Genomic DNA, 50,423 nt, shown 5'->3' on the forward strand with positions numbered 1-50,423 from the left:
CCCCGCTCCGCCGTGGTCACCGAGCTGATGGACTACATGCCCACCGCGGTCGCCGTCGGCTACCTCCGCGAACCCGAAAGCGAGCTCCCCCTCCCCGGCCCCCACTTCGCCTGCAAGATCCGCACCCTGCTCGAAGCGGCCGCCGACCGACCGAGCGCCTCCAGCGGCCTACCGGCCCGCCCGCACACCCGCCCAGGCCTGCGACGAGACACCTCCCGCACCACACCGCGGATCCACCGACAGGTCGATGAAGCCGCCACCCACCGCTGAAGACCGGCCGCGCCGCGCCCCCGCTCCGCCGAGGGCGCGGTGCGGGGAGACGGGCGGCCCGGCCTGACGACGCCGCCCGACTGGGACGCGGAAGGCGCTGTCCGGTACCGGCGCCTCCGGAGTCCGGCCCGGACGGTTCCGGCTACGGCTACGGCTACGGCAAGCGCCGGGCGAGGTCGGCGGCAAGTTGCCCGGCCGCCCAGCCGCGCTCGGGGTCGAGCCGCTCCAGGTCTCGGAGATACTCGATCGCCGTGCGGGCCTCGGCGGCGGTGAGCAGGGCGAGGCGGGGTTCGTCCGTGTAGGTGCCGCTTACCGGCTCGGCGTCAGAGTCCACACCGTCCTCAACAGTGCTCGCCCAGGCCAGGGCACGGGACGGGCTCTACACGGTCGGCGCGCTCGCCGCGATGGAGGAGACCGCGTTCTGCCGGATCCTCGGCGGGAAGGCCGGGCGCACCCTGCGCAACCGCGCTCGCGGCATCGACCCCCGCGGCCCCGTCCTCGTCCGGGCGGGGCTTCTCGACCTCATCGTCACCCTCGCCGAACGGATCCGTCGGCGCGAGCAGGTCGCCCGCAAGGTGACCGTGTCCGTACGGCTCACCGACGGGTCCACCGTCGACCGCACCCGCGTGCTCCCGCAGGCCTCCGCCCACACCGAAGACCTCCGGGCCGTCGTCTTCCGGATTGGCTTTGTACGCGGCCGAGGCCCGGGGGATGTCGCCGTGGGGGCACCAAATGTCGCCGTCGACATGGCGGCCTCCGGGCCAGCCGAAGGCGGGGACGACCGCGTGGGCGGCGGGAAGCCGCTGGCGAGGTGGGCGAGGTGAGCGAGGCCGCGGGGGGGCAGCGGGGGGCCGAGTCGGCCGCCGCCGTCCGACGTACTGCATGCCACAGCGGGAGTCGGCGGAACGGCTGGGTCCCGCTGGGGTCTTGGCGAGGTGGTAGGCGGCCATCTCCTGCAGCTCGCCGGGCAGGTGCCCGGCCGTGGTGAGGGCGGTGAGCCGGTCGGCGGTGACCGCGCGGAGGACGGGACTACCCGCTGTGTAAGGCGTGCCGACCGAGCGAGCCATGACGGCCGAAGAGCGCCGCCGCGCGCTATTCGGCCAGGTCCGATGGCTTTGTGCCATTCGTCGGCAACCCGCCTCCAGCATCACCAAGGTGCCGCTAAACAAGAAGGCTGGCGGCGACATCCAGCCGTCCCTGGGGTGAATGCCAGTCGGTGGGGAGGCCGGGGCGGTTGGTGACCATCAACGTGGCGGTGCTGCTCGTAGTCGTCGTCATCTGGCGGCTGCGGCGGCGTACGGAGACCCGCAGCCGCTTCGACGAGAAGCTGACCGTCGTCATCGTCCGTCCTGGCGCTGGGCGTCCTGCTCGCCCCCACTCCGGCCGGTCAGGGGATCATGAACGTCATGGCGCAGTTGGCGAGCGGCGTCACGCAGGCCGACCGATGAGCTGCCGCACCGCAGGGATCCGGCGGCGCACGGCGGACCGCGGACCTGGGGAGCGGGGGAGTGATGGCGGCACGTCGACGGCGCCGGCGCTTGAAGAAGCAGACCCGCCGGCAGCTGCAGGGCTGGGGCGCGGTGGCAACGCTGGCCGCAGCGGTGTGGGTCGCCGCGAACTGGTCGACGGTGTGGCCCGTCCTGGTGACGGTGCTTGCCGCGGCCACGCTGGGCGGGGCGGGCTGGGCGCTGCTGCGGGCGCACCGCCAGGCGGTCAGCCGAGACCAGGTTTGGCGGGCACAGGAGGAGGCCCGGGCGCGCGAGTTGTCCATGGCCCAAGTCGATACCCTGACGTGGCAGCAATTCGAGACGTACATCGCGGAGCTGTGCCGGCGGGACGGTTGCAGAGACGTCGTCGTCAGCGGCAAGAGCGGCGACCTGGGCGCGGACGTCGTCGGCTACCTGGCCGACGGCCGCAAGCTGGTCATCCAGTGCAAGAAGCACGCAGCGCATCGGAGCGTGTCCTCGCAGGACATGCAGAAGTTCGTCGGCACCGCCCGTCTCGAGCACCGCGCGGACGTCGCCCTGTTCGTCACCACCTGCCGCGCTTTCACCAGGGACGCGCTGGGCCTGGCGTTGCGCCAGGACATCGTGGCCCTGCACCGCGACCTGCTGGGCTCCTGAGTAAAGGGCGCTCACCTGGAGAGCCTGATCCCGCTGAACGGCAGCGGCGGCGGCACCAGGCGGCGCCCCTCTGCCTGACCGCGACGCGCTGCCGTCGGTCTCGACCTTGAATAAGACACCGAGGATGGCCGGCCCGCCCGGACGGAAGCGGAGCACGACCTTGTACTCGACCTCCTGGTCCTTGAGGACCTCGCTGTCCACGATGTCGGTCCCCTACTGCTCTTCGGGCGGCGGACCGGCCTGCCTAGAACAGCTAGGCCTGGCGGCAGCCTCGGAGAGCCAGTCCAGGCCGAGCTGGGACGTGTCGGGCACGGGGAACGAGATCTCTGAGAAGTTGGCCGAAAACCCGCTATAGGCAACTAAGCAGCTGCTTCCCGACAACTAAATAGCGCAACATTTTGGCGAGTTCCGTTAATTTCTTGGCGCTTGCAGTCCAACCCTCGTAGGTTTTTGGAGACCGAGTTCCGACCTTGAGGGGGAGTTTTGCAGAATCGCCTGTTATCGGCCATAGTCATCTCGGCCACCATCCTGCTAACCGCCGGCGTCACTCCGGCCAGCGCTTTTGACGGCACCGACACCGACATTCCCTCCGACTACTCGGGCGAGGAGTTCACCGACGACCTGGTGATCGAGGACGTGCCGGGAGACCCGGAGGGCTGGACGACGCGCGGCGCCGCCGGCTCTTCGCCGATCGAAACCTTCCAGTACCAGGTGGGGGGCCTGACCATTTCCATCCCCACCGGCTGTGCGCTGACGCACGTCATCAAGGGCGACGGAAAGAGGATCACCAACCAGATGGCGGGGGTCGACTGCGTAGGCCCCTCGGCCCTCCTCGCGAAGTTCTGCAACACCAGGCTGGAATTCCACTACGCCAACACGGCAGGGAAGACGTACAAGATCAAGCGCGGCCCGCTCAACTCCCCCTGCCGTAGCGGGACCGTCAACTCCCTCAACGTGGCTGCAGACCACACCCTGGCTCACTACGGCAAGGCGTGTGCGCAGCTCTTCGTCAACGGTAAGCGGCGGGCCGTACAGTGCCACTACATCACTTCGTGAGCCATTATGGATGACATGGCATACAGCTCCAGGAAGTGGTGGACCGAATTGGCGTTATTTGTGCTGGTAAGCACAGCGAGCGCTCTCCTTCTAGCCGTCCTCTGGGCCATGTCGCTCGAGGGACGCGAAGAGACAGTCAACGGGCTTGTCTTCATCATCCCCGGCGTGGTCATCGGATTGATGGCGGCCGCACGATACCGCCGCCATCACACCGCTTCGGGCTCTAGCTGACGGTCCCGGGCCAAAGAAGTGGGGTCTGCGGCTGCAGTCGCAGACCCCACACCATAGGCACTCAGCACGTACCCGTGTGCGGCCATGACTTCCTCGAAGGCCAGGATCAGTTCGACTCCCTCCTCGACGCGGCAGGTGTCGTTGCCCACTCCGGAGGCGAGGAAGCGGACGAGAGTGCCGGCGGCGGTGTCACCCGCGCGCAGGCCGCGGTGCTGGGCAGCAGCAGGGCCTGGTCGACATCGCTGGGAGCGGACTGCGTGTGCTGCAGCAGGGCCTTGCCGAACCGGGAGACACGGATTCACGAGCCAGACGCGGGAGAACACGGGTGCGCCCGGACGGAGGGAAGCGGGCCGGCGCACCAAAAGGGGAGTGGGGGATCAGCGCAGGTGTCCGAGGTGGATGACGCTGACGCGGACCTGCTGGTCGCTGATCTCGTATATCACCCGGTAGGCGCCGACGTGGATGCGCAGCACGTCGGCTTGGCCGAACGCGCCGTCGGGCCGCGGGTTGTCGGCGAGACGGCCGATGGCGGTGAACACCTGCCGTACCCCGGCGGGGTCGTCTCTGGCGTAGCGTTCCGCTTGGGCGAGTGCCTCGGGCTCCCAGATGACCTCGTAGCTCACGCCTCAGCTCCGCCGGACACGCGCCGGTGCGCCTCGTCGTGCGACACGCCGGCGTCTTCGCCGCGGGCCCGGCGAGCGCGGTAGGTAGCCAGCGCCCGCAGCTCCTGCAGCTCCAGGGCGTCGGCGGGGCTGACCAGTATGGCAACGGTCCGCCCGTGGTCGGTGATGGCGACCGGTTCCCGCGTGGCACTGACCTCGCGCGCGATGGCGCCCAGGCGGGCGCGTGCCTCCACGATCGAGTAAGTGATCTCCGTCATGCACACCGGCTTACAGAAGTGTGCATGTCTCTCCCACCGCCATATGCGCGTCTGTACGCCATGCGTACGGTGAAAGTGCGCTGCCCGTACGGTTCTAAGGTAGGGTGGCGGGCGGGAGATGTTCCATGTCCGAGTTGTTCGACGCGGTCGACGCGCTGATCGCGTCCCGCGCTCCGCTGCCGCCGGCGGCGGAACGCAAGCGGCTGCGGGTCGCGCACGGCCTGACGCTGGACGAAGTCGCCGCAGCGCTGAAGGTGCGCCGGGCCACGGTGTCCGGCTGGGAGTCGATCAAGAAGCCGGTCGAGCCGCGCGGCCCGGAGCGCGAGGCGTACGCGCGGCTGCTTGAGAAGCTCGCGGAGCTCTATCCCACCCCGGCCAACACCACCGAAACGGGCGAGGACACGGCCGTGCCCGAGATGTTCACCGGCCCGGCAGCCCCGGCACCGGAAACGCGGACTCTGCCCGCGGCACCGGCCTCCGGGAACGAGGCCAGGAACCGACTCCGAGACCACCCAGCCCCACGCTGCCGCCGACTCCGCGACTCCAACTGCCGCCTCGCGCCCGGCGCGCAACACCAGGCCGTCGTCGACGTCGCGCCGCCCGGGTGCGAAGGCGGCCCCGGTCGGCACCCCTACGGGCGGCGCCGATCCGCGGTTCGAGAACGGACCGCTCGCGGTCGTCGACGCCGAGGACGGGCAGGTGCTGGCGTACTGCACCGGCGGCCTGGTCCTAGACGTGCCCGCCAAGTCCATCCCGGCCCTGGTCGACTGGACGCTCACGGAGGCCAAGCTCGGTCACCCGAAGCTGTCGGGACCGGGCAAGGACGCGGACCCGCTGCTTGTGCTCACCGAGGCCGCGCTGGAACGCTACGGCCTCCCCGTCTCGCTCACCGAGGAGGAGAAACACGCCGGGCGGATCCCGGAGGGCCACAAGGTCATCAAGCAGCTGACCCGCGCGGAGTGGAAGCTGACCAAGCGCGGCTTCGGCCCGTGGGCGAGGATCTACCGCCCCGCCACCGGTTCGGAGCGGGCCTGCGTGCAGCTGTGCATCCCGTCCTGGAACGCGCTCGACACGCGGCACTGGGGCGAGGCCGGGCAGCTGCCGCCGGCCGAGCTCGCCCGCGTCCTGGGCGTGTACGCGTCCCGGGTGATGACGCCGCGCGGCTCGACCGCCGTGACCGGCCTGGAGCTGATGACCGCCCTGCACCCGCCGACCCGGGCCTCCGAGCCCGACGCGACGGGGAAGCGGCACTCCGAGCACAACCCCGGCTCGCTGGGCAAGGACGCCATCGACCCGATGAACTGGCCGCCGTGCGAGGTCCCCGACGGCCACCCGGTCCTCAAGGACCTACCCCGGTTCCACGTGCGCGGACCGGCGGAGAAGTTGCTCGAGGAGGCATACGATTGGGCGCGGCCGATGACGGATGCCGAGTGCACCCTGCGGCACCTGGTCGGCATCGACGTGAACATGGCCTTCGCCGCCGGCGCGAACGGTCTGAACGTCGGCCTCGGTGAGGCGACGCACGTCCAGGCCCCCGCGTTCGACCCGAAGCTGCCCGGCTCGTGGCTGGTCGACCTGTCCCACGTCGACCTGTCGAAGGTGAAGGTCGGCAAGGAGTGGGTGGAGCTGGACGGCAGCCTGCTGCCCTCCCCGTTCACGCCGAAGGGCGAGCACCCGACCGGACCGGCCTGGTACGCGACCCCCACCGTGGCGTACGCCCTGGAGCTCGGCTACGAGGTGCGCCCGATCGAGGCGTGGGTCCGGTACGACAACGGCCGGTACCTGGACGGCTGGTACCAGCGGCTCCGTGACGCCTACCTCGCCACGATGGCCGACCTCGGCGTCGTCGCCGACCTCGCCCCGGCCGACTTCCTCGCCGCGATGGACGGCTACAAGAACCGCGACCCGGACCTGGCGATCGTCGTCTCAGCGATCAAGGCGACGGTCAAGGGCGGCCTGGGCAAGCTCCGCGAGCGCCCGCGCGGCGAGAGCTGGCGGCCGGGCGAGCCGTGGCGCGCTCTGTCCCGCCCGACGTGGCGGCCGGACATCCGCGCGGCGGTCATCTCCCGCACCCGGATCAACCTCCACCGCAAGATCGTCAAGCACGCGACGTTCACCGGCCAGTACCCGATCGCGATCCTCTCCGACTGCGTCGTTTACGCCGCAGGCGGCCCCTCGCCGCTGGACTTCCTGCCCTACCGGGAGGGCAAACCGCTACCCGGCGGCTTCAAGCTCGGCATCAACCCCGGCCTGGTCAAGCACGAGGGCACGCAGGACGTCCTGTGGGGCGAGGAAGTCCGCGAGCGGTTCAACGCGCCGGAGCTCAACCTCGCCCGGTACATCAAGGACGGCACCGTCACCGACGTCGACAACGGAGAGTAGGAGTAGGCGATGAGCCTGTTCGGGGACGGCCTGGAGGCCGCGGTGCAGAAGGCGTTTACCCGCCCGGCGCCCAAGAGCGCGGGCGCGCAGATGCGGTACCTGGTCAAACAGCTCAAGGGCACGAAGGCGGTCGCCCAGATGCTGCGGATCTCCCAGCGCACCGTCGAGCGGTACGTGAAGGACCAGATCAAGAAGCCCCGGCCCGAGCTCGCCGCGCGCCTGGAGCGCGAGGTGAAGAAGCGGTGGCAGCCACAGATCCGGGCCAAGGCCCGGCAGAAGGCGGCGACCACCGGCGGCATCGTCATCGACACCCAGGCCCGCATGGGCTACACCGCGCCGATCGGGTCGACGGACGAGGACCGCGTCCGGCACCTGACCGTCGCGCTGCCGCCCCACTTCGCCGCTCGTCTCTTCGACGCCCAAGAGGCCGGCGCCAGCGACGCCCAGCTCCAGCAGATCGTGGCCGACGGGCTCAAGGAGGTGTACTTCCAGGACGGCGGCCGCCGCGCCGGTAGCCTGGAAGAGGTCCGGTTCACGGACGTCCAGCACCTCGAGTTCGACCTGTAGCAGGGCCGTACCCGAACAGCCCGCGAGCCCCGGACCGATGTGGTCCGGGGCTCGCTCGCGTACCAGCTCGGCCCGGCCGCGCTCGTCGTTGGCGAGGTCCTCGTGCCGGGCTGACCGGCCCCGGCGGAGTGGGAGCGCATCGACCAACTCCTCGCCGCCGCCGCGCCGGGCACCGCGTACGACCGGACACCGACGACTTCGTCCAGGCCGAGCTCGCCGCTGAAGCCGCGGCCGCCGCCGAACGGGAGGCGCAGCGAATCGCAGCCCGCGCCGACGAGCTCCAGGCGCTGCGCGAACTGGGCACGCTGGGAGCAGACCGAGCCCCGCGACGGGGACGAAGCCGTGCGCGACGAACTCACGCGGCGAGCCGGTGGGTACGGCCGGGCCGACGTCGACGCCTGGATCGCCCACGCCCTGGCCGCACACCGCGGGCACTACCGCGATCCGGCCGCCCGGGAAGCCTCCGCCGGCCTCCTGCCGCCGCCGGTCCTCGCCCACGCCGCGCTGCTCGCCGAACTTGTCCGCCTGGTCCCCGGCGTCGACATGGACCAGCTGGCGTTCGCGGCCCGGCTCGCCACAACCGAACCCGAAGCCGCCGGTGACCTTGCCGCGCTCCTCGCCCGCTCCGGCGCCAGCTGACCGCATCACGCTCTTCCGGCCGTGTCCGCTGACATCGAACCTGGACGGTTTGCCAACGAAGTTGGACCGCTGCTCTACCAGCTCCTCAGCCCCTTGATGAGTGGATCAACAGACGCGAAGATGCGCGGATGGTCCAAGCCAAGGGAGACGCAGTGAGTCTGGGAACGGTGGCGATAACCGGGGCGGCGGGCACCATCGGTTGTGTGGTGCGGGAGGCGCTGCGAGGCGAGGCGGACCGGTTGATCCTCCTCGACCGTGTGCCGCTGCGCCGGGAGGCCGAGAACGAGGACGTCCACACCGTGGATCTGCGGGACGTCGCCGCTGTGGAGTCGGCCCTGGCGGGAGCCGACCGGGTGCTGCACTTGGGTGGCGTGCCCGACGAGGCGCCTCTCCCCGATCTCCTCGAAGCCAACGTACTCGGCACGCACCACGTCCTGGAGGCTGCCCGGCGCACAGGCATCGAGCGGGTGGTACTGGCCAGCAGTAATCGTGTGACCGGCTTCTACCCGACTGAGCATCTGACCGGTCCGCAGGATCCGGTACGCCCGGACGGCCTCTACGGGGTAAGCAAAGCCGCCGTCGAGGCGCTCGGGCAGCTGTATGCCGACAAGTTCGCTCTGTCCGTCGTCTGCCTGCGCATCGGCAGCTTCGAGAACCTACCCACCGAGCCCCGGCACCTGGCGACCTGGCTGAGCCCGCGCGACGCCATCGGCTTCATCCGGGCCGCCCTCGCTGCACCGGCCTCCACCCGCTTTGTCACTACATACGCCGTCTCCAACAACGCCCGCCGCTTCTGGGAACTCCCCGACCCGGCAGAACTGGCCTACACACCAGTCGACGATGCCCAGCTCCATGCAGCTGACATCCCCATGCCGGACCACCCGGCCGACCCCGGCGCACCCCAGGCCGGCTCCTATGCCCTGCCTGAGTGCACCCTCAAGCACCTTCGACCTTGACCCCGGGATGCGGGCGGCAGTCACCGACGTCGCAGAGGCCACGTCTACAGTGCCGTCACCCGTGCTCCGGTTGCCCGCCCATGCCCCTCGGCCTGAGAAGGGGCTGCCAGGCAGCGGTCCAACTTCGATGGCAATCGGTCCGACTTCAGTGTCAGAGGACAGGCCGGATGTCACGCTGACTGAGCGTGAGCGTGACACCGGCTTTCACGCTCCCTCGGGAAAGTGTCACGCCACCTCGAATGCATCCCGGTATGTCCGTTTCTCGGAGTCCGACAGGCCCTCCAAGCTGGATCCGAGGGCAGAGCGTGACACATAAGAGTTGAAGCCCGGGCGCTTGCGACAGTACGGAACGTAGTCGCGAAGGCTGGTTCGGCCAGAGTGGTCCCAGGCCCCATGGCCCGGCGAAAACGTGGTGAGCAACGCCAGTTCTGCCCTCCGGAGCCCTCGATGAGCGAACAGCCGGCCTCCGCCGACACCGCCGCCCGGCAGCTGGAGCCCGCGGCCGCCGACGCGGTCCGCGCGTACGCCGCTAAGACCCGCGCCGACGCCGACCGGTTCGCCGCCGCCCTGGAGGACATCGCCACCAACGGCCTGCCCGACCCCGAGCAGTGCACCCCCTGGGAGAAGCTGCGCGAGGCCCACCTCGCCCGCCTCGCTCGGCAGCGTCCGGCCGTCGCCTGATGGCCCCGCAGCCGGGCCCGCGCCGGGCCCGGATCGCGTTCTCCGACTCCGCCGCCAAGCAGCTGGAGAGCATCACCAGCGAGGCGGAGATCCACGCCCTGGACCGCGCCCTGGTCGTCGTCTCCGTCGACCCCGACATCGGCGAACCGATCCCCGGCGACACGGCGGGCCCCAGCTGCGCCAGTACACCGACGACATCGAGCACGTGCGCGTCCTGTACTGGGTCACGGCCTTGAAGACCGTGGTCGTGGTCGCCTACCTCGAGGTCTAGCCCATCCAGGCTGGGACGGCGCCGGCTTCACTCTCCCGCCGCGTTCCGACACCCGTCCGGAGGGAGGCAGTCAATGCGCCTCCCGGCTCTTCACGATGTCATACGGCGCGTTGCTTCCCGTGCGCCGTTATCGACCCGGCGGAGGAGCTGGCTTCCCGATGTCCGCCTGTGCCTGAGCGCTTCAGGCGGGGGCCGGGGCCTGGAGCCACGGGTCGGTTGCCTGGGGGGGCTAAGTGGGTCGCTTGGGTCGCTGGACCGACTGGCTGCCCTGCCTGAGTAGCGACCGAAGGGCAGCGACTCTGCGCGTCTTCGGTCGCTGGCTAAAGGCGCAGGTCAGAGCCCTTAGAGCCTGAGGGAAGCGACTGAAGCGACTCAAGGTCCGGGTATATGAGCTGTAATGCGTGTGCGCGTGTGCGTTATATATAGGGAAGTTCAGTCGCTTCAGTCGCTGATTGATCTTCCGTACCAGTCTGGACCTGCGGTGATGCGTGAGTGACTCAACAGCTACCGAAGGTGCCTTCGGTAGCTGCGCTTGCGGTTCGGTCGCTGATCCCGGTCGCTACCGACACGTTCGGGCGCCAGGTCAGGAGAGATGCGGGGCTCCTGCCATGTTTTCGCTAGTCTGTGTCCGTCGTTGAGTCGCTTCAGTCGCTGATGGGGGAGTCATATGCCTGCTGAGCTGCGGTTTTCCCGCAGCGACTCAGGAGACTCCGCTACCTCCCGTCCAGTCGCTGAGTCGCTCGCCATCGCCCGCTGGTGCGCCAGCAACGGCTGGCCCGTCCACCCCCTGGCCCCCGGACGGAAGACCCCGGCGGCGAACTGCCCCCTATGCCGGGACCCTCAGCACGATCGCGCCGACTGCGGCTGCCGCGCCGCTGGTCGCTGGTGCCACGGGTTCCACGCCGCCACCCTCGACATGACGCGCATCCACCAGTGGTGGGGCGCCAACCCGGCCTTCGGCGTCGGGGTCGCCTGCGGACCCGCCAACCTGGTCGTCATCGACATCGACGCCCACCCCACCACCCCGCCGTCGCGCAACCGGCTCCTCCCGGGCATCGCAATCGCCGACGACGTGGACGTCTCCGCCATGACGACCGGCTTCCACAGCCTCGCCGTCCTCGCCGCCCTCAGAGGCGCGCCCAACCCCGCGGACGACACCACGACCCTGCGGGTACGCACCCCCTCCGGTGGGCTGCACATCTGGTACCGGACCACCGATTCCCGCCCCTGGCAGTGCTCCACCGGCACTAGCCCCACCCGGGCCCTCGCCTGGCAGGTCGACGTACGCGCCCACGGCGGCTACATCATCGCCCCCGGCACCACCACCAAGACCGGCACCTACACCCCCCTGGGCGCCGCCCGACTCCCCGCGCCTCTCCCCGCCTGGCTCGCGCTGGAGCTGGAACGCACCCACCACCTGCCTGCCGCGCACATCCCAGCACCGCGCCCCGTCCCGCCACGCGCTCGGCAGGCCGTCATCGCTGCCGGCGGCGGCCGCGACCACGTCACCAAGGCCCTCACCACCGTGCTGGCCGACGTCACCGCCTGCGCCACGGCCCCCGAGAACGCCGGCTTCACCGAGAAACTCAACCGGGCCGCCTACACCGCCGGAGGCCTCGTCGCCGCCGGACAACTCACCCAGCAGGACGCGGAGCGCATCCTCGCCGAAGCCGCCCTCATCGCCCGTCCCGGCCAGGAACGCCGCTCCCAGCAGATCATCCGCAGCGGCCTGGCCGCGGGCACCCGCCGCCCCCTGCACCCCAGGAGCCGCCCGTGACCACCCCCACCGGCGGCAGCGACAACTTCCTCTTCGACTTCGACGCCCACTCCGTCGCAGCCCAAATCCTTGCCAGCAGGCCACCCGTACCCGCCCAGAGCCACAACCCCCAGCCCACCACTTCCGCAGGCCCCGCCGGGCCGGCCACCGCCGAGGGACTGCTCCCCGACACCCTCACCGACCGCGGCAACGCCAAGCTCTTCGTCCGCCTCTACGCCAACGACTTCCGCCACGTCCCCGGCCTGGGCTGGTACCGGTGGGACACCACCCGCTGGCAGATGGACGAGGACGACACCGTCCTGTGGGCTGCCGGCGACCTGGGCGAGAACATCGCCGCCAACGACCCCCGCGGCATCCACACCACCGACGCACTGCGGAAACACCGCCGCCGGGCCCTGAGCACCTCCGGCATCAACGCCATGCTCACCCAGGCCAAATCCGCTCCCGGAATGGTTCTCAACGCAGCCCTCCTCGACGCCGACCCCTACGCCTTGTGCACCCCCGCCGGCATCGTCGACCTGCACACCGGCCTCATCCGCACCCCCGACCCGAATAAGGACTTCCACTCCCGCTCCACCACCACCGCACCGGCTCCCCAGCCCACCCCCCGGTGGAACCGGTTTCTGACCGACACCTTCGGCGACGACCCCGACGGCACCGAGATGATCAGCTTCCTCCAGCTGCTCCTCGGCTACTCCATCACCGGTGACGTCGGCGGCCAGGTCATGCCCTTCCTCTTCGGCGCCGGCAAGAACGGCAAGTCCGTCCTCCTTGACGTCCTGATGAAGCTCCTCGGTGACTACGCCGACGCCGCCCCACCCGGCTTCCTCATGGCCCGCCCCTACGAAGGCCACCCCACCGACCTCGCCGAACTCCACGGCCGCCGCGTCATCGTCTGCTCCGAGGTCAAGCCCGGCGACAAGTTCGACGAGGCCCGCGTCAAACTCCTCACCGGCGGCGACCGCATCAAGGCCCGCCGCATGCGCCAGGACTTCTTCAGCTTCGCCCCGACCCACAAGCTCTGGCTCCTGGGCAACCACCGACCCGAAGTCGGCACCGGCGGCTTCGCCTTCTGGCGCCGCATGCGCCTTATCCCCTTCGAACGCACCGTCTCCGACGACCGCAAGATCGACAACCTCGCCGACATCCTCGTCGCCGAGGAAGGCCCCGGCATCCTCAACTGGCTCATCGACGGCGCCCGCCGCTACCTCGGCGGCGCCAAGGATCTCACCGGCCCCGACAAGGTCCGCGTCGCCACCACCGCCTACGCCGAGACCGAAGACCACACCGGCCGCTTCTTCGACGAAGCATGCGCCCTCGAACCGGAACACCGCGCCGAGCAGTCCCGCCTCTACGCCGCCTACAAGGCCTGGTGCCAGAGCGAAGGCGTGCCGCCCGTCACCAGCCGCGCCTTCGCCGCCCGCGCCCGCGAACTGGTGGGTCTCTCCTCCCCCAAAGAGATGATCTTGTCGAATTCGCGGAAGTATTACCCTGGGATCGGACTGCTCGCCGACGAGGAGATGGCATGAGTGCCCTGATCAGCGACGACGAGCTCAAGCACGAGACCGAGCTCGTCTGGCTCGAGGACGTCCACCGGCTCGACTACGTCCGCCAAAGCCTGGACCGCCTGCCCACCCGCAGCGCCAAACCCGCCTACCACCGCGACGGACGCATGGTCGGCTACGCCATCCTCGGCCCCAAGGCCCGCGCATCACGCGCCTCCGGCACCTTCCGCCGCCGCGTCTTCTGGCTCCTGCCACACGACCGCGACACCGAACCCCAAGGCCTCTACGCCACCGGCGCGCCCGCAGAAGCGGTCGACCCCCGGACCCTGACAGCGGGCAGCAAGGGACGCAAGACCGAGCGCTCCGAAGGCGGACCACCCTCCCTCGCCATGCAAGAGCTGGGGATAACTCTTCCGCTATAACAGCACCTCAAGCTCCTTCTTGAGGCATGGCTGAAACACAGTCGCTTCAGTCGCTGATGTGGCTGAGGCGGTCAGCCGCCGCAGGGTCGACATAGCATCTGACCAGTAAAAACGCGCAGCTCGCTCTCTCTGGGGCGGGTCAGCGACCGAGCGACTCAGGCGTTGTTCCCTGTCTTGGTTGCCTCGCTACGGGCCTTCTACCGCAGCGGAAGAACCGGTGAGACAGGCCGGGGACAGACCGAGGAGAGACGAGGGTGAGACGCGGCGCCCGGGCGGGACATGCTGTTCCTCATAGCCGCCGCTGGCGCCCCGAACGCCGCCACCTGCGCCGCCCACGGCCTGGGTGAGATGGTCCCTGTCCCGCGCTGACCACCGCCCGGCAACATGATATTTCCGCCGTTAAGAGTCCGTCGCGACCGCCGGCGCCGCGCTGTCCCGCTGACGCCCTTCTCACGACCGCCGAAGGGCGGTACCCCCACCGAGGTGCGGCCCTTTCGCATATGCCGCCCATTTCCACCCGTACTGGCGTCCGCCTGCGCAGAGGGGCCTGCGGAGGCGGCTGGCTGCGTCTGCTGCGCCGAGACGGACTCCGCTCCTGACCCCTCCGCCGCCCGTACGGCAGGTCGACGATCTCCAGGGAACCGCCGCAGGAGGCGAGCGGGGCGCCAGAGCTCGCGGTGCCCCAAGGCGGGGGTGGTGCCGCCATAGGCGGGCCCCTGTTGAGACGTCCGGTGACCGGCTCGGCGGTGATGGTCCGGTCGCACGTCTCGCAGCGGACACGAGGCAGCTTTATCGGGCCACTGTGCCGGGCCAGCCGCGGCGCGCTCACGGGTCGGGCAGGGCGCGTGGGTCAGGGCGATGGCAATATTGCCGTTCTCGTTGTGGCCGTGTGATCCCTTCGCTAGCGTCGGTGGGGCACTCGTCGGGTGCTGAGGGGGCGATGTCAATGGGCATGTTCGAGGCACTGACTGCAGCCCTCAAGTTCACTGGCTCCTGGCTGGGAAAGCGGATCGGAAGGTCGGAAGGAACCGCCCAGCCGAAATCCGTGAATGAGCGGTCCGTCTTCGTCAGTCCGGCCGGTGTCGACCCAGCCAGCCAGTCCGTGGACAAGGTGTACGCGGCGCGGCTTGTCTGGGTCGGCGAGTTGCAGCGTCTCAGCAAGCTCGCGCGGGCGGACGGTCGTCTCGCTGTGGCCAAGGAGCTGAAGGCTGCCAGCGAGGTGGCGTACGCGTCGCGGCATCTGCCTGACGACCCCGGAACGTTCACGCGCGTGCACCTACCGCTGTTCCTGGCGGCGCAGGATGCAGCGCAGGCGTCGGCAGAAGACCGCGCGGCAGTGGCGGCTACCTCCGGAAGTTCCATCGATCACGCTCTGGCCATGCTCTTCCTTCGTCTCGGGCCTCCGCCCGAGCCGACCGAACTCGACTACACGTCCGCTGGCAACGGTGGCGGAGGGGCTCAGCAGTGACCACGGAGGACAGGGGGGCCCTCCCCACGCCTCAGACCCCCGGCAGTGACCCTGTCGTGTCCGCCGGTATGAGCATCGCAGCGCAGTGGGGTGCGGTACTTGACCCCCAGCAACTAGACATTGCTCTGAAGGCACTCGAACCGCAGCTGCGCCGAGAACACAAAGAACGCATGTTCCGGCTGGAGATGCAGCGGACGACTGCCGAGCAGGCGGCCCGAGCCCAGCGTGAGGCCGCGGCTCACAGGCGCTACATGGCCGGCCTCGTGGCGGGCACGGTCGTCGCGCTCGGGATGCTCGGCGCCGGGGTGTACGCGGCGAGGGACTTCTGGTGGTTGTCGGTGCTGCTCTGCGGGCCGAGCCTGCTCGCGCTGGTGAAGATCTTCGTGCTCCGCCGCAGCGATGCGGCGGACATGGAGGCCGTGTCGGTCGCCACTCGACGAGGTATGAACGCGGCCCAGCCGCCCGCTTCCCCGCCGCCTGTCGTCTGAGCCGCGCGCCCACCGTTCACCCCCTGTACGGTCGGCAGCTGGGGGTTCCTGAGGCCACCCGGGCCTACGGCAGGGCAGACGTCCGGGTCCTCACGCTTCCCGTGGCGCAGCAGGCCGCCCCGCGTGCTCCTGGACTTGCGCTTCGACAAGGCCGCTGATCACCTCGCCCATCGGCGTACCGTCGAACGCATCGTCCAGGGAGACCTCGTCCTGTGCGAGTGCTCGCGTCTGGGTCAAGAGGTGGTCTGCATCCTCCTCCCAGCCGTTGAAGGCCCGCAGATACCCCTCGCTGGCGCGCATCCGTCGCACCAGGCCGAGATAGACGTCTGGCCGCTCCATCGACTCCTCGACGGCGACCGCCTGCTCCAAGGCGGCTTCCACGATGTCGATCATCTGCTGTGCCTGCTCCGCGGTGACGTCCTGGGGCGTGAGGATGTCTCCGATGGCGGTGTAGTCCACGTACAGACCGCGGAACTTCACGGCGTTGGTGCTCGCCGCGGCCATGATGGCTTCCTCCATCAGCCGATCCACGCTTTCGGGGACGGGGCCGGCCACCATCGCCAGAAGGGCATGAGCACAAGCCGCCTTTGCCTCGTGGCTGTTGAAGAACCTCGGGAACTTCGGGCGCATCTCTGCCCGCATGGCGTCGGGCATGCCCAGCATGCTCACGCAGAGGCTGGACTTGCCGAGCTCTTCCAGTGCGAGCGCTGCGACGGAGAAGGCCATGGGCCACTGCCGGCCGTCGCGTACCGCGCGGGCGCTTGCCTGAAGGCTGCGGGCGTTCTTGACCGCCTCGGTCGCCAGCTGCACGAGGAGGCGGTCCGTCTCGTCGTCGCCTTCAGGAAGCTTCGTCATCGCCATCTGATCACTTTCCCAGGGGCGGGTGTCGGCCCGCATGGGTTTTGGCGCTCTCCCGCACCCTGCGGCCGGCGGCGCCTTGGCGAGTCACGCCTGGACACATCCCCCCAAGGGGAAGACGGTCGGGAGACGGGGTCAATGATGATAGGGTGGTGCTGCCGACGCGGGGTGGAGCAGCTCGGTAGCTCGCTGGGCTCATAACCCAGAGGTCGCAGGTTCAAATCCTGTCCCCGCTACCAACGCAACAGCCCCCTCGACCACTAGGTCGAGGGGGCTGTTGCGTTGCTGCCGTTGTAGGGCCGGACCTGATTTGGGCTCACTTCCCTGTCTTCCTGCGGAGGCGCTCTCCAGCCGTGGGGCGGCGCCTGTACGGCGTCTGCGGGTTTGGCCGGCCTGATTGCCGCCATCGCCCCCCGCCCCCGGCGTGGCCACCGCCGTTTCGCGGCCGATTCCCGGGCCGTGGGCCGCTGCACCGTCCCGCGCGTCGTCGGGCTGCCGCCCGCGCCCCGCCGTCAAGTCGCACGCCCGGACTGCCCCTTCCGCCGGCCGCCGGAATTGTCGGCCGCCCAGGCCGCCCGGACATCCTCGCGGCCCGCCTCGGCCGCGCGCGGACATCCCGCCGCCGGGCAGCCGCCGCTTCCTGGGGCGCCCTCCTGCGCTGCTGCACCCAGCTCTGCCGCAGCGCCGACCAGGCGTCGTTCCGTATGGCGACCTCTGCCCGGGCCGCGCGCTGCCGCCCGGCCGCCCCCCGAGGGCCGGTCGCGTCGCCGGGTTGCACGTCAGCAGGTAACGTCGCCGTCCGCTGTCCGGGCCCCGGCCGCGCGCCGAACGTTCCCCGGGACCGCGTGCCGCCGTCGCACGCCGTTCGGCCTTCCGTCTCGCCACCGGGTTGCCGATGCCGCTAGGTGGCCGCCGCTCCCCGCCCGCGCGTGCGTCGCTGGTGCGGACGGCGGCGCGAGCCCTTGGCGCTGAGGGCAGGCTGACCGTCACCGACCTGGTTCTCCGGCCGTGGCGTGCTTGACCCCGGTCATGACTAGCGCGGTGCCGGTGAAGAGGAGGAACACCACGTAGGGGACCTCGGTGACGACGTCGAACACATAGAGGCCGAGCAAGGCGAGCCCGCCCGCAACCTCTGCGATCGCTTGGACTCTACGCATGGCGGTACACATCCTCCGTGATAGGGCCCGGCCCCAGGAGCCCGGGGCTCATCTTCCCGGACAAGCCGCTTGTCGTGGTGTGGGTGCCCCCATGGTGAGGGCTGGGGCAGGTCTCGCCCCGGCCACCAGGGCCCACGACCCGCCGGACGTGCCGCCGCCCGTCCGCTGCTCGTGCTGCCGCCTGTCGCCGTGGTGCCGCAGTGCGGCCTTGGGGTCTGGCCGCGGTTCCTCGCTGTCGGTACCCCGCGCCGCCGTGCCGCGGCCGCGTGTGCTGCTGAGTTGTCGATCTTTGCAGCTTCGCCAGCGTTGCAGGCCGGGCCCGACGAAGTCCGCTTCCAGGCCTCCCTACGGGGCTGCTGTGCTGCCGTCGTGTCGCCGAAGTCCCTCCACCGCTTCCCTCAGCCACGCGCCGCTGGTCCGTCGCCTGTGCGCCAGGCCGCCGCGGTCCGCTGTTCCGGTGCCGTTCACGGCCGCACGCACGGGTTCCGCCGCACCGGCTTCGGGTCGGCTCCCGATACACGCGCGCCGCCTTACCTGACCCGCGGCCTTCGGCGCGTCGCGTCGACGCTCTACTCCTGCCGCCGTTCACCCGGTCCTGCTTTTTGTCCCCCTGGACGCCCCGCCGCCGCTCCTGCCCCCGCCATCCCCTTGTCTACCGGCGCCGCGCCGATGTGCCGCCGCACCGCCGTCGGCCTGCCGGTCCGGTTCTCGACCGGTCTTCCGCACAGGCGTCCGCCACCTCAGATGCCGCCGCCCGGTTCCCGGCCACAACTCGCCGGGCCGGGCCGCGCGCCCACCTGCCGCCGCCGTCGTGGCTGCCGGCACACCCTCACGTCCGTCCGCGGCCCTTGTTCTGTCGCCTCGGTTCCCGCCGCGCGGCTGCTGCGCTCGACCGTGCCGCTGCCCGCCCCGCGTCGTCGCCCTGCCGCACCACTATCTTCGGTGCTGCTGCCGTTGGTCCGGGGTCCCATCGCCTGTCGCTGCGCCGCGGTGCGCCCGCCGTTCGCCGAGCCGCCGCCGTGTCACCGCAGTGCTTGAGTGCTGGCACGGCCGTCGGCCGCCGCCGCCCAGGCGCCGCCGTCCCGCCCGCCACGCCGTGGGAGGCGCCGTCCCGACATCGCCTCCGGACGGCCGTTCCCTTGCCGCCTGCGCACCGCCGGCCGACCGCAGTTCGGGCCGTGCCGGGTGCAGCCGGGTGGCCCCACCCCACCGCCCTTCTCCATCGGCGGCGGGCCCCTGGCTGTCCAATGTTGCCGCTCCCAGCCGCGCGCCGCTGTTTCACTGTGCGGTCTCCCGTCGCGAGCCCCGGGCCCGGACGCCCCCCGTCGCCGCAGTGCCGCCGCCCTGGGTCTCGGACGTGCTGCTGCGGCTGTCTCGCCGGGCGGCTTCCGGCGTCGTCCGTTGTCGGCGCCGCTGTGAAGTCGGCCCTGGCGGGGCCCGCTGCCTGGCCTGCCTCCGAGCGTGCCGCCCCGCTCCCCGGTCGGGCGCCGTGTGTCCGCTGTGCCGCCGTCAGCCTGCCGTGTCCAACGGCTTGTCGCTGTCCTGCCGCCGGGCCGCCTCCGTGGCCACCGCGGCTCCTGCCTTGCGGCTCGTCCGCCCCTGCGCTGGCCGGGCGCACTGCTGGGCCGCTTCACCACCGTGTTCGTCCTGCTGCCGCCATCCTGCTGCCGCGGTCCGGCCGCAGTCCGGCTTCCGGGCGGCTTCCTGCTGCGGGTGCTTCGCCGCCGCGTTTGCCCGCCGGGCCGTTGCCGGGTCGCTGTGCCGCTCCCCGTCCTAGAGCCGTCCCGCCGCCCCGCGCCGCCCGCCGCTGCTCCTCGTTGTACCGCGCGCCGTCCTGTCCTCGTGTTGGGCAGGTGCCGGCCACTGCGCGGTGGCGGTGCCGCCGTCCGCGCCCCGGTTGCTGCCGTCCGCCGTGCCGTCGTCGCTCCCCAGTCTCGGCTGCCGCCGTGTCGCCGCCGTGCTTCCGGCCGCGCTGCACCGGGGTTCTGATGTCTCACCCTCGGCGTTCCGCCGCCAGGTGGCCGCTGGTTTCCCGGCACCGGCCAGCCGCGGCGGGCCGAGCTCCGGCAATGCGCCGCCGAACCTGGCCGTGCCGCGGCGGACGGCCGCCGGGCGGCGTCTCAAGGTCGGTGCCCCGTGCCCGCCGCTCCCTCGCTTTGCCGCCGCTGTGCTGGTGGGGCTGTGCGGCTCCCGTCGCGCGGCCTCGGGGGCCGACCTCCGTCGTGCCGCAGTCGTCCTGCCACCCACGGGGACCCGTCGCAACGCCGTAGCCGCACCGTAGGGTGCCGCCACTGGCCGTTGAACTGCCGCTGTGCCGTCGTCCGGTCTCCCGCCGCCGCTCGTGGGGCCGCGCCCGACTCCAGCCCGCTTCCCGCCCTCCCACAGCTGCCTCCGGGCTTGCGGTCCCGTTGTCGGCCGCGCACCGCTCTCGTGGGGCCCGCCGTTCCGGCCGCCGCCGTCCCGCTTGTGCCAAGGACACTTCCCGGCCGGGAGTCGCCCGTCCGCCGCCTGTGCTCCCCGGCGGCGCCGGACCCCGCTGTCTTGCCGCTGTCCGCCGTCCCTTAGCCGAGTTGCCGATCCCCCAGCCGTGCCGCGCCGCCGTCCCTCCGGAGGGTCCTGCCGCGCTGCCACCGCCGGGAGGCCGTAGCGTTCCATCTCCGCTGCTGGGGCCGCCGAGCCCCGACCCCGCGCCGCTCGCGCCAGCCGCCACCGCGCTGATTTCGGTCCCGTGCCGGGTGCGCCGTCGCGCCGCGCTGTGTCGCGGGCCGGTGTGGTGGTTTCTACCGCCGTGCCGCCGGGCTGCCGTGCCCCGCTGTCCCGCCGGACCGTTGCGCGCTGCCGGATGGTCGCCGTTCCCTGGCCGCGTGTCGGGGTCTCGCCGTACGGGCTCCCCCCGTCTCTGCTGTGGCTGGCCCCCGCAGTGCTGCTGCCACGAGCCCTGCGTCCAGAGGCCCTCGCCGCGGTGTTGCCGCCGCTCTCCGGTCTGTGCCGCGTGTCCATTGTGCTTGCCGCCGGTGCTCTGCCGAGCTGCGCGCCCGTGGCTGCTGGCTGGTGCCTCTCGGCCCCCGTGCGCCTTGCCGCAGACCGAGTGTGCAGCCGGGCCGCTTCCCGCCGCGCCCGTCCTGCCGCCGCCGCTGTCCGTCCCAAGTCAGCGTCGCGGCCGCCGTTTGGCCTTTCGGCGGCCTCTTCCTGCCGGTGCTTGCCGCTGCGGCCACCCCGCCCGGCCGCCGTGCCGCTGTCCGGTCGCTGTGCCGCTTCCTGGTATTTGCACCGTCCCGGCCCGCCGAGTGCCGCCCGCCGCCGCTTCCTGACGTCTGTGCGGCGGTCATACGCTCGAGCCTGGCGGGTACGCGGCCGCGAATTCGACGAGTGGTATACCGGCCGCACGCCCGATGAACACCGCCCGCTGGGACATGACGGTGTCTGCCCTTGGCGCTAAGGGCAGGCCGGCGATCACCGACCTGGGTGCTTGGCCAACGTGACTGGGAACCGCCTCAGTCACCGCCGATGCCCCATGGCATGCTGGTTGATCTTGTTTTGCTCGTTGCTGTGCCGGGGGGTTGTTGCGTCGTGGGTTACACGATTCCTGAGGGCGTCGACACGATGCTCGACGTCGTCGGTGTGGGGTGGCCCAACATCGACGAGGACGCGTACCGGGACATGGCCGACGCGTTGCGGGAGTTCGCGGACGACGCGGACAGTGATGCCGGGACGGCGCACGGGCATGTCCAGGCGCTGCTGTCGACGGGGCGCAGCGAGTCGCTGGCGGCGTTGGACCAGCACTGGAAGAAGGTGCAGGGCAAGCACAAGGATCTGGGTAAGGCGGCTCGCACTATCGCGGGGGCGCTGGATCGCGTCGCGGACATCATCGTCGCGCGGAAAATTGCTGCGGTCGGGGAGCTTACGGACCTGGCCGCCACCGTTGGGATCACCTTGGCCTTGGCGCCGGTGACAGGAGGCTTGTCGACGCTGATCGGCGGGGCGAAGATCGCCGCGACACGGATCGCGTTCAAGAAGATCCTCAAGGAGATGGCGGAGGCGGCGGTCGCCGAGATTGTGGCAACGCTGACTGAACCGGCGGTCGCTGCGTTGGAGAACGTGGCTGCTGATCTTGCGATCCAGACGGCGCTGAACGTCACCGGTGTCCAGGGCGGGTACGACGCGGGGCAGACCGCCCAGGCGGCGAAGGACGGTATGCAACTCGCATCCGCGGGCAGCGCCGGGGCCGGCGCGGGCGGCGGACCGAAGATCGACCACACCGCGCACGAACGTGCCGGGCTGCACCTCAACGGCGTGCAGGTCTCTATGCGAGACAAAACCGGCTCGAAGCTCGGCAAGGCCAAGGGCCATCACGGTCGTGCCAAGGGCAGGGACTCGCTGACGGCTGTGTTGGACAAGACGATCGACGGCGTGATGCAGAAGCTCACCAAGGCGCTGAACGACATCGGCCGACACATCGGCAAGACACTCCCCAACGCGCTGACCCGCAGTTCGAGGATGCACAAGAACACCGATCTCGACGTCCGCGACCGCATTAAGAAGATCACCGCCGGAGGCGGCAAGACGGAAGAAGGCGGCGCCGGAGGCCGCAGCAGTGACGCGGATCGCGGCCGTCGTCCTGGCCAGGACCGGGGCCGTACCCGGCCCACATTGCGGGACGCTCTGGACCGGCCCCGCGAGCTGGCGATCTCTCTGCGCAAGCGTCGCTGCAAGACCGACCCGGTGGACGTGGCCAGCGGTGACATGGTGCTCTCTCACACCGATCTGGCTCTTGCCGGGGCGTTGCCATTGGTGCTGCGCCGCACCCATATCTCCAGCTACCGATACGGATACTGCTTCGGTGTGAGCTGGGCGTCCACGCTCGATGAGCGCCTAGAACCATGCGGACCGGGAGCAGCATGGGCCCGCGAGGACGGCTCAGTGCTTCTCTACCCGACGTTGCCCGCGACGGAAGGTGAAAAGGTGTGGCCCGTCGAGGGGGAGCGGCTGCCCCTCACCTTTGTCGAGCGCAGTGTGCTAGGTGACGTCACCTACGCCGTCAGCGAGCCACGGTCCGGCCTGAGGCGGTTTTTCACCGGCAGCCCATACCACGGTGACCGCCTCTACTGGCTGAGGGAGATCCAGGACCGAAACGGCAATGGCTTGCAGATCGCCCGCGATGAGGACGGCCTGCCCACCGCGCTGATCCACGATGGCGGCTACCGGGTGACGGTGAACTGCGATGCAGACCTGCGGCGTGTCACCGGTATCGCGCTCCAGACCCCAAACGGTCCCGTGCAGGCCGTCACCTTCGGCTACAGCGCAAGAGGCCACTTGGAGGCCGTGACCAACTCCTCCGGGCTGCCGCTGCGCTTTACCTACGACACCGAAGGCCGAATCACCTCGTGGACGGACCGCAACACCTCCACCTATCAGTATGTCTACGACGCGGATGGCCGGGTCAGTCGCACCGTCGGGCCGGAGGGATTCCTGTCGTCCACGTTCGCGTACGAAAGCCCGGCGGCGGACGGCCACCGGGTAACGCGGTTCACGGACTCCACCGGCGCCACAACAGCCTTCACCGTCAACCCCACCATGCAGGTCGTCGCCGAAACTGACCCTCTGGGCCACACCACCCATTACGAATTCGATGCCCACGACCGACTCCTCGCACAGACCGACGCCCTGGGGTACACCACTCGTATCGAGCGCGATGCCAACGGCAACGTCGTCGGCGTGATAGCCCCCGACGGGGTGCGCACCACCGCTGCATACAACACCTGGCATCAGCCGATAGAGGTCACCGAGCGCGGTGGCGTGCGGTTGTGCTACACATACGATGACCGCGGCAACCTCGCCTCCTCCACCGACCCTTCGGGCGCGCGCACAGAGTACGAGTACAACCACCTCGGGCACCTGATCGCCGTACGCGACGCCCTGGGTCACACCACGCGGATCACCACCACCCAAGCCGGCCTCCCGAAGACGATCACCGCGGCTGACGGAGCGACCCTCGCCTGCGAGCGGGACGCCTTCGGCCGCGTCACTGCCATTACCGACCCGGCCGGCGGCATCCTGCGTCAGGCATGGACCGTGGAAGGCAAGCCAGCCTGGCGGGAGCTTCCCGATGGCAGCCGCGAGGAATGGGCCTGGGACGGGGAGGGCAATCTGGTCAGTCGTACCGACCGCATGGAGCGCACCCACACGAGCAAATCCGGCCACTTCGACCAAGTGACCTCAACCAGCACTGCAGACGGCGAATACCGCTTCACTCACGACACCGAACTGCGCCTGGTCAAAGTCACCAACATGCAAGGCATGGAGTGGCACTACACCTACGACGCCGCCGGTCGGCTCACTGCCGAGACGGACTTCGACGGGCGCACTCTCACCTATGAACACGATGCGCTCGGCCGGCTCACACGCCGCACTAACGCCGCCGGCCAGTCCCTCACACTCGAACGCGACGTCCTGGGGCGGGTCACCCACTTGCGTCACGACGACGGCTCGGTTTCCACCTTCACCCACGACGCGGCCGGACACGTCTCAGAGATCACCAACCGCCACGCCAACATCCGGCTGGAACGCGACGCGGCCGGACGCGTGATCACGGAGACGGTCAACGGGCGCACCCTCACCTTCTCCTACGACATCCTCGGCCGACGCATTGGTCGCCGCACGCCGTCTGGCGCCACCAGCATCCTTGAGTACAGCTTGGACAGACTGTCCGCCTACACCGCAGGCGACCACTCGTTTGACTTCCAACACGATGCCCTCGGCCGGGAGACCGCCCGGACAATCGACGGACACCTGACCCTCACCCACACATGGGACTCCGTCGGCCGCCTCACCCGTCAGAACGTCAGCGCACCCGACACCGACCTCGTGACTCGGGCGTTCACCTACCAGGCTGATGGCGCCCCAATACGCATTGACGACATCATCACCGGTCCGCGCACCTTCACTTTGAACTCCGCCAGCCGCATCACAGCGGTCCAGGCACGCGGATGGAATGAGACCTATGCATACAACACGCTCGGAGACCAGACCCACACAAGCCTCCCGTCACAGGCCCCCGGACAGCACTCCACCGGTGCGCGAACCCACGAAGGGACCCGCGTCAGCTCCGCCGGTCGTACGCACTACACCTACGACACCCAAGGCCGCGTCACCCGCCGGCGCACCACCACCCTGTCCGGCAAGCAACTGGACTGGCAATTCGAATGGGACGCCGAAGACCGTCTCACGCTCGTCGAAGCCCCTGGAGGGGCCACGTGGCGCTACCTCTACGATGCCCTCGGCCGCCGCCTCGCCAAACTGCGCCTGAACAAGCACGGGGAACCTGAGGACACCACCATCTACTGCTGGGATGGCGCCCAGCTCGCCGAGCAGTACAACGGCCAGACCACGCTCGTGTGGGACTACGCCGGGATGCGACCACTGTGCCAGAGAGAAGCTAAGACCGGCGCTCATAAGGAGATAGACCGGCGCTTCTTCGCGATCGTCACGGACCTTGCCGGCAGCCCCAGCGAGCTGATATCTCCCGACGGCGAGGTCGCCTGGCAGGCCCGCAGCACCGTCTGGGGCGCGACGCAGTGGAAACGCGGCAGCATAGCCTACACCCCCTTGCGCTATCCGGGACAGTACTTCGACCCCGAAACAGGCTTCCACTACAACCTCAACCGCTACTACGATCCCGACCTCGGCCGGTACCTCAGCCCGGATCCGCTCGGACTGGCGCCCGCTCTTAACCACTACGCCTACGTTGCGAACCCCCTCACCCATGCCGACCCGCTCGGCCTTGCAGGCTGCGAGCAGGACCCCACATGGGGTGGACGCGTCAAATTCACCCAGGACGAGCACGGACGCCCCTACGAAATGAACGCGATCATCACCAGGGACATGTTAGGGGAGGGCACTGAAGCCAGAAACACGCTCAAGCCACCGGGCTTCCTCGGCGGTGACTACAACCAAGCCCGCGGCCACATGCTTGCTCGCATGCTTGGAGGGTCCGGCGACACCCTAGACAACCTTTTCACCATAACCCAGAACCCGACCAATACCCCCGAGATGCGTGACTGGGAACAAAGCATCCATGACGCGGTCAAGGACAAAAACAAGATCGTCACTTACAACGTCTATCTCGAATACAGTGATGACCTAGCCGACTCCGTACCGAAGACCATCCAGCTGGAAGCCTCGGACCAGCACGGAAATATGCTGGTCGAGAAAATTCTCGACAACCCCGCGCACGCACAGCAACAGCGACACCGGCGAGGACTACTTCCATGACCAGCCTCAACGAGCTCACCCTCCTTTGCCCGCCTCCGGCCGAAGCCCCCGCAGTAGACTGGGACGCGGTGGAGAACAACCTCGACATGCGCCTGCCCAGGGATTACATGGACTTTGCCGCCATCTACGGTCCCGGCGCTTTCTGTGAATATATCCGCATCTACCACCCCCTCGGCGCGACACGGTGGGTCGACATCACCGGCCCGATGCCCACGACCATCCGCAACCAACTGCAACAGGCCCTCGACCAAGGGGCCGCAATCCCTCACAATCCACAACGTCTCTTCGCTATCGGCGTAACCGACAACGGCGAACACCTCTTCTGGATCACCGACCCCCAGGAAGCGCCCGACACTTGGCGTATCGTCGTCAACGAAGCACGCGGATCACGTTGGTACACCTTCGACGGAACACTCACAGAATTCCTCATCGCCGTCCTGACCGGCCGCACCGATGTACCCATGTTCCCTCGGGACCTTCTGCACCAGGGCGTGTCTTTCTCGCCCTCCCCGCAACGAATCGGCATGGCCGAGACAGCACCTCGGCAACCGGCCGCCATCGACACGGCCGCCGTCCGCAGGTGGGCACGAGATCATGGGCACAACCTGCCTGAACGAGGTCGAATCCCCGGCCCGATCATCGAAGCCTGGAAGCAGGCTCATGGTCGGTAACTGTCGGCGTATTGGTGCCGAACGTATCGGCAGGCGAAGGAAGAAGGACCAGAGCTGAACGACGCAGTGCGTCACGCGTCCGTGAACCCGCCATCCCGCAGGGCCAAGAAGAAGTGCAGCCGCGCGCCGGGCTCGCCCGGCTCCCGGGCGGTGCGGTCGCCAGGCGGAGAGCAGCGCACCGTTCTACGAGCAGCGCCTGCACCGCGTACGCGGTCGCATCGTCGCCGGCGGCGACCTCCACCACTGCCAGCCCGGGGCGCGCCACGTGGGCGTCCACGATGCTCCTCATACCGGACACCAACGCACCGGCGCGGGACTGCGGTTGCGGTCAGGCGCACCGGTCACCCGGCCGGGTGACCGGGTGGGGCTCACGTCGCGGGCACGACCGGCTTGCTCACGCGCAGGGCACTGGCCTGCCCCTTGGACGGCGCACTCGGCGAACACGGCCATCCGAAGCCGGCTGCCGGCCGCGGGCACGCACACGGGCAGGAAGCCGACCAGCCGCACCTCGTCGACCGGGGCGGTTCAGGCGGTGAGGACATGGTGTGCGGCTATGCGGCGGCCTCCCCACTGCGGCGGGAGAGTGGCGGGACCGGCCCGGCGTGTCAGTGGCGCGTCATGGGATGACCCCCGCCATCGCCGACCGGGAGTCGACCCGCATGAGTTCACGGATTCCCCTGCCTCCTCCGCTTCCGCCCAAGATGACGCCGGAGCGTGCACGTCATCTCGCCCTGACCGCACGGATCGCCGAAGACCAGCGGGCTGCCGGGCAGCGCCCCGGGCAGGCACGCTGCGGCCGACTGCTGCGTGACGGCGTGCGACGGTGCACCCTTCTGGCCGCTGCCCGGCCTTGTCGGCTGCGCCCGCCACCTGGACGACGAGGAGTGGCAGGACACCGTCGACTAGCCACAGGACTACTTCCGCGACGTCCACGGCTGCTGCCTGAACCTGACGGTGGAGCAGCAGGCCGACCAGCAACTCCGGGAAACAGAACCGCCCGCCTGCCATTCCCGGCCCTACCCGCGTGCTGTCCCCTGCCCGGCCAGGATCCGGTCGACCTGCTCGTGACCTGGCACGCCAACGCTGCGCCGCATGCGGGCACCGCTGGCCAGGTGACCTGGTGGTCGACCACTGCCACCAGGCCGGGCTCGTGCGCCGCCTGCTGTGCGCCGTCTGCAACACCGCCGAGGGCACCGCACCCCCGCGGCACCCGCGGTGGCTGAGCTACCGCGCCCTCACGCCCGCTCTCATCCTGGGCGTGCATCTCCTCTACAACCGGGTGGTACGCCGTCGCCTGTCTCCCAGGCTCTCGCCCATGCGGACCAGCACGGCCCGGCCTGAGGTAGCCGCTCGTTGCGCCGCTTTCGGCAGCAGCAGGGCCGGACGCCTTCGGGGATGGCGCGTGTCATGACGTGCCCGTAGCCGCGCACCGGTTCGGCTGGCACGCGTCGCCGGACCGGCTCGCTGTAGGTCATCGCCGGCGCAGGTCGAGGCCGCGCTCGGCGGCCAGGGCTAGCAGGGCGGTGACCGTCATGCCTTCGCGCAGCCGGCGGCGGACCTGCTGGCCGCCCAGGACGATATCGAGGGCGGCGGGCCCGATGCCGAAGACCTGGCACCCGCAGCGCGGCGGGCCGGCGCACAACGCGCCGCCTTTGACACCCGCCAGCCTCCTTGCCCGACGACGTGATGGTCGGCCCGCCGCGTCGGGTTTGGCGGTACCTACTGCGTCGCAGGGATGAGGCAGAGAGTGTCGAACGCGTCCGGGCCGAGGCGTCGGAACGCAGGGAGACTGCATCAAGAGGAGGCACTATGAGCTGGATTCAGCCGGTTGCCAACGGGCTGCGTACCGATCATCCGTTTCCGGGGCTGCCGTTCATCAACGACGAGCGGCTGCCTCTGGACAAACCCGACGCGATCGAGCGGACCGGCCGCAACCAGGGTGAAGGGCTGTGGGGCCGCACGGACCCCTTACCCGGCGGGGGGTGGGTGGCCTTCACGACCGAAACGAAGAACCGCGCCTACGCCTGGGCTGTCCACCAGCACCCCATCCACGGCCGCACCGTCCTGCTCATCCACGACCAGGACATGAGCTCCCTGCACCACAACTGGATGTACGGGCACAACGGGTTCCTCTACCGGCACGGCGGCTACTGGTGGAACGGAACCGCCTGGCACCGGCCGGGCCTGGTCGTGGACCGCGCCTACGAGAACTACGACACCCGCCCGGTGGAAGACGCCGTCACCGTCACCGCCGCAGACCTCCTCCGCCGCCCGGGAAACCCGCACAACGCCCGGATCGCGAAGATCGCCGACTTCACCGCCCTCGAGGAACCGCTGCCGCACTGGGACGACCATCTCGCCCTGTGGGCCACATTCCGTCTGCCCGACTCCGTGCAGCTGGAGCGATGCGTCATCGACCTGCGGGCACCCGAGCTCGAACCGGACCGCCTCGTGGACCGGTCAGGTCTGGCCCAGGCCGCGGGAGTGGCACTTGACGACCTGCCCCACCCGACATACGGGCGTCGCAGTCTGCCCACCGCCCAGCTCGAAACCGCCCAGGGCCCCCGCTGGTCCCAGCCCGTGGCCCGCGACTGGGCCGAGGAACACCACAGGAGCGACCGACTGCGGACGCTGCTGTCCGGCACGACGACGTTCGGGACCGAACAGCCGGCCGGCCTCGTCGCCGACCACAACCACCTCACAAAGATCATCGGCGACAGCCTGGAGGACGCCGACCGCAGCCGGAAGAAGCGCGGCATGCTCGGCAAGACGAACCATGAGGAAACCGCCAAACAGCTCGCCTGGTGGCCCGCGGTCGCCCTCAGCGACGACACCGACGGCTTCATCCCCGTCACGGCGCTGCGCACCACCCTGGTCGAGGCCGTCCTCGGAGGCCTCGCCGACGACATCGAGCGGGCCGGTAGGAAGAACCGCTCCCGCGTCTCGCTCGGGGACATCCGGCACGACGTCGTCAAGCTCCTTGACTGGTACATCCTGCGGGAACCCGACGGAACGCCGTCGCTCTTCGGCGAGATCTGCCTGACCGCCCGTTTGCGCCTCGGGCTGCCGCCCAAGGACGTCGGCGACCTCCTGCGGCACTCCCTCCACCTCGACAGCCAGCTGGACGGCGACACGGTCGACGCCCTGATGGATCTGGCACTGCCCCCCTCCGCAACAAGAGCCGACGACCGCTGAACCTCGCCCGCCGCGACCACGCCCGGCCAGCCAGGGGAGCCCGAACCGCGGAACCCGGGATCACCGGAGCAAGCGCGGGGCTCGCCACCCGAGGAGATCAGGTGGTGGGGCCGCCTTGGAACGAACCCGGCGCGGGGTGCCGGAGGGCTACCCGGCGTCCAGGACGCCGAGTTCGGTGTCCGGCCGGCACACCGGGCACGCCGGCACCCCTTCTGCCAGCGCCCGGCGTGCCGCGTCCTCCGTCACCCCGGGAGCCTTCCGGCCCATGCCGCAGGTGCCGACGTGGACGCTCGTCGGGGCGCGGCCGGCGCCGGGGCTGCGCTGGATCCGGTAGTCCGGTGTCGGCGGCGGCGCGGCCCGCCGCCGCGCCGCCGCCTGCTCCGCCTCAAGCGCGGCGATCCGCTCCTCGACCTGCCGCAGCACGAGGCGCAGCCACGTCCGCAGGACCACCAGGCGGTCAAGGTCCGGGGTCAGCCCCTCGTGTTCGCTCATGCGTTCGATTATAGGAACGGGGCACTCCGGATCCGACCCGGGCCCGCCGGACGGTCACCGTCGCCGTGGTGCGGGCGCCGCCCGAGCCAGCCCGCCGCTGACCCGTGGCCGGCGACCTCGCCGGGCCCACCCCGCTCGGCCCGGCCAGCCCGGCCCGGCCCCAAAAGAAAAGCTGGGCTTTTCTTCGGAGTGGCCCGGGGCCGGGGTCCTCGCCCCGGCGAACCGCCGGCCTGGCCCTCGGCGGCCGGGGCTCACTCCTCGAGCCGGGGCACGCCGCCGGCGTCGATGTCGGTGCGGACGCGGTGGAGAGGGCCGGATGGCGCCACCGACCGGCCGCGTCCCGCGCGGTGTCCACGGCCACCTCCAACACCACTTCCGGTTGCACCAGGAGCACGTCGAGCACGCGGGTGGTCCCCCACCCGGCGGCAAACGTCCACCCCTCCCACGGATGCCCACCCGCCGGCGCCGGGATGAGCCGGTCGGCCAGCGCGCGGCTGGCCGCCTGCGAGGACGTGGTGGTGCGGCCGACATACCGAAGCCGGCCCGCGGCGTCGTAGCGGCCCAGCAGCACCGTCCGGGGCGCGGCCAGGGAACCGGAGACCGCGCCCACGATCGCTTCGGTGGTGGCCCGCACCTTGTACTTGTGCCACGCCCGCCCACCGCCCGTATACGGCTGGTCGAGTCGTTTGAAGCACAGGCCCTTGACCCCGGCCGCCGTCCACGTAAGCCACTCCGTGGCTGTGGCCGGGTCGGTGGTCGACGGATGCAGCGTGAACGGCGCCACCAGACCCCGACCGGCGAACAGCGCCTCCAACTCGGCGCGGCGCCGCGCGTACGGCATGCCGGTCAAGTGCAAGCCGCCGGCGTGGACCAGGTCGAAGGCGACGTAGTGCGCCGGCCACTCCCGGCCCGCCTGCCGCGGCCGCCCCGCGCTGGCCCAGACGTTGCTGGAGGCGCTCGAACGCCAGCCGGCCGCCCTCCCACACCAACCACCAAACGCTGGCAGCCACAGGTCCGGGCCAGGGCCCGCAAGGCCGCCGCCACCTCCGAGGGCCTGGTGGTGGACATCCGCGCCCGCTTCGGGTTCACCGCGGCCCCGGCAGCACTGACGACGCACGCCTACGCCACCTCACCCTCGCCCTGCCCCCGCAGCACACAGCCCGCCTCCTCGACGCCCAGCCGTCGGCGCCACCGAAAGCCGACTCCGCCACCTCGCCGCCGAAGCTCTGGGAGAAGCGCACTTCCGCGACCACGACCGATGCGCGGGGTGGTCCCCAAGTCCAGCTGACCGACATCGAGGACATAGTTGGCACCGAGGCTAGACTTGTTGTCAGTGGGAGCTGCCGTTGAGAGCGTAGCGACGCCGGGTTCTGGCTCATGCGACGAGGCGGAAGGTCAGGTCACTGGGCGGGCTTGGCCACCGGCTGCCTTTCGCAATGCGGTCTCCAGCCGGTCGCGGGCCGCGGTCTGGGCGGCGATCCGTTGGTTGAGGACCGCGAGCCGCTGCCGCGCGACCCGCAGGCGCTTGTCCGAGGGCGGTGCCGCGGCCACATCGCCATCCAAACATGGCAGGAACACCCGCACGTCGTCCAGGGTGAGCCGACGGCCAGCAGATTGCGGATGTTGCGGACTCGCACCACGGCCAGCTCGTCATAGACGCGATAACCGTTGGAGGCCCGTTCGGAAGCGAGTAGTCCGGCCAGCTCGCGGGCGTGCCCACGCTTGACAAAGCCTCGGTGCTGGTCGGCGGCATAACGCAGATGTGCCGTGCGCACCGGCGGGCGAGACTGGGCGAGCCTCAAGTGCTGGGGGATGATGCGATCGCCTCGCCCGGCCTGCGTTGGCCGGACGAGATCCGTGACCTTGGCCAGCTCGCCCCGGCCCCGGCCGCCGTGGGCGCCGAGGAATCGATGAGGCGCTCGCGCTTCAAGACCGTCGGCCAGGCTGTCCCGCCGCCAAACCGCCTGGCGTCTTGCTCTGCCGCTGCCTTCTGCCGCGTCTATCTGGCTGTCGTACCGCAGGGCGTGCAAGAGGACCGACGCGCTCGTCCGCCACTATAAGGGCAGCACCAAAGCAGTCGCGCAGCTCCTCGGCGTCTCCCAGCGCACGGTGGAGCGCTACGTCCGCGACCAGATCAAACGCTCGCGCGCCGACCTGATGATGTCGGCTCCCAAGGTCATAACCGGAATCGGAAGCCGACATCACTCACGAGGCCGAAGGGACTAACAGCGTCCCCCAGCCCCAGGCGATGCTCGAGGTTCATCCTCGAGGAGCACCTGGTTACGGGCGGGCCAGCGCCCACACCCAGGTACCGTTGGCCAGCTTGAGAGCCTTGCAGTAGTACTCCGGGCCGGCCACATTGGCTGCGGTATTGCAAGACTTGGCGCCAGCGGTTGTGTACGGGTACCACCGCACTACGACCTCGGCCAAAGCGGGTCCGGCCGTCAGAGCCACAACCGCGGCGGCGGCACCGATCGCCGTACTTACACGCACTGCGGCGCGCTTCACCGTGGATGTCATTGTTAAATCCCCCTCCGGTAAACAACTGGGCCGTGATCATGACATGAGTGGAGCCTGCGCAAGTAGATGTTGATTCAGCCAAACCACCCTCCCCGCCGCGCGCTCACCCGCCGCCGGTCGCCGTGGTCGTGGCTGCCGGCGCCCCCGTCCGTCCGTCGCGCGCCGTCGTCCGCCCCGGTTCCTGCCGCGCCGCGGTCTGCGGTACTGGGTGTTGTTCCTCCGGGGTCCGACCGCTTGTCGCTACGCCGCGGTGCGCCCGCCGTTTCGCCGAGCCGCCGCTGTGTCGCCGACGCTGCTTGAGGGCCGGCCCGGCCCCGCGCCGTTCGGCCGCTGCCGCTCAGACCCCGCCGGCCCGCCCGCCACGCCGTCGGGGCCCGGCGGCGCCGATACACCGTCGCCTCCGAACCACACCTGATCTGCCGCCCAGTCGCCCAGCCGCTGCCACGGGCGCAGCCGCCTGAGCGGCGCCGAGGCCGCCGTCGTCATCATCGTCATCGTCCTGGCCGCCGCCCTGGTCGCGGTCGCGAGGATGGCGACCCTGGAGGCGCTGCAGCTAATCGGCGGCGCCGGTCTCACCGCCATCCTCCTGGTGGTGGTGATCACCGGAGTCCCGAACAGGAGGGTGCGGGCCACGCTGCGCGCCGTTGTGGCGCCGGCCGTGTAGGGGCGGCGGAGTCGATGGGCCGCCCCGAGAAGCCGCTCACCACAGCCAACAGATCGCTGCGCGCACTCCAGGAGTGGCTGCGCGCCCAGCGGGCCCGCACAGGGCACGACTACCGGGCCCTGTCCGCGCGGGCCGGGTACCACGCGACGACCCTGCAGCGGGCCGCTTCGAGCGAGACGGTCCCGCCGCTGCCGACCGTGCTGAGCTATGCGCGGGCCTGCGACGCCTCCCCGGAGGAGGCGCGCTGGCTGTGGCGGCGGGCCCGTCACGAGCAGACGCGGCGGGCGCGCGGAGGGCGTGAACGGCACGCTCCGCGTCCTGAGCTCGTCCGGGACTTCGCGGAGCTGGTGGACGCATTGATCGATGTGTACGAAAAGGCTGGCTCCCCGCCGTTGCGCCGGATGGAGCGGCGGGCCGGTGGTTACGGTGCCCTGCCGGCGAGCACCGTGCGCCGCATCTTGAAGAAGGAGGCGGTACCGCAGACGATTGATCAGTTCGCCGCCTTCCTGCGCGTCTGCGACGTACCCGAGAGCGACCTGACCGCCTGGGGGTTCGCCTGGGCTCGGGCGTGGCGGTATGAGAAGGGCACCGACGAGTGGCACGGTACCGTCGGGCCGCGCCCTGCCTATTGGGAGGGTGACGTCGCTGTGGAAGGCGCTATCCGTCGGAAGAGAGACTCCCTTGACCCGGTCCGTCGGACGGACGGCTCCGCCGCCGTGTACGTAGATCGCTCGCGGACCCTTGGCCAGGCGAAGCACTCGGAGGTCGTCATGACGCGCCGATGGTCGCGGCGGCAACCGGTCGGGAGTCGGCCGGTGCAGGGGATGCTCTTCCCCGGCGACCCCGAGTAGGCACCCCCTCCCTGACTGAACCTTTACGGAACAGACCCACCGCCTTCTCTGACAGCCATGGGTCGGTCGACGTCCGTACGAAAGGTGCGGAGCGCGGCGCGGCGCCGCCCCCGGCCGGGAAGGGGCTGGGGAGCTGGTCTGTTCCGTAAAGTTCAATATCGGTACCAGGCCCCTCGTGCGGACCTCTATCCTCCCGGCATGACGACCGCACGCCGCCCCTTCTCCGTACGCGCCGGCCTCACCGCAGCCACGCACGACGGGCCGTACGAGGGCGCGCCCCAGCACCTGGAGGCGCCGCTGCAGCAGTGGGTGCTGCACGCGCTGACGCTGCCGGGCGGCATGCACTATGACGTCTTCACGGCCAAGACCGTCTGCCTGCGGCTCCGCATCCCGGCGCAGCCCGGCTCGGACCCCGACTACGTCTCGCCGCTCACCGCCGCACGGGGCACCGACCTGCTGGACGTCATCGACGCGGTCCTCTGTGTCAGAGCCGGGTGGGTGCGTAAGCACCACCAGCAAGCCGCGGACGCCGTGTCGATCGCCGGACTCAGCCACATCCTCAACGAGGGCGGATCCGCCTACCGCGTCATGGACGACCACGCCGGCCTCGAAGAACGCGTCACTCCCGCCGCCCGGGAAGCGGTCCGCAGGACCATCGCCGAGGCGCAAGCGGCCACCACCGTCGGGTCCGCGGCCGACCACCTGGACACCGCCTGGCGCGCCGCGTACGGACGGAACCCGGACCCGGTGCGCGCCTACAGCGAAGCCATCAAGGCCGTTGAATCTGCCGCCCAGTCCGTCGTCCAGCCCAACCACCCCAAGGCGACCCTCGGAACCATGCGCGGCGAGATCCGCGGCGCCCGGAACAAGTTCCGCAGCGCCCTCCACACCCCGGCCGGCAGCGACCCAGTCGCGGCCGTAGAGGCCATGATGTCGGCGCTGTGGGGCGGGCAGACCTCGCGGCACGGCGGGCAGGCGGCAACCGTGGCCGAGACTCTGGACGCCGCCCGAGCAGCCGTCCACCTCGCTGCCACCCTCGTTCAGTGGTTCCTCTCCGGGGCGGTAATGCGCACCCCCTGATGCCCCTCGGAGGCGGTTCGGCGGGCGGTCCCGGGTAGGGCGCGCCCGCCTCTGCCCGGCCCGCGTCCGTTCTGCGCCACCGGACGGGTACCGGCACCACACCGTCGGCGAGGGCGCCGTCGTTGGGGAGGCGTAAGGCTTTTCGAGACGGGCGCCGGCTGCATCAGGGCCAGGCCCGACCTCGCCCGGTTGAGTCCTCAGAGGCTGCGGCCGGGCTTGACCCCGGGCTCGGTACTGGTGAACTCGCGTATTCAACTGTCGCGAGTACTGCTACCCAAGCGGTCGTTGTAGTCACTATGTGTGCCGGGGCGTCGCAGGGACATGGTCTGCGCTGTGCAGCAACTCGCGTTCCGGTCGTCGGGGGCTAACCTGCTCTCATGCCGGAGAAGGTGCCCAAAGCAATCAAGCGTGTGAGCAAGCAGGACCTGGTAGGACTGAGTTCGAAGAGCGAGCGCCTTAACCTCGGCAGGGGACGTGAGCCAGGATGGCTTGATCAGCACCTAGCGGACGATGCGACGGGGTCTCTGCGAGCGATCCTTCTTGAGCATCCCCCCAAGGTCTGTTACCGCTCCCTCGTCCTGATCAAGCGAGCCGACCGGGAAGTCGAGCACTTCCTGCTCGACGTGCTGCCGGAGGACTTCGACCGGCTTGAGGACCTCGACGGCGAGGCTTTGCTGACGTTCACGCGCTGGGCGTTGATGCAGATTCCGTTGAGTCCCCTTCCGGCGGAGTAGCAGCTTCAGTCGGCTGACCGCTGGTTCAGATAGTGCCCCGTGGTGTCCAGCCCGGTGGTGACCGCCAGTGGTCACCAGAGGCGTATCGGCTCCAGGTGCCTCCGGCCTCGGAGGCCAGCTTGGCCGTGGTAACGCGGTGGTAGCTCAGAGCCTCAGCGACGACCGGGGCGGGCATCTCCAGGACGGGCTGCCGGATCGCGGCGGTGCGGCCGGCGGTGGTGGGGATGCCGATGTCGTTGAGGAGCGCCGCCAGGACGCCGGGGTGGAGGGGTTGCCCGGCTCGGCGGCCGGGGAACAGCCACCGGCAGGGCGCCAGGGCAAGGTCGCCGAGCCGGTCGGCGCGATGGTGATCCCGGCCCCGCGCGGCGGCGTGCTGTTCGCCGTCGGCGGCCGGGACGGGGAGCTGTACGTCAACGGGCAGGCCCTAACCCGGCAGTGGACCGACGAACTGCGCACCCAGGTGCCGAGCTGTCCACCGACCTGGACCGCCTCCAGGCCGGATCCGGCTACGGTCGCGTGCCGTCGCTACTCCGCGCTGCGCACCGCCGCGTCGCGCCCGCAACCGGTGGTTGTGCGGCCGGTGCACAACCGGGCGGCGGCCGCGACACGGTGGCAGCCGAGACAGGCGGTCCCAGCTCCACCGCCGGGCGGATCGTGCCGCCCACCGTGGGTTGTGGCGCCGTCGCGTGGCTGTCCCTGTTCAGCGCGCCGTCGGTTCTCCGTCGTACCGCCGCGTGTCGGCAGCTAGCCGCCCGGCCTCCGCCGCCCGCGCTGCCGTGCCGCCATTGTCCCGCCGGGCACCGCCTGGCGGCCGCCGGCTTCCGGCGTCGCCCGGCGCCGGTGCCGTGCATGGCTGGGGGGCGCTGCCCGGTCTCTCTTTGGACACGCCGTCGTCCTGCCGCCGCTGCCGCGCCGCTGGTCTCCGGTCGGGCGCCGCGTGTCCGCTGTGCCGCCGCCGCCAGCCTGCCGTCGTGCTTGCCGCTGAGCGGCTTCCCGCCATGTTCGTCGTGCCAGCCCCGGTTCGCCGCGGCGTTCCGAGCCGGTGCCGGTGCCGGTGCCGGTGCCGGTGCCGCGGCCGCCGTCCGGTCTCCGGACGGCCTTATGCCGGTGCCTCGCGCCGCCGCGGTTGCCCGCCGGGCCGCCGCCTCACTGTCCGGACGCCGTACCGCTCCCCGTCGTAGGGTCGTCTCGTCGCCGCGCGCCGCTGCCCGCCGCTGCTCAAACAGTGGTCCCACTGGGGGCTCGTGGCAGCTGTGGCGCCGTCGACCCGGGCCGTGCGACGCTGGCGGGCGCCGCCGGTCCGCCGCCTGGGCCGCCGTCCCACCCGCTCGGTGCTGTCCGCCTGTCTGTCGGCCGTCCCGCCGCCGCTCGGCCCGCCCGGGCCGCTGCCGTCGCCGCGTCCCCCGCTGCGGCGCCCCCGCCGCCATGCCGCTGCCGCCCGCGGCACCGCCAAGCCGCTGCGGGCGCCCCGGCCGCGGCGCCGAGTCCGCCCCCGTCGCCCCGCCGCCGGGCCGCCCGCCCGCCGCCTGGGGCGTCGCTGTCCGCCCCCGTTGCGGCGCTTCCGCCGCCGTGCTTGGCGTGCCGCCCGGGGTGCCGGGCCGCCGGGGCGCCGTCGCGGCCTCATGCCGGCCGCCGTGTCGCTGGCGCCCGTCCCGTCCCGACTTTGCTGCGGCCGGTCGGTGACCGCCGTGGCGCCGCTGCCGCAGGCCCCGGGTTCACCAGCCCCCGCCGGACTGCCGCCGTTCCGGGGTCCCGCCGTGCCGCCGCCGCTGTCCCGCCGGGCACCGCCTGGCGGCCGCCGGCTTCCAGCGGTGGGCCGCGGCTTTGCCGCCGCCTGGTCCTGCCGCCCGAGGTCCGCCGCGGCGTGTCGTTCTTGCTCCGCCGCCCGCTGTCTACCGGCACTGTGCCGCTGTGCTGTCGCTGCGCCGTCGGCCTGCCGGTCGGGCTTCCGTGCAGGCCGTTTGCGGCCTCGGGTGCCGCCACCCGGTTCCCGGCTCGGAGCTCGCCGGGCGGCGCCGTCTGCCTACCCGTCTGCGCGGCAGCCTGCCTGGTCCCCGTCGCGCCGCCCGCCCACCGCCCGGGGCGTCGCCGCGCGGCTGCGGCGCTCCCGCCGCCGCGCCGCGCTGCGCCGCCGGGGCCGGTGCCGTTGCATCTCCGGCCCGCGCCGCCGCCGTCCCGCCACTGCTCCGCCGTTCCGCTGCCCCGCTTCGGTTCGGGCGGGCCCCTATCCGGAGTCCAGGACGCTGAGTTCGGTGTCCGACCGGCACACCGGACACGCCGGCACCCCATCGGCCAGCGCCCGGCGCGCCGCCCCCTCCGACACCCCGGGGCCCCTCCGGCCCATGCCGCAGGTCCGAGGTGCACCGCGGTCGGGGTGCAGCCGGCGCCCGTTGCGCCGCTGCTCCGCTGCCTCGCCGTGCCGATCGCACGCCGCCCGTCTGCCACGTGCCGTCGTGCTGCTGCCGCGGTCGGCCCGCCATATGGTTTCGCCGCTGTCGGGTCGCCGTGCCGCTTGAGTGTCGGCCCGGCCGCGTGCCCGCCACGGCCGCCGACCGAAGCCCGGATGGGCACTGGCCGGTCGGTCGGGTGCAGGGCCGCCCCGCCCGTCCCCGCCGCTGCCCGGGGCGTCGCCGCGCGGATGCTGTCCTGCCCCTGCCGGCCCGCCGCCCCGTTCCGCTGCTGCTCGGGCCGCGCCGGACCCCGTTGTGTTGTCGTTGTCCGCCGCTCCTTACTGATCGTTTCAGAATGCGGTTCGGAGGCGTCGCAAGCAGATGATGCTGCAGGCGAGTTGGAGTAGGCCGAGGTGGAGGTCGGCACGTATCTCGTAGCGGATCCGCAGGCGTTTGAACTGATGGAGCCAGGCGAAGGTCCGCTCCACGACCCAGCGGGTCTTGCCCAGCCCGGAGCCGTGCGGGGTGCCGCGCCGGGCGATCTTCGGTGTGATGCCGCGAGCCCGCAGGATGCGACGGTACTTGTCGTAGTCGTAGCCGCGGTCGGCGAACAGCCGGCCCGGTCGATGCCGCGGCCGCCCGCGGACCCCGCGGATGCGGGGGATCGCGTCCAACAGCGGCGTCAGCTGGGTGACGTCATGCCTGTTTCCTCCGGTCAGAGCGACGGCAAGGGGGGTGCCGTGCCGGTCGACGATCAGGTGGTGCTTGCTGCCCGGCCGTGCGCGGTCGACCGGCGAAGGTCCGGTATGAGCCCCCCTTTGAGGGCCCGGACGTGCGAGCCGTCGACCGCGGCGTCGTCCATGTCCAGCAGACCGGCCTTGCGCAGCTCGGCCAGGAGGACCTCGTGCAGGCGGGGCCAGACCCCGGCCTCGGTCCAGTCCCGCAGCCGCCGCCAGGCCGTCACCCCACTGCACCCGGTCCGCTCGGCGGGCACGTCCCTCCAGCTCACGTTCTTGCGCAACACGTAAACGATGCCCCGCAGAGCGGCGCGATCGTCGGCTGGCAGGCGCCCGGGATACCGATGACGCCGCGGCGGCCGGGGCGGCAGCAGTGGAGCGATTCCCACAGGTCATCAGGCACAAGATCATCCGACACTCGCACCACTCTGCCGTCACCAGACCCGACCGCCAAGCCCCTACGCCGAACTCATCCTGGAACGATCAGTTGGAGTCTGAGCGCAGCCCCAGGGAGCTGTGCTGAATCACGTCGGCCGGGGCATCAGCAGAGCGTGACTTTCGACGGGTCAACTCCACCAGCCTCGCGCGGAGCTCCGGCGCTGGTTCGCCAAGCACGATGGCAGTGATCACTAGCTCGAGCATGACGCAGTCGTAGGCGTCGTCCGTGCCTCCGTAGCGTTCGCCATCACGCTCTACCACAGCACTGGCGATCCGCCATCCACCGCCATCAACCGGTGCGAAGGTCGCCGCGAAGACTCCGTAACCGGTCCAGCTTCGATGGAAGAAGACGACCTCACCCTCCGTGAAGACGTCCCACATCTCGTCCATGTCCTGCGCCCCGTAGCCACGCTGGATTCGCTCCCAGTCCTCATCTGACCAGATCCGCTGAGGCAGCTCCGACATCGGCCGAGGATCTGATATCGGCTGGACACGACACATGGACCGAGTTACACGTTCGTCAGCAGGCATGGAGCGATCTTACGGACGAGGCCGAGCGCGACAGCAAACTTCTCGTCACCCTCATTGTGAAACGAGCTGTTAGTCGTGTTGCCGATCTCCCAGCCGTGCCGCGCCGCCGTCCGTCCGCCGCGCTGCCGCCGTCGGGCGGCCGTAGCGTCCCCGTCTCCGCCGGTGAGCCGCTGAGCTGCTGAGCCCCGGCTCCGTGCCGCCCGTGCCCCAAGCCGCTGCACGCCACCGCGCCGTGCTGCCGCCGTCCGGACGCCGGTTTACCGACCGCACGCTGCCAAGTTACCGATCCCCGTATTCTGCCGTGCCGGGCGCCCCGTCGCGCCGCGCTATGCCGCGGTGGCCGCCCATCGCCCCACCGTCGCCCGATCCCCGGTCGCGCGCCGCCGTTCTGCCGCCCCGCGCTGTGCCGCTGTGTCGCCGGGCGGTTGTACGCCGCCCGCTGCCCGGCCCGCTCCCGGCTGCGCGTCGGTCGCTGTCTCGCCGTCTGGTCTCCCGCCTCTGTGGCGTCCGACTTCTGCTGCGGTCGGCCGGTCCCCGTCGTGGTGCTGCCGCAAGCCCCGGGTTCGAAAACCCCTGCCGCCGTACTGCGGCCGCCTGGGTCCTTGCCGTGCCGCCGCGCCGCCGGAACGCCGGGGCCGGACCGGGCCCACTGCCCGGCGTCTTGCCGCGCCCGGACATCCCGCCGCCGCGCGCCCGCCGGGCAGCCGCCGCTCCCCGGTCGCCGTCCTGCGGCTGCTACACCCCAACGTGCCGCCGGACAGCATGCTGTCCCCGAGGGGGCGTGCTCCGTGGTCTGCTCGCCGGCCGGTGACGTTGACGCCGGGTGGCCGACCTCACCCCTTCGTGGCAGCCCGGCCTGGCCTTGGGCCGTCCGGTCGTCATTCTCGTCGCGTGTCCACGCCTCACCTCCCGGCCGACGCGATCCGCGGCGCGTTGGCCGGGGCGGGTGCACCGCCGTCCCTCCGCCTTCCCGGCGGGGCTGTGGGTCGGGCCGCGGTCGTCCGCCAGCCTGTGCCGCCCGCGGTCGCCGTCCCCGCGCTGTCGGGCGCGCGCCGTCCTGCCGCTGTGTCGCCTCATCTCTGCGGCTGGGACTGCAATCGTTGTTCCGCCGCCCGCCGCCCGCCGCCCGCCGCCCGCCGCCCGCCGCCCGCCGCCCGCCGTGCGTCCGGCCCGGACGTCCCCGCCGCCGCGCTGTCTCTGAGCGGCCTCCGCCCCGCTGCTCCGCCGTCGGCCAACCGGGCTGCCGCGCGTCGCCGCGTCCCCCTGTTCCGTCGCCGGTGTTCACTCTGGCGTGCTGCCGTCGCAGGGGCAGCGTCGCTGTCGTCCCCGGTCCGGTTACCACCTCGCGGCCTGCGCCGAGGACCCGGCGCCCGGGCCCGTATTGTTTCCGATCGGGGTTGTTGTGCCCCATGGCGCCGGTTGCTGCCGCGTCTGCCGGATACCGCCCTCGGCCCGCTCGCTGGCCGTGACTCGTCTTCTGCACCACCCCCATTGTCCGTCCGGGCTGCTGGGTCCCTGAGCTGCCGCTACCTGGCGTCCCGCCGCTGTCCCGCGTGCGGCTACTGCAACCCGGCCGCGCCCCGGCCGCGCACTGCCGGGTGGCCGCCGAACTCCTGCTGCCTTCGTCCGCCGCCGTCCTGCCGCCTGTCTGCCGCGTCGCCGTCGGCGTGCTGGCGCCCCCGCTGGTTGCCGGGTGGCCGCCGGGCCGCCGCCACTCGCCCGCCACCGCTGCGCTTCATGCCGGTGCCGTCGGCCTCTCGCCATGCTGCGCTGCGCCTGCGGGGCGCCCCAGATCCGCGGCTGTGGGTGGCCGGGTTACCGCTGCCCCGCCGCTGCCCGGTCTCCCGCCGCTTTCCCTGGCCGCGCCAGCCTGAATCGCCGCCGTCCTGTGGCCGTGGCATCCCGGCTCCGTTGTGGGGTCGGTTGCTCGACATCCCGTCGGCCGTCGCGGGCGGCGGCCCGGACGTTCCACCGCCCGCAGGCCGGGCCGCCCCCCGGTGTGCCAGCCGCCGTCCCTCCGGGCTGCCGCCGGGCTGTCATCAGGCACTGCCCGCGGCCCCTGTGCAGTGCTATCCGGCATCCCGAACGCCGAGCCCGGTGTCGGGCCGGCAGACCGCGCACGCCAACACTCCCTCGGCCAACGCCCGGCGCGCCGCGTCCTCCGGCAGCTTCCCGGCCCTGGCTGTCTGTCGGACGCCGGCCGACCGCCACACCGGCGTCCTACCGGTGCTTGTTGGTGTCGTTCGGGGTCGCGAGTTGAGGGCTGCCGGAGAGCGGTGACATTCGCGTCCGGCCAAGGTCCGCTTCCCGCCCGGCGGGCACCTGAGAGGAAAGTTCGGTTGCTGCTCCCGCCTGGCGGGACGCCGGGCTGATCGGACTTTTCTTGCAGGTCAGAGCCGTGTGGCGTGGTCTGCATGACAGTGGATATCAGGGTGATCCGGGCCGGTCAGATGTACCGCTACTACCTGCGCGAGACCGTCGTCGGTGACGGTCGCCGTCCGGCCCGCACGCCGCTGCGCGCCGCCCAAGAGCAGGCCGGTGTCCCGGTCGGGCGCTGGATGGGCCGGGGGCTTGCCGTGCTCGGGCTGGCGCCGGGTGAGGAGGTCACCGAGGTGCAGCTGCGGAACCTGTTCGGCGAGCGGGGCCGCCACCCGTACGCGGACCGGATCGAGGCCGACCGGCTCGCCGCGGGCGACTCCCCGAAGAAGGCGTTCAAGGCCGGCGCTCTCGGACGCCGTGTGACGGTCACGGGCGTGGACTTCGTGTTCCGGCCGCAGCCGACGATCTACCTCCTGTGGGCGCTCGGGGATGAGGAGACCCGTCTGGTGATCGAGGCCGTGCACGAGCGGACGATCGAGCGGGTGCTGGAGTGGATCGAGGACGAGGTCGCGGTGATCCGGTACGGCAAGGACGGGATCTACCGGGTGCGGCCACCCGGCGGTCTGATCGCCGCCCGCTTCCGCCACTACGAGGCTCGCTCAGGGCGGCCCTTGCTGCATGACCATCTGCTGCTGTCGGTGAAGGGGCAGCGCCTGGACAACTGGCGCCGCCTGACTCCTGGTTCTGCGAAGGCCTGACCCTGGCCAACGGCGGATTGTGGCACCTCACATGGCGCGAGCACACGGCCGTCTTCCGGGATGCCCGGCCCTTGGAACGTTTCGGCTCTGCGACGGAGTCCGGGCAGCGGACTTGTCCGGCCTAGCTACAGTCGCCTTATGCCGCCACACGCCAAGAAGCACCACTTCATCCCCCAGTTCTTGCTCCATCACTTCGCTGGCCCCAAGGGGAATCTCGTCGTCCACCAGGTGATGAGCGAACGGCGATTCGGCTCGGCCGTCCGCGACCTCGGCCACCGCAACTTCGGCCACTCGATCTACCGCCCGGGACACGAACCCGACCACATGTCGATGGAGGAGGCCATGGGAAACATCGAGGGCGAGGCCGCCACCGTCGTCAGGGAACTGGTGCAGGGGAGAGAGCGCGCTGTACCAGCCCACGCCCGCAGCGCCCTGGCCTGGCTCCTAGCCCTCCAGTGGCAGCGCAGCCGCTTCCTGATGCACGTGACGGGCAAGGCGAGCGGGGTCGAGGACAGCGGGGTGTCCGACGAACAGTTCCAGACGAGCATGATGGGGTTCATCTCCATGTACGTGATCGATCCATGGCGGCTACGCCACGACGACGACGCGTACTACAAGGACCAGTGGAATCACCTGGTCTCCACTCTGCTGTCCAGCGACATGCACTGGTCCTGCTACCGCCCCCGCGGAGGCGGGCTCCTGGTCGGCGACAACCCGGTCTGTTTCTCCGGCGTGGTGGGTACCCCGCCAGAGGACGTGCCGCCCGGCTTCTTCGACCATGGAGTCGGGACCGGGTTCCACAACTTCCGGCGCCTGACTGTGCCGCTGGGCAGCAGCCTCGCCGTGATCATCTCCCGGGAGCCCCAGGACGCCTCGCGGCTGCGCGTCGCGGACATCAACCGCTACAGCGTCTTCAACAGCCGTGAGTTCGTGGCGCACGCTCCGGACTGGACTAAGGTCCATCCGGACCTCGCTCGCGAGCTTCCTCAGATGCTGAAGCGGCAGCGCATGGTCGCACCCGCTTTCCTACAGGGATACGCCCCCGGCAGCCGCAACTAACGCCCGGTCCGCTTCCGACGGTGACGCACTGTGTTAGACCCACCGGGTAAGGGGGTGTGAGGTGCAGCGTCTGGGCCACGGCCCGCAACAGAGCGCTACTTGCCACCTGACGGTACCTATACGAGCGGACCCCCGTGTAGAAGGCGTCATTGGTGCCGGTGTCTTTGACGCCGGCACCAGCGCGTGAGGGCTAAATCTCCTGCCGACGGCCGACAAGGGGCAGCCAGTTGGTGGACGGTGGCCAGGTACGGTGCGGCATCCGGCTCCGCAGAGCCAGCGCGTCCGCAGCCCAGCCCTCAGCGGCCTCCAGCGCGGGATGCGAGATCTGGTCATAAGCGGGGGCTACCCAGACCCGGTGGAAGACGGCGCGCTTCCACGGCTCGGCCAGGTGTGTCCGGATCCGTCCGGTCACTCCCTGGCCACCAGCTGCCATGCCGAGCCAGACGATGCGGCCCCGGGCATCGACTACGAGGTAGAGGCCCGGAGAGAACGCCTCGACGGTGCCGACATGCGACCAGTATGGGGCGCTGCTGCTGTAGCCGCCCAGGGCGCGAGCGAGCAGCGGGATGTGCGGCGGCAGGAGGATCGGGCCCGGCGGGGGCGCGGTGTCCTGCGGTGCACGCGCCCCCGGCAGGATGCCGCTCACTCAGCCCGCTCCGTCCCGAAGACGAACTCGTCGATGCCGCCGGTCATCGCTTCGGTTTCGGTCGGCCGGTATCGCAGCTTCCGCAGATGCTTACCGGCGCTTTCCACGATGGGACCAAGCTTGTCCAGCTCGTCCTCCCATCCTTGCCGCTCGTCAGCGCTCATGTCCCTGCCCGGCCCGACCAGGGCGCGCATCGCCTCGAAGTGTTTGTCGAGGGTCGTCACGCCCTTCTTCGCATTCTCGACCAGGCCGGTGATGGCGTTGATCTTCGCCGCCCAGTCCTCGCTGGGGGAGAGACCGGACGGTGTGCCCGTGCCGCCGCCCGAATCACCGTCCTTTACCGGAGGCCAGTGGCTGGTGAACCACTCCGAGTCGGCCGGCTTGGCCGTGTCAGTGGTGACGACGGCCCCGTCGGCCACCTTGCGGAGCCGGCCTTCGGCCAGCTCGCCCGGCCGCGCCTTGGCCATGCGGCCGGCGCGGTGCTGCATCACCTCGGCGAAGGTGTCGATCGCCTCGACGAACAAGGTGATCCCGTCGTCGGTGATGCGGGCCGCGGCGAGCTTGGTGGACACCGCGCGGCGGTCGCCGGTGGAGCCGTAGGAGCCGAGCAGCACCTTGCCGTTGACGAGGCCCGGCACCGCGATGTGCGCCAGTTCGGCGCGGGCGGCGTCGCGGCCGTCGCTCGGCTCGGCAGAGGCCGCTGCGGCGATCAGTTCGGCGGCAGGCAGCCCGGTGGTGTCAATGCCCTTCCGCACTGCGCTCTGGTGGGGGGTGTCCATGGCGGCGGCCGGGAGGTCAACCCCGCCGACTGCCGCGGTGAGCAGCGTGCTGCGGATCTCGCCGCGGGTTTGTGCGTGCTTGGCCCTCAGGAGCGACGGCGACGGCTCGACGAGGACCTTGGTCGTCCTGCGCAGGCTGGGGATGTCGCTGGGGAAGACTACCCGGTCGACGAGCCGGACGAGCTTGACCACGGCCTCGCGCGGATCGTCGTCCAAGAAGGCGGCCGGGGTGGCGCCGGTGAGGACCGCGTGCTCCAGCTCCGTGATCGCGGTTTCGGCGTAGGCGCGGTCGACCAGCTTCCGGCCGGACGCCATGGCCTGGTTGGTGCTCGAGAAGTCGAGCGGACCTCGCAGGTGGGTACGCAGGTTCGTCGACGCCAGCGCGGCATCGAAGTCCGGAGGGGTGCCCTCTTTAGGTACGTAGCCGATGACGAAGGCCGCATCGGTGACCGCGACCTGCAGCGCGTCGGCTGCCAGTTTCGCCCAGCGGCGCTCTTCCAGGGCATCCTTGGCTTTCTCCGGGTCATCCTCCGGGATCTCGATGTCCTCGGGATCGACACCGCTGTACTTGTTGAGCTGCGCGGTGAAGCGGTCCCGCCAATCGGCCGGGTTGCGCCAGCGCTGACCTTCAGGTCCGCCGAGGACCTGCTGGGGCAGGCCGAGCAGGCCGGCTGCGGGCTGGAGCCCGAACAGGTCGTGGCGGTGGCGGGTGCGGTTCGATCCGGCCGTTGCGGCGGTGGTATCCCATACCTGGTCACCGACTCGGTAGCGCACGACGTGATAGGTGGCCCTCTCGTCCTGGCCCGAGACCGCCAGGTCCGCCTGCAGGTCGTAGTTGCGGGCCTTCTCCGCTGCGGTCAGCCTGCCCTCGATGAAGGTCAGGTGCTCGGTCAGCGCCTTCTCGGACTCGAACTCGACTTCCAGTACCGCCCGCTGACCGCCGTCCGCCGTCTTGACCGGAACAACGCGCGGGGTGGGCACGGTGGCGCTCTGCGCCACGTCGTACGCGAAGCGGATGTTGAACTGGTTGATCGCGCTGGCCAGGCCGGGCTGCTTGACACGCAGCTCGTAGAGGGTGCCGTGCCCGGTGGGCACCTCATGCACAGCCTTGAAGCCAGTGACGTTGATGCCGGTCCTCTTGGTGCCACTCGTCGCGATCAGCGGCTTGAGGTTGATGGCCTCGGTGGCCAAGCGCTCCAGGGCGCTTCGGTCGAGGGTGCACCGGGGGTCGGCCATGCCGGCCTCGACGAACTGGGCACGGTACTCAGGGTCGTCGAGATAGGGGAAAGGGCCGGACGGGCGCTGGGGACGACGCGGCGACATACCGCACCTCTGCTTTCGTACGCGGGATCGCTGGCTCTTGCCGCGCTCCGAGGAGATAGGGACGCGGAGTGGGTCCGCCTCCCGCGTATGCAGAGGTGGGTGCCGCCGCCGTACCGCCTCCCCGCTGCTGCGGGGCACTGGGCCGTCGCGACCACCTTGGACGGATCACCGTCACCCGGCCACCGCTGGCTCCTCACGGGAACCGCAGTACTGGCCACCCCGGACCGGACCGGTCCACTGGGGTTGGTGCGGGTCACCGACATCGGTGCGCTCCATGACTCATGGTAGTTGTACGATGGCCAGTTGTCTGACCGTCAGATGAAAAGGGACCGATCATCGAGCCGCGCCCGCGCCAGCCCACCCCTCTGGCCGTTCGCTCCCTTCTGCGCGGTTCTGCTTCGATGTACGGAACGACTTGACCTGATGGCGTGCCGCCCTCTGGATCAGGAGGAGCCGACGCGCACCGGAGTTCACCCGGAAAGAGAGCGTGCGGGGGACGGGTACCGTGCCGGGTCTCGACGCCGGGGTCTTCGCCCTGCTCGTGTCTACTGTAGCTGCGACGAAGTGGCGCCTGTAGCCGTCTGACCTGGTCAAAGGGCCGGTCTGCCGCCACGGTGACCACGTATCCACCGCGACCGGCGGCGACTGGAATGGAATAGCCATTAGCGCTACCGGCTGTTCACTGATCCTTGACGCCATATACAGGCATGGTGTTGGCGCCAGTGAGATCTTCGACCACAGCGAGGTCGAGTCCGGCGGCACGCTCCAACATGTACATCCGTTGCTCAGGGGTCAGGCCCAGAGCATCGTCAGAGGAGATGAGTTGGAGGGTAGCGGCGGCTAGGGCGGGCGCGGCCGCGGCCACGGCCTGACGCATGGCCGCGTCGGCGGCATCGCCTGCGGGCAGGTCGGCGGCGTAGTGCGCGGCCAGGCCGTGGACCTCGACCACACGCGCGATGATCCGCTCCATGGCGGCGTTCACGCAGGCGTCCCCATGGTCGGTGCGCAGCACAGGGTCTACCCGCTGGTGACCGCTAGCGGTCGCGGCGGCCGATCGCGACGGTCCGTGCTCGGGACTGTATTCCTGGACGAGCTTGTGGGGGGCGGCTGCCGTGGCCTTCGGGGTGCGGCGGCGCAGCTTGTCGACGCGTTGGCGTACCCAGGCGTTGATCTGTGGGCGGGCGGCGGTGATGCCGCGGGCTGCCGCGGCCCAAGCGGCGTCCATGATGGGGCGCACTATCTCGCGGGCAAGGACGTCAGCGAGGTAGCGGCGGAACTCGTCGTCGTGGGATCGGTGGTCGTAGCCGTCGTGGTAGCCGTCGGCGTACCGGTCGGGGGCGTCAAAGAGTTCGGCCTGGCCGATGAGCGAGTTGTCCCGGTCGTCGCGTACGTTGCCGCGCATCCCGTTGGAGGAGGCGCGGGAGTAGTCGAGGTGGGTGCCGACGGGGTACACGGCCTCCACCAACTTCCGGTTTAGGGGCCGTTGGTTGTCAGTCATGGAAGGACTGTAGGGGGCGGTACTGACAGCGCGGGGGTGAAGCCCATCGCGTGAGCCTTCACCAGCTCGGTGATCTCGCCAGTCGGGCGCAGCCAGGGCATGACGCCCTCGAACCCAATCTCCTCGTCTTTCATCAGTCGCAGGCTCATGGGGCACAGTCTGCCGGTCCGGGCCGACCGGATCGAACCGACGGACTGCACCGCGCGGACTGGCTGGTCTCTGCTATTCCGTCCGTTCCGATATCCGACTCCACCATTAGGGAAGTGGGGCTCGATCCACACCACGGCCCTGTACGAGAACGCCGTGGCGGCCTCCGCGCTCTACAACGAGATCGTGGCCGCGGAAGTCTGCGAGACGCTGGGGCTGGCGACCGAGCCGCGCACCGTCACGCCGGGGCGCCGGCCGGTGATGGAGGTTGCCGGGGTGCCGCACGAGCTGATCCGCTGGACTGCCCGGCGCTGTGACCAGATCGCCGCCTGCCTGTGGACCCGATGGTGCGCACCCGGTGCGGTGGTGCGCACCGACGACGCCCCGCGTCCACTCCACCGAGTGGAGTCCACCGTCCGGGAGTGGACGCCACCGAGTGGAGCCCACCGAGTGGAAGTGGACGCCATCGACGGGAGTGGGGCCGCGCATCCACCCGGTGCGTTTCTCCTTGACCTCGGCTCAGGTCAAGGAGAAACGCACCGCCTTCACTCGGGCCCACTCCACCGCACCGCGTCCATCCAGTGGGCACCACTCCCGCGCGCCGGCCGCACCGGTGCGCGCACCGCCCACCGAGTGGAGCGCACCCGATGGACGGTGGTGCGCACCGGATGGGCGCTCCACCGCACCAGTGCGCACCCGATGGTGCGCTCCACCGCACCGGTGCGCTCCAACCCGGTGCGGTGGAGCGGTGGTGCGGTGGTGCGGTCAGAGGTGCGCATCCGGTGCGGAGTGCACTGCGTGCGCCAGCGCCAGGTGCTCGTCGCGCATCGCCTCCAGGGTGGCGCAGGTGTCTCCGTGGTCGTCGGGGTCGGGGATCACGTTCTCAACGAAGCGGGTGATGCTGCGGGCGATGCCGGGCACCGCCGTGGTGGGGGAGTTTCGCGCCCAGTCCCGCAGCGCGGACAGCAGCACACACCCGACCTCGTCCAGCACGAAGGAGTCCACGCACAGGTCGGCGGCCTCTCCGGCCACGGCTGTGACGGGCCAGATGATGTCCTCGGCGAGCCGCAGCAGGGTGAACGCCAGCTCCGGGGTCGCCTCCACCCGCCCAGCGGCGTAGGTACCGCCGCCCGTCTGCAGCGCCAGGAGGTAGTCGAAGCCCTGCTCCACCTGCTCGGGCGTCAGCGGCGTACGGGTCGGGATCAGGTACGGCATGTAGCTCTCCTCATGATGACCGCCGTGCGACTCGCGGCGTCGTCTTCGTACGGTCGGCGCGCTGCCCTGTGGACAGAGGACGGAGAACTCTGCCCTCCAACTCGAACCGGGCGAGTCGGGACTGTAAGGGCCAAACCTGGCCCCTTGTCCGGCAGGGGCGGCTCGGGCGCGAATCCGCCCCTGCCTCCTTGTCCAACTCCGCTACCACCTGACCGCTGCCCTGTTTCTCCTTGACCTGGCCACGGTTAGACCGCGGTCAAGGGGTGCTTCCTCACGGTGGCTTCGGCCCGTGCGCAGATCCGCGCGCGGGCCGGACGACCGCTGACCCGGCCGCGTGCGGCCGGAGAAACCCGAGGACGCGATGACCACCGCAC

Annotated in this window: 44 protein-coding genes, 1 tRNA gene and 8 pseudogenes (1 of these 53 running past the window's edge); 31 read left to right on the top strand and 22 right to left on the bottom strand. The window is 70.7% G+C overall.

The window, feature by feature from the left end:
* Nucleotides 1-270: the final stretch of a hypothetical protein gene (locus LPA54_RS17000; protein ID WP_228978542.1), read on the top strand. It extends 546 nt beyond the left edge of the window; only the last 270 of its 816 coding nucleotides appear in the window; its start codon lies beyond the left edge, outside the window; it ends in the stop codon at nucleotides 268-270.
* A gap of 154 nt (nucleotides 271-424) precedes the next feature.
* Here LPA54_RS17000 and LPA54_RS17005 read toward each other — a convergent pair whose 3' ends face one another.
* The gene (locus LPA54_RS17005; protein ID WP_228978544.1) at nucleotides 425-604 is read right to left on the bottom strand and encodes a hypothetical protein; all 180 of its coding nucleotides are present in this window, start codon (nucleotides 602-604) and stop codon (nucleotides 425-427) included.
* A gap of 13 nt (nucleotides 605-617) precedes the next feature.
* Here LPA54_RS17005 and LPA54_RS17010 point away from each other — a divergent pair, with 13 nt between their 5' ends.
* The gene (locus tag LPA54_RS17010) at nucleotides 618-1,094 is read left to right on the top strand and encodes a hypothetical protein (RefSeq protein WP_228978546.1); all 477 of its coding nucleotides are present in this window, start codon (nucleotides 618-620) and stop codon (nucleotides 1,092-1,094) included.
* 337 nt (nucleotides 1,095-1,431) lie between these two features.
* On the opposite strand, the gene LPA54_RS17015 is transcribed toward LPA54_RS17010, so the two are convergent.
* Nucleotides 1,432-1,611: a hypothetical protein gene (locus tag LPA54_RS17015; RefSeq protein WP_228978628.1), complete on the bottom strand. Its 180-nt coding sequence runs from the start codon at nucleotides 1,609-1,611 to the stop codon at nucleotides 1,432-1,434.
* Here LPA54_RS17015 and LPA54_RS17020 point away from each other — a divergent pair.
* The 3 genes and pseudogenes from LPA54_RS17020 (at nucleotide 1,526) to LPA54_RS17030 (ending at nucleotide 3,449) form a co-directional block, all read left to right on the top strand.
* Nucleotides 1,526-1,718: pseudogene (locus LPA54_RS17020) on the top strand (hypothetical protein). The gene LPA54_RS17015 and the pseudogene LPA54_RS17020 sit on opposite strands and share 86 nt — an antisense overlap.
* A 90-nt stretch (nucleotides 1,719-1,808) precedes the next feature.
* Entirely contained in the window at nucleotides 1,809-2,393 is a 585-nt protein-coding gene (locus LPA54_RS17025) for a restriction endonuclease (protein WP_228978548.1), read from the top strand.
* A 483-nt stretch (nucleotides 2,394-2,876) separates the two neighbouring features.
* Entirely contained in the window at nucleotides 2,877-3,449 is a 573-nt protein-coding gene (locus tag LPA54_RS17030) for a hypothetical protein (protein ID WP_228978550.1), read from the top strand.
* A gap of 608 nt (nucleotides 3,450-4,057) precedes the next feature.
* Here LPA54_RS17030 and LPA54_RS17035 read toward each other — a convergent pair.
* Nucleotides 4,058-4,303 carry a type II toxin-antitoxin system RelE/ParE family toxin gene (locus LPA54_RS17035; protein ID WP_228978552.1) on the bottom strand — a complete coding sequence of 82 codons (246 nt, stop codon included), beginning with the start codon at nucleotides 4,301-4,303 and terminating at the stop codon, nucleotides 4,058-4,060.
* Nucleotides 4,300-4,560 (bottom strand): type II toxin-antitoxin system Phd/YefM family antitoxin, encoded by a 261-nt coding sequence (locus LPA54_RS17040; protein WP_228978555.1) that lies wholly within the window; start codon nucleotides 4,558-4,560, stop codon nucleotides 4,300-4,302. Before LPA54_RS17040 ends, LPA54_RS17035 begins: the two co-directional genes overlap by 4 nt.
* A gap of 125 nt (nucleotides 4,561-4,685) precedes the next feature.
* Between LPA54_RS17040 and LPA54_RS17045 the strand changes: the two are divergent.
* The 11 genes and pseudogenes from LPA54_RS17045 (at nucleotide 4,686) to LPA54_RS17095 (ending at nucleotide 15,716) form a co-directional block, all read left to right on the top strand.
* Nucleotides 4,686-6,942: pseudogene (locus LPA54_RS17045) on the top strand (transcriptional regulator).
* 9 nt (nucleotides 6,943-6,951) lie between these two features.
* Nucleotides 6,952-7,509, top strand: a complete 558-nt coding sequence (locus tag LPA54_RS17050) for an XRE family transcriptional regulator (RefSeq protein WP_228978557.1) — start codon at nucleotides 6,952-6,954, stop codon at nucleotides 7,507-7,509.
* A 342-nt stretch (nucleotides 7,510-7,851) separates the two neighbouring features.
* A complete protein-coding gene (locus tag LPA54_RS17055; RefSeq protein WP_228978558.1) occupies nucleotides 7,852-8,148 on the top strand; it encodes a hypothetical protein in 297 nt (98 codons plus the stop codon).
* A 128-nt stretch (nucleotides 8,149-8,276) separates the two neighbouring features.
* Complete coding sequence (locus LPA54_RS17060; protein WP_228978560.1) at nucleotides 8,277-9,104, top strand: NAD(P)-dependent oxidoreductase; 828 nt, start codon at nucleotides 8,277-8,279, stop codon at nucleotides 9,102-9,104.
* A 447-nt stretch (nucleotides 9,105-9,551) separates the two neighbouring features.
* The gene (locus LPA54_RS17065; protein WP_228978562.1) at nucleotides 9,552-9,785 is read left to right on the top strand and encodes a hypothetical protein; all 234 of its coding nucleotides are present in this window, start codon (nucleotides 9,552-9,554) and stop codon (nucleotides 9,783-9,785) included.
* A pseudogene (locus tag LPA54_RS17070) lies at nucleotides 9,785-10,056 on the top strand (hypothetical protein). Before LPA54_RS17065 ends, LPA54_RS17070 begins: the two are co-directional and overlap by 1 nt.
* A 745-nt stretch (nucleotides 10,057-10,801) precedes the next feature.
* Nucleotides 10,802-11,833 carry a bifunctional DNA primase/polymerase gene (locus LPA54_RS17075; protein WP_228978626.1) on the top strand — a complete coding sequence of 344 codons (1,032 nt, stop codon included), beginning with the start codon at nucleotides 10,802-10,804 and terminating at the stop codon, nucleotides 11,831-11,833.
* Entirely contained in the window at nucleotides 11,830-13,362 is a 1,533-nt protein-coding gene (locus LPA54_RS17080; protein WP_228978565.1) for a phage/plasmid primase, P4 family, read from the top strand. Before LPA54_RS17075 ends, LPA54_RS17080 begins: the two co-directional genes overlap by 4 nt.
* A complete protein-coding gene (locus LPA54_RS17085) occupies nucleotides 13,359-13,760 on the top strand; it encodes a DUF6009 family protein (protein ID WP_228978566.1) in 402 nt (133 codons plus the stop codon). The genes LPA54_RS17080 and LPA54_RS17085 overlap by 4 nt, the downstream gene beginning before the upstream one ends.
* Before the next feature lie 946 nt (nucleotides 13,761-14,706).
* The gene (locus LPA54_RS17090; protein ID WP_228978572.1) at nucleotides 14,707-15,228 is read left to right on the top strand and encodes a hypothetical protein; all 522 of its coding nucleotides are present in this window, start codon (nucleotides 14,707-14,709) and stop codon (nucleotides 15,226-15,228) included.
* Between the two features lie 170 nt (nucleotides 15,229-15,398).
* Nucleotides 15,399-15,716 (top strand): hypothetical protein, encoded by a 318-nt coding sequence (locus tag LPA54_RS17095; RefSeq protein ID WP_228978575.1) that lies wholly within the window; start codon nucleotides 15,399-15,401, stop codon nucleotides 15,714-15,716.
* A 90-nt stretch (nucleotides 15,717-15,806) separates the two neighbouring features.
* Here the strand turns inward: LPA54_RS17095 and LPA54_RS17100 are convergent, their stop codons facing one another.
* Nucleotides 15,807-16,577, bottom strand: coding sequence for an AbiV family abortive infection protein (locus LPA54_RS17100; RefSeq protein WP_228978576.1), 771 nt, complete (start codon nucleotides 16,575-16,577; stop codon nucleotides 15,807-15,809).
* 159 nt (nucleotides 16,578-16,736) lie between these two features.
* Between LPA54_RS17100 and LPA54_RS17105 the strand changes: the two genes are divergently transcribed.
* Nucleotides 16,737-16,813, top strand: a tRNA-Met gene (locus LPA54_RS17105).
* Between the two features lie 747 nt (nucleotides 16,814-17,560).
* On the opposite strand, the gene LPA54_RS17110 is transcribed toward LPA54_RS17105, so the two are convergent.
* Nucleotides 17,561-17,731 (bottom strand): hypothetical protein, encoded by a 171-nt coding sequence (locus tag LPA54_RS17110; protein ID WP_228978578.1) that lies wholly within the window; start codon nucleotides 17,729-17,731, stop codon nucleotides 17,561-17,563.
* Nucleotides 17,732-21,250: 3,519 nt separating this feature from the next.
* On the opposite strand from LPA54_RS17110, the gene LPA54_RS17115 reads away from it, so the two are divergent.
* Nucleotides 21,251-26,002: an RHS repeat-associated core domain-containing protein gene (locus LPA54_RS17115; RefSeq protein ID WP_228978581.1), complete on the top strand. Its 4,752-nt coding sequence runs from the start codon at nucleotides 21,251-21,253 to the stop codon at nucleotides 26,000-26,002.
* Complete coding sequence (locus tag LPA54_RS17120) at nucleotides 25,999-26,673, top strand: histone-like nucleoid-structuring protein Lsr2 (protein ID WP_228978582.1); 675 nt, start codon at nucleotides 25,999-26,001, stop codon at nucleotides 26,671-26,673. Before LPA54_RS17115 ends, LPA54_RS17120 begins: the two co-directional genes overlap by 4 nt.
* Here LPA54_RS17120 and LPA54_RS17125 read toward each other — a convergent pair.
* The gene (locus tag LPA54_RS17125) at nucleotides 26,639-26,962 is read right to left on the bottom strand and encodes a DUF6207 family protein (RefSeq protein WP_228978583.1); all 324 of its coding nucleotides are present in this window, start codon (nucleotides 26,960-26,962) and stop codon (nucleotides 26,639-26,641) included. The genes LPA54_RS17120 and LPA54_RS17125 overlap by 35 nt on opposite strands.
* A gap of 735 nt (nucleotides 26,963-27,697) precedes the next feature.
* On the opposite strand from LPA54_RS17125, the gene LPA54_RS43030 reads away from it, so the two are divergent.
* Entirely contained in the window at nucleotides 27,698-28,084 is a 387-nt protein-coding gene (locus tag LPA54_RS43030; protein WP_368857867.1) for an endonuclease domain-containing protein, read from the top strand.
* A gap of 60 nt (nucleotides 28,085-28,144) precedes the next feature.
* On the opposite strand, the gene LPA54_RS17130 is transcribed toward LPA54_RS43030, so the two are convergent.
* A complete protein-coding gene (locus tag LPA54_RS17130) occupies nucleotides 28,145-28,315 on the bottom strand; it encodes a hypothetical protein (protein ID WP_228978584.1) in 171 nt (56 codons plus the stop codon).
* Nucleotides 28,316-28,482: 167 nt separating this feature from the next.
* Here LPA54_RS17130 and LPA54_RS17135 point away from each other — a divergent pair, with 167 nt between their 5' ends.
* Nucleotides 28,483-29,868 (top strand): hypothetical protein, encoded by a 1,386-nt coding sequence (locus LPA54_RS17135; protein WP_228978585.1) that lies wholly within the window; start codon nucleotides 28,483-28,485, stop codon nucleotides 29,866-29,868.
* Between the two features lie 147 nt (nucleotides 29,869-30,015).
* Here the strand turns inward: LPA54_RS17135 and LPA54_RS17140 are convergent, their stop codons facing one another.
* Both LPA54_RS17140 and LPA54_RS17145 read right to left on the bottom strand, forming a co-directional pair.
* A complete protein-coding gene (locus LPA54_RS17140) occupies nucleotides 30,016-30,360 on the bottom strand; it encodes a DUF6233 domain-containing protein (RefSeq protein ID WP_228978587.1) in 345 nt (114 codons plus the stop codon).
* Complete coding sequence (locus LPA54_RS17145) at nucleotides 30,326-31,216, bottom strand: hypothetical protein (protein WP_228978590.1); 891 nt, start codon at nucleotides 31,214-31,216, stop codon at nucleotides 30,326-30,328. The genes LPA54_RS17140 and LPA54_RS17145 overlap by 35 nt, the downstream gene beginning before the upstream one ends.
* A gap of 138 nt (nucleotides 31,217-31,354) precedes the next feature.
* Between LPA54_RS17145 and LPA54_RS17150 the strand changes: the two are divergent.
* Nucleotides 31,355-31,710 (top strand): annotated as a pseudogene (locus LPA54_RS17150) (hypothetical protein); the annotation flags it as partial.
* Nucleotides 31,711-31,755: 45 nt separating this feature from the next.
* Here LPA54_RS17150 and LPA54_RS17155 read toward each other — a convergent pair.
* Nucleotides 31,756-32,120: pseudogene (locus LPA54_RS17155) on the bottom strand (MerR family DNA-binding protein).
* A 283-nt stretch (nucleotides 32,121-32,403) separates the two neighbouring features.
* Between LPA54_RS17155 and LPA54_RS17160 the strand changes: the two are divergent.
* The 5 genes and pseudogenes from LPA54_RS17160 to LPA54_RS17175 all read left to right on the top strand — a co-directional run.
* Nucleotides 32,404-32,517, top strand: a pseudogene (locus tag LPA54_RS17160) (XRE family transcriptional regulator); the annotation flags it as partial.
* Nucleotides 32,518-33,409: 892 nt separating this feature from the next.
* Nucleotides 33,410-33,544 carry a hypothetical protein gene (locus LPA54_RS42340; protein WP_267487232.1) on the top strand — a complete coding sequence of 45 codons (135 nt, stop codon included), beginning with the start codon at nucleotides 33,410-33,412 and terminating at the stop codon, nucleotides 33,542-33,544.
* Nucleotides 33,545-33,558: 14 nt separating this feature from the next.
* Nucleotides 33,559-34,395, top strand: a complete 837-nt coding sequence (locus LPA54_RS17165) for a helix-turn-helix transcriptional regulator (protein ID WP_228978591.1) — start codon at nucleotides 33,559-33,561, stop codon at nucleotides 34,393-34,395.
* Nucleotides 34,396-34,593: 198 nt separating this feature from the next.
* Entirely contained in the window at nucleotides 34,594-35,475 is an 882-nt protein-coding gene (locus LPA54_RS17170; RefSeq protein WP_228978593.1) for a hypothetical protein, read from the top strand.
* A gap of 377 nt (nucleotides 35,476-35,852) precedes the next feature.
* Nucleotides 35,853-36,209 (top strand): hypothetical protein, encoded by a 357-nt coding sequence (locus LPA54_RS17175; RefSeq protein WP_228978596.1) that lies wholly within the window; start codon nucleotides 35,853-35,855, stop codon nucleotides 36,207-36,209.
* A 2,224-nt stretch (nucleotides 36,210-38,433) separates the two neighbouring features.
* On the opposite strand, the gene LPA54_RS17180 is transcribed toward LPA54_RS17175, so the two are convergent.
* The 5 genes and pseudogenes from LPA54_RS17180 to LPA54_RS43035 form a co-directional block, all read right to left on the bottom strand.
* Nucleotides 38,434-38,553 carry a DUF6233 domain-containing protein gene (locus LPA54_RS17180; protein ID WP_228978597.1) on the bottom strand — a complete coding sequence of 40 codons (120 nt, stop codon included), beginning with the start codon at nucleotides 38,551-38,553 and terminating at the stop codon, nucleotides 38,434-38,436.
* A gap of 396 nt (nucleotides 38,554-38,949) precedes the next feature.
* Nucleotides 38,950-39,754 (bottom strand): annotated as a pseudogene (locus LPA54_RS17185) (IS5 family transposase).
* Between the two features lie 65 nt (nucleotides 39,755-39,819).
* Nucleotides 39,820-40,239: a hypothetical protein gene (locus LPA54_RS17190; RefSeq protein WP_228978600.1), complete on the bottom strand. Its 420-nt coding sequence runs from the start codon at nucleotides 40,237-40,239 to the stop codon at nucleotides 39,820-39,822.
* Nucleotides 40,240-41,864: 1,625 nt separating this feature from the next.
* Entirely contained in the window at nucleotides 41,865-42,044 is a 180-nt protein-coding gene (locus LPA54_RS17195; RefSeq protein ID WP_228978601.1) for a hypothetical protein, read from the bottom strand.
* Between the two features lie 330 nt (nucleotides 42,045-42,374).
* Nucleotides 42,375-42,518: a DUF6233 domain-containing protein gene (locus tag LPA54_RS43035; protein WP_368857868.1), complete on the bottom strand. Its 144-nt coding sequence runs from the start codon at nucleotides 42,516-42,518 to the stop codon at nucleotides 42,375-42,377.
* 201 nt (nucleotides 42,519-42,719) lie between these two features.
* Between LPA54_RS43035 and mobF the strand changes: the two genes are divergently transcribed.
* The 3 genes from mobF to LPA54_RS17205 are packed head-to-tail and all read left to right on the top strand — an operon-like array spanning nucleotide 42,720 to nucleotide 44,441.
* Entirely contained in the window at nucleotides 42,720-43,382 is a 663-nt protein-coding gene (mobF, locus tag LPA54_RS17200) for a MobF family relaxase (RefSeq protein ID WP_228978603.1), read from the top strand.
* A gap of 17 nt (nucleotides 43,383-43,399) precedes the next feature.
* Complete coding sequence (locus LPA54_RS43040) at nucleotides 43,400-43,507, top strand: hypothetical protein (protein WP_368857869.1); 108 nt, start codon at nucleotides 43,400-43,402, stop codon at nucleotides 43,505-43,507.
* Between the two features lie 13 nt (nucleotides 43,508-43,520).
* A complete protein-coding gene (locus LPA54_RS17205; RefSeq protein ID WP_228978605.1) occupies nucleotides 43,521-44,441 on the top strand; it encodes a DUF4238 domain-containing protein in 921 nt (306 codons plus the stop codon).
* A 190-nt stretch (nucleotides 44,442-44,631) separates the two neighbouring features.
* Here the strand turns inward: LPA54_RS17205 and LPA54_RS17210 are convergent, their stop codons facing one another.
* From LPA54_RS17210 to LPA54_RS17225, 4 genes are all read right to left on the bottom strand, one after another.
* A complete protein-coding gene (locus LPA54_RS17210) occupies nucleotides 44,632-45,087 on the bottom strand; it encodes a hypothetical protein (RefSeq protein WP_228978607.1) in 456 nt (151 codons plus the stop codon).
* Complete coding sequence (locus LPA54_RS17215; RefSeq protein WP_228978610.1) at nucleotides 45,084-47,189, bottom strand: hypothetical protein; 2,106 nt, start codon at nucleotides 47,187-47,189, stop codon at nucleotides 45,084-45,086. The genes LPA54_RS17210 and LPA54_RS17215 overlap by 4 nt, the downstream gene beginning before the upstream one ends.
* A gap of 679 nt (nucleotides 47,190-47,868) precedes the next feature.
* Nucleotides 47,869-48,687 (bottom strand): hypothetical protein, encoded by an 819-nt coding sequence (locus LPA54_RS17220; protein WP_228978612.1) that lies wholly within the window; start codon nucleotides 48,685-48,687, stop codon nucleotides 47,869-47,871.
* Nucleotides 48,684-48,836 carry a hypothetical protein gene (locus LPA54_RS17225; protein WP_228978615.1) on the bottom strand — a complete coding sequence of 51 codons (153 nt, stop codon included), beginning with the start codon at nucleotides 48,834-48,836 and terminating at the stop codon, nucleotides 48,684-48,686. Before LPA54_RS17225 ends, LPA54_RS17220 begins: the two co-directional genes overlap by 4 nt.
* Here LPA54_RS17225 and LPA54_RS17230 point away from each other — a divergent pair.
* Nucleotides 48,835-49,107: pseudogene (locus tag LPA54_RS17230) on the top strand (hypothetical protein); the annotation flags it as partial. The gene LPA54_RS17225 and the pseudogene LPA54_RS17230 sit on opposite strands and share 2 nt — an antisense overlap.
* Before the next feature lie 272 nt (nucleotides 49,108-49,379).
* Here LPA54_RS17230 and LPA54_RS17235 read toward each other — a convergent pair.
* Both LPA54_RS17235 and LPA54_RS17240 read right to left on the bottom strand, forming a co-directional pair.
* Nucleotides 49,380-49,613 carry a hypothetical protein gene (locus LPA54_RS17235; protein WP_228978630.1) on the bottom strand — a complete coding sequence of 78 codons (234 nt, stop codon included), beginning with the start codon at nucleotides 49,611-49,613 and terminating at the stop codon, nucleotides 49,380-49,382.
* On the bottom strand, nucleotides 49,600-50,049 hold the full coding sequence (locus tag LPA54_RS17240) for a hypothetical protein (RefSeq protein WP_228978632.1): 450 nt from the start codon (nucleotides 50,047-50,049) through the stop codon (nucleotides 49,600-49,602). Before LPA54_RS17240 ends, LPA54_RS17235 begins: the two co-directional genes overlap by 14 nt.
* Nucleotides 50,050-50,423 lie beyond the last annotated feature (374 nt).

The sequence above is a fragment of the Streptomyces sp. DH12 genome, from assembly GCF_020873895.1.
In the GTDB taxonomy this organism is placed as follows: Bacteria; Actinomycetota; Actinomycetes; order Streptomycetales; family Streptomycetaceae; genus Streptomyces.

Bases quoted from the DNA above. Each gene is read 5' to 3' on its own strand.
- LPA54_RS17235 (WP_228978630.1), bottom strand. From the start codon at position 49,613: ATGCGCACCTCTGACCGCACCACCGCACCACCGCTCCACCGCACCGGG.
- LPA54_RS17180 (WP_228978597.1), bottom strand. From the start codon at position 38,553: ATGGGCCGGAGGGGCCCCGGGGTGTCGGAGGGGGCGGCGCGCCGGGCG.
- LPA54_RS17215 (WP_228978610.1), bottom strand. From the start codon at position 47,189: ATGTCGCCGCGTCGTCCCCAGCGCCCGTCCGGCCCTTTCCCCTATCTC.
- LPA54_RS17165 (WP_228978591.1), top strand. From the start codon at position 33,559: ATGGGCCGCCCCGAGAAGCCGCTCACCACAGCCAACAGATCGCTGCGC.
- LPA54_RS17140 (WP_228978587.1), bottom strand. From the start codon at position 30,360: ATGAGCGAACACGAGGGGCTGACCCCGGACCTTGACCGCCTGGTGGTC.
- LPA54_RS17100 (WP_228978576.1), bottom strand. From the start codon at position 16,577: ATGGCGATGACGAAGCTTCCTGAAGGCGACGACGAGACGGACCGCCTC.
- LPA54_RS17090 (WP_228978572.1), top strand. From the start codon at position 14,707: ATGGGCATGTTCGAGGCACTGACTGCAGCCCTCAAGTTCACTGGCTCC.
- LPA54_RS17175 (WP_228978596.1), top strand. From the start codon at position 35,853: ATGCCGGAGAAGGTGCCCAAAGCAATCAAGCGTGTGAGCAAGCAGGAC.
- LPA54_RS17040 (WP_228978555.1), bottom strand. From the start codon at position 4,560: ATGACGGAGATCACTTACTCGATCGTGGAGGCACGCGCCCGCCTGGGC.
- LPA54_RS17060 (WP_228978560.1), top strand. From the start codon at position 8,277: ATGGTCCAAGCCAAGGGAGACGCAGTGAGTCTGGGAACGGTGGCGATA.
- LPA54_RS17065 (WP_228978562.1), top strand. From the start codon at position 9,552: ATGAGCGAACAGCCGGCCTCCGCCGACACCGCCGCCCGGCAGCTGGAG.
- LPA54_RS17240 (WP_228978632.1), bottom strand. From the start codon at position 50,049: ATGCCGTACCTGATCCCGACCCGTACGCCGCTGACGCCCGAGCAGGTG.
- LPA54_RS17195 (WP_228978601.1), bottom strand. From the start codon at position 42,044: ATGAAGCGCAGCGGTGGCGGGCGAGTGGCGGCGGCCCGGCGGCCACCC.
- LPA54_RS42340 (WP_267487232.1), top strand. From the start codon at position 33,410: ATGGCGACCCTGGAGGCGCTGCAGCTAATCGGCGGCGCCGGTCTCACC.
- LPA54_RS17085 (WP_228978566.1), top strand. From the start codon at position 13,359: ATGAGTGCCCTGATCAGCGACGACGAGCTCAAGCACGAGACCGAGCTC.
- LPA54_RS17050 (WP_228978557.1), top strand. From the start codon at position 6,952: ATGAGCCTGTTCGGGGACGGCCTGGAGGCCGCGGTGCAGAAGGCGTTT.
- LPA54_RS17225 (WP_228978615.1), bottom strand. From the start codon at position 48,836: ATGAGCCTGCGACTGATGAAAGACGAGGAGATTGGGTTCGAGGGCGTC.
- LPA54_RS17170 (WP_228978593.1), top strand. From the start codon at position 34,594: ATGACGACCGCACGCCGCCCCTTCTCCGTACGCGCCGGCCTCACCGCA.
- mobF (WP_228978603.1), top strand. From the start codon at position 42,720: ATGACAGTGGATATCAGGGTGATCCGGGCCGGTCAGATGTACCGCTAC.
- LPA54_RS17125 (WP_228978583.1), bottom strand. From the start codon at position 26,962: ATGAGGAGCATCGTGGACGCCCACGTGGCGCGCCCCGGGCTGGCAGTG.
- LPA54_RS17135 (WP_228978585.1), top strand. From the start codon at position 28,483: ATGAGCTGGATTCAGCCGGTTGCCAACGGGCTGCGTACCGATCATCCG.
- LPA54_RS17120 (WP_228978582.1), top strand. From the start codon at position 25,999: ATGACCAGCCTCAACGAGCTCACCCTCCTTTGCCCGCCTCCGGCCGAA.
- LPA54_RS17095 (WP_228978575.1), top strand. From the start codon at position 15,399: ATGTTCCGGCTGGAGATGCAGCGGACGACTGCCGAGCAGGCGGCCCGA.
- LPA54_RS17220 (WP_228978612.1), bottom strand. From the start codon at position 48,687: ATGACTGACAACCAACGGCCCCTAAACCGGAAGTTGGTGGAGGCCGTG.
- LPA54_RS17110 (WP_228978578.1), bottom strand. From the start codon at position 17,731: ATGCGTAGAGTCCAAGCGATCGCAGAGGTTGCGGGCGGGCTCGCCTTG.
- LPA54_RS17205 (WP_228978605.1), top strand. From the start codon at position 43,521: ATGCCGCCACACGCCAAGAAGCACCACTTCATCCCCCAGTTCTTGCTC.
- LPA54_RS17190 (WP_228978600.1), bottom strand. From the start codon at position 40,239: ATGTCGGAGCTGCCTCAGCGGATCTGGTCAGATGAGGACTGGGAGCGA.
- LPA54_RS17115 (WP_228978581.1), top strand. From the start codon at position 21,251: ATGCTGGTTGATCTTGTTTTGCTCGTTGCTGTGCCGGGGGGTTGTTGC.
- LPA54_RS17015 (WP_228978628.1), bottom strand. From the start codon at position 1,611: ATGACGACGGTCAGCTTCTCGTCGAAGCGGCTGCGGGTCTCCGTACGC.